This is a genomic window from Aneurinibacillus thermoaerophilus (assembly GCF_900099925.1).
Lineage (GTDB): Bacteria > Bacillota > Bacilli > Aneurinibacillales > Aneurinibacillaceae > Aneurinibacillus > Aneurinibacillus thermoaerophilus.
Genome location: NZ_FNDE01000007.1, coordinates 1 through 57,095, shown reverse-complemented (window position 1 = coordinate 57,095; position 57,095 = coordinate 1). Strand labels below are relative to the sequence as shown.

Genomic DNA, 57,095 nt, shown 5'->3' with positions numbered 1-57,095 from the left:
GTCGCACATTTTCTTTCCCCAGCACTGTACATCCCACCTGTTCTACGATATTATTCATTCGCGAGTCATTAACAACAGAAGGATCACCTTCCACATATTCAAACGTTGCCGTCGCGCCAAATGACGCACACACGCCGTTCGCCAAGCGCTCTAAGATCGCTGGAATTTCTTTCTGTACATCCGGGTGGAAATAGCGTACCGTTCCTTGCAGTTGCGCAGTGTCCGGAATTATGTTGTACGTGTCGCCGGCATGAATCTGCCCTACACTCACGACCGCTGGATATAATGGATCAAGAGAACGGCTCACTACCGTCTGTATCTGTGTGACAAGATGAGCCGCAATGACAATCGGATCAACCGTCAGATGCGGCATCGAACCATGTCCGCCTTTCCCCTGAATTTTTATCGTAAAGGAATCGGAACCAGCCATGATCGGGCCAGAGCAGGTACCTAAAAGACCAACCTCTAAATTTTGCCACAAATGCAAACCAAAAATAGCATCTACATCTTCCAAAACGCCGGCTTCCACCAATTCGGATGCTCCGCCAGGTACCACTTCTTCAGCATGCTGAAAAATAAGTTTAATCCGGCCAGCAAACAATAGCTTCGCTTCCGTTAATGCGCGCGCCGCTCCCAATAAAATCGCGGTATGACCGTCATGCCCGCACGCATGCATAATGCCCGGATTTTTCGATGCATATGGAAGTCCCGTCTCTTCCTGAATCGGGAGCGCATCAATATCAGCACGCAATGCTACCGTTTTGCCAGGCGCTGTTCCCTCTATGTAGGTGACGACATCTTTGCCTGTATAAGACCGCACGGCTAACCCCATGCTTTCAAGCTGTTCGCGAATGTACCGCGCCGTTTTTGATTCTTGATGCGACAATTCCGGATATTGATGGAGGTAGCGCCGCACTTCTACTGTCCATGCCGCATGCTTATCCACAAATTTGTTAATCATTTCTTGCTTCGCGCCGTACCCTTTTGCCAATTTGCTGTTCATATAAATTCCCCTCCATCTAACTTTGTAATAATATATACATAGTAGAAGATGGAGGAGATTTTGAAAAGAGAAAATTATAGAACAACTCCTCCGTCCACAGAAAGCACAGCTCCGTTAATATAGGAAGAGTGAGGCGACGCTAGAAACATATAGGCACGCGCGATATCTTCCGGTTCGCCCAGGCGCTGCACCGGTACTTTCGCCCGCATCATTTCTAAGATTTTCCCAGGCACAGCTTCTGTCATTGGCGTTCTAATAAATCCAGGCGCTACTGCATTTACCGTAATGCCTTTTCCGCCTAACTCCTTCGCCCATGTCTTGGTTAACCCGATGATACCCGCTTTTGTTGCCGCGTAATTCGTCTGCCCAATATTACCATATAGGCCAACCACGGATGAAGTATTAATAATGCGCCCGTAGCCGTTCTCAAGCATAAGCGGCACCGCTGCTTTTGTGCATAAATATACTCCAGTCAAGTTAATGGCAATGACTTGCTCCCATTTTTCTTTTGTCAATGTATGCAACATGCTGTCCTGTGTAATTCCCGCGTTATTGATAAGAATATCGAGCCTGCCCGCTTTTTGTTTAACCGCTTCCATCAATGCTTGCACTGATGTCTCATCGGCGACGTTCACCTGAACAAAGTCAATATTCACGCCCGTTTTCCCCAACTCCGCGGCGACTTGTTCACCTTGTTCGCTATTAATATCTGCGATAATAACGTACGCTCCCTGCTCACCGAACAGCTGTGCCGCTTTCTTGCCCAGACCGCCAGCTCCCCCGGTGATAACCACCGATTGCTTCGCAAATTCCATGAAAAGCCCTCCCCGCAAAGGTAGTCTTCTATAGTCTATTCGTCCATAAACGAAATGTGACACATATTGTCAAATTTCCAGTACTGACTTTTTTCACTTAGCTGACAAGCAGGAATTAGCACTTTACCGTCAAAACTATGAACAGGAGGTAATGTGAAAAATGACGACAAAAAACAAAAAAGTAATCGTCATTACCGGAGCTTCCAGCGGCATCGGAAAAGCAACCGCCATCCTGGCCGCTGAATCCGGAATGACGCCCGTGCTGCTGGCCCGCTCCGTAGATACGTTGCGCGCCCTGGCAGACAACCTTCAGCATAGCGCGCCCGATGTCGGCTATTATAGGCTTGATGTAACTAAGGATAGGCAGATTGTCGATATTGTTCAGAAAATCATATGCAGATACGGAAAGATTGACATCTGGGTCAACAACGCAGGCTTCGGCATTTTTGCTCCATTTTCGGAGGCAAAGCTCGAAGACATAGCAAACATGATGGACGTGAATTATCTGGGAACAGTGCGCTGCACAAAAGCGGTGCTTCCCCATATGCTCGGACAAAAATCGGGACATATTATTAATGTAGCTTCCGTAGCCGGAAAATTAGCCACGCCGAAGTCAAGCGGCTACACTGCCAGTAAATTCGCCGTCGTTGGCTTTACGGAAAGCCTACGCCAAGAGCTGAAGGGGAGCGGTGTTTCGATTTCGCTAGTCAACCCCGGTCCGGTGCAAACCCCGTTTTTTGAACGCGCCGACCAAAGCGGAGAATACCGGCGCAGTGTAGAAGCGTTTATGCTACCCCCGGAAACTGTGGCAAAAAGCGTTCTACGCACCATACATAACCGCAAAGCAGAAGCGATAATCCCGCGTTATATGCGCATCGGCGTTATTCTTTTTCACCTGTTTCCGCGCTTTTTCGATCGCGTCATCGCTCCGCGCTTAAACAAAAAATAAGAATGTCTTATGGATATGTTCTCCTTTCTGATTATCGACGAAAAAAATGGACATACTGAAAGTACAGGCTTAGAAAGGAGATGAATGCATCATGGATCGTTTGGCCCTTATTCTTGTTATCATCGGAGCTCTCAACTGGCTGCTTGTAGGTCTATTCCAATGGGACTTGGTAGCAGGTTTGTTTAACGGTGAAGGTTCTGTTGTAAGCCGTATTGTGTATTCTCTCATTGGTTTGGCAGGGCTGTACTGCATTAGCCTGCTGTTCCGCGAACGCCGCCCGGCGTCATAACGCGCTTGCGTTGCCTGCTTTGGAACGCACAATAAAAGCACCGGATGTTCCGGTGCTTTTTCACTTGCCACTTTTCTTAATAATATCTTTCCAAATCGGCTTCTCCAATTCCTTGCGCAATTCGCTGAGCGTCCGGTTAAGCCTTGTCTGCCGTTTCTTATCATACAATTTTTTACATTTTTCCGGGTATTTGCTCATATGGACAATTCACTCCCTATCTTATTTTATACCCGGATAAGAAACGGCCAAAACATGGAATTTATCTCTAACAACTGACACTCCACACGCTTGAAAGCGTGGAATTCTTGGGTCGTTAGCGTCCGCAGTCCGTTTCATCATCAATATTTGTCATTTCAATACCTAAAACAAATGTATATAAAATTAACTTTATAATAAAGCTTCAATTTCCTTTTCTATATCTATCGATTCCACAGTTGGTTCAAATCTTTTCACGACATAGCCATTTTTATCTATCAGGAATTTTGTAAAGTTCCACTTGATAGAGTCACCAATTAAAAATTCAGGAAATTTTTCCTGCAAGAACGTATGAAGCAATTTTGCGCTTATCTGAGTAAAGTCAAATCCCATAAACGGTGCTTGCTCTGTTAAATATGTAAACAGCGGGTGTGCTTGAGGCCCTCGTACCTTTATTTTCTCAAACAGCGGAAATTTCACACCATAGTTAAGTTGACAAAATGCTTGAATTTCCTCATTAGTGCCCGGTTCTTGCTCTGCGAACTGATTGCAAGGAAAACCTAAAATTTCAAATCCACGATAATGATAACGATCATACAATTTCTGCAAATCATTATATTGGGTGGTAAAGCGACACTTGCTTGCTGTATTCACAATCATTACTACCTTATTTTTATATTGTTCCAGTTTAATCTCTTTTCCGGTAATGTCTTTTACAGTAAAATTATAAATCGTCATATATAACACCTCCACAATCATTATCTTTTTATAATAATTACAAATAAACAACGACTTGTCAACTAAATATCCGATAATGCCACGCATGTAAACGTGAAAAAAGTTAAATTCAAAGAAGTCGTTTAATTATTGGAAATCTCCCGAATCGAAATTCCCGATTCAATAAATGAATAAGCCAGCCTTAATTAACCTGGCTTGTCTACATTTTGCGTACTACCGGACATTCTTTCTGGAATTAAAAATTCTATACGTCTTACATGTTTCTCTCATATGTAGGAAAAAATAAAAAAGACTGGGATAAACGTTTTAGAAAAAGACCTGTAGATATTAACGTAAAAGCGTAAATTCAGAACAAGAGGAACGAAGACGCAATACAAGGAGCCCTGCCATGATTCTTCACCCGAAAGATCGAATCACACCAACACAGACAGCTTTAACCGTGGCTCATTTTACTATTGGGGTAAGTATTCTTGTTTTACCACGCATCGTTGTCGATAAGAGCGGAACATCTGATGCCTGGATTTCGGTACTTCTGGGTGGCTTTCTTTCCCTGTTCTTCGGATATGTTGCCGCCAAATTGAGCCAGCAGTTTCCTGGACAGACTTTCTATCAGTACAATCAAATCATTGCTGGGAGATTTATCGGCACCATTCTCAGTATCGCGCTGATTATCTATTTCATTCTCATAACAGGATATCAGGTACGGATTCTCGGGGAAACGATCCGTCTTCATGTGTTAGAAAAGACACCAATTGAAGTGGTAAGCATTGCATTTATAAGCGCTGCCACCTCCTGAATCAAGAAGACTTCTCGCTGCTTCTATTAAATGGTTGCTTTGTTTAAAAACTTTTTAGGCTGTTTCATTCGTCTATACAATGTAAGACAATAAATAATGGATACGTATGAAAAAGGAGTTTTTAGTTTAATGAAACAAATAGAAAACTCACTCATTCGGTATATAACAGAAAATAAGGAAAATATTTATCGATTAGCTTATAGCTACGTAAAAAATTCTGAGGATGCTCTGGATATCGTTCAAGACTCTATTCATAGGGCTATATCATCCATACAAACAATTAAAAACCCTAAAGCGATTAAGAGTTGGTTTTATAGAATTGTTGTGAATACTTCTTTAGATTTCTTGAGGAAACAAAAGAAGGTTTATATTGTAGACCAAGAAACACTGGAGTCCTATAGCCCAGGAATAAATGATGTTTATAACAATATTGATTTAGAAAGAGCATTGGATGATTTACCCATCAAATATCGAAGTGTCGTCGTGCTTAGATATTTTGAAGATTTGAAAATAGAAGAAGTTGCAGATGTGTTGGATGAAAATGTAAACACCATAAAAACCAGGTTATATCAGGCTCTTCGACTACTGCGTGTCAAAATGAATGCTGAATCCGTTGAGGAGGTAAAGTAGGGTGGATAAAAAGTTGGAGCAATTAAAAAAGCAATATATGGATATACCTATCCCTAATGAACTAGATTTTGTCGTGAAAAAAGCATTAAATCAAAGAAAAAGAAGAAAGAGGCTTTTGAAATGTCTTGCTGGAACAGGAGCGGCGGCTATTGTATTTGTAATAGGGATTAATAGTAGTCCAACGATAGCAAATGCTTTTTCAAAAGTGCCCGTTGTCGCAAATATTGTGAAGGTGTTTACTTTTAGAGAATTTAAAATAGAGGATAAAAATTATCATGCAGATTTAAAAGTACCTGCTGTTGCTAATTTGGAAAATAAATCATTAGAAAATGGTTTGAATCAAAAATATCTTGAAGAAAATAAAAAGCTATATGCCGATTTCAAGGCTCAAATGGACAGTTTAGAAAAGAATGGTGGCGGTCATTTAGGTATAGATAGCGGATACCAAGTGAAAACAAATAATGAGAAAATACTATCCATCAGCAGATACGTTGTAAATACGGTAGGATCGTCCTCAACAACATTAAAATTCGATACGATCGACAAGCAAAAGCAGATTTTAATTACGCTGCCCAGCTTGTTCAAAGATGACTCTTATATTGCGGTGATCAGTAACTATATCAAGGAACAGATGATACGACAAATGAAAGCGGATCCCGGGAAAGTCTATTGGGTTTCTTACCCTGGAGGACCGGAAGTCATACCCGGTATGGAATTTAAAAGTATTGCGAAGAACCAGAATTTTTATATAAACAAAGATGGGAAATTAGTAATTTCTTTTAATAAATACGATGTCGCGCCCGGCTATATGGGTACTGTCGAATTTACGATTCCGACAGATGTGATTTCCAATATTTTGGTTAGCAATGAATACATTAAATAAACAAATTGCGTTAACCTGAACATTCATTATCTTACAAGCAGAAGCGGTATAATAATAAACAACACCCAATATATCAAAGACCATTTTCTTCCCGTATCAATGGGATTTCCACCCGTTTTTCCGCAGAAGGTTAAACAGGCGGCTCATGATCTTTGATAGTTCTTGGGTGTTGTTTTATTAGGACGGAAACGGGCGGATGCGGCCTTGATAACCGCTTCCTTTACATCCATTCCTTCCTGCCTCGAATCTTCAATAAACTCAATCAGTACAATACCGTTGCGTACAACAATGCCTGCCAAGGCGATTAATCCCATGATGCTCATAAAACCTAGCGGCGTGCGTGTAATGAATAGACCCAGTAACCCTCTTTTGTCTTTTACTTATTCCTCCTATGCCAACCTGAACACTATGCCGTGACCACCCTTCGGATACTCCCACTTAATGTTCTGATATGGGCAGCCGATTCTACAGCTGCCGCACTCGTGGCAACCTTCGTAACCGACCGCCATTCGCATGCCTTCCCACTTATATACTTCCGCTGGACAGAACACTGTACACAGCTTATCAGGACACTTCGTCGCGCAAATGTCGTGATCCAGCACATGCAAATGTGACTGCGTATCCGCCCTGAATCTCACCAGATATTGTTTCTCTTCAATCGTATTTGTACGCGGTATGATATCCATTATTTCATCACCTTCCATGCACGATAAATATCTTGCACCATGCTCAGTTTGCTCTTCCTTTCCATCAAACTCTTCAGTATTTTCTTCTGTTTTTCTTTCTTGGGCACGCCGTCCACTGTAAAGAACTGACTGGCCGCCTTGTTAATCATCGGGATATATTCTTTGAAATACTGCGGATAGTTTTCAAACGTATGTGTCGCATCTTTGTATTTCTTGAGATCCTGACCGACGAAGCTATCAAGCAAACGCACGCGGTACGTGTCCAGCATATTCTCTGAAAAATCATTTGCCTCTTTCGCAAGAATGATCGTTTCCGCCGCGAGTCTCCCTGATGTCATCGCCATGTTACTTCCTTCACGATGAACGCTGTTAACCATCTGTCCGGCATCACCGACAACCATCACACCATTGCCTACGATTTTTGGCATCGCATGGAAACCTCCTTCCGGAATCAGATGCGCCGCGTATTCCATCGGTTCTCCACCGCGAATCAACGGACGAACAATCGGATGTTTTTTTAAATACTCCAACAAATCGTACGGACGCAGTCTATGCTTAATAATTCCGGATAATGTCGCGCCGACACCAATATTAATGCTTTCTTTATTCGTATAAATAAAGCCTGTTCCCAGCACACCTTTGGTCGCATCGCCAAAAATTTCAATTGTCGCACCCTGATTCGGCTCTAAGTTAAAACGATCCTCAATTTTTTCCGCAGGCAGATTGAGCACTTCCATCACCGCCAGCGCCACCTGATCCGGCTTAAACTCTTTGTGAAACCCAAGCGATTTAGCGAGAAGCGAATTTACCCCATCAGCGAGCACCACAACGTCTGCATATACATCGCCGTCCGGACGATCCGTGCGCACACCAACTACCCGTCCGTCTTCCACAATACATTCTGTCACTACCGTTTCATTAATAAGCAAAGCGCCTTGCTCAACAGCTTTGCTTGCGTACCATTGGTCAAACTTAGCACGCAGAACGGTGAAATTATTGTACGGTTCTTTCGCCCATTCCAGACCTTTGTATCCACCTGTAAATACAGACTCTTCGCCCAAAAACCAAAAACGCTGCTCCACAACCGGACGCTCGACCGGCGCTTCCTTATAAAAACCGGGAATCATTTCTTCCATCTGATGGCGGTACAACACTCCACCCATTACGTTTTTGGCACCTGGATACTCACCTCTTTCAATTACTAGCACATTCAATCCGGCTTTCGCCATCGTATACGCGGCAGACGTTCCAGCCGGGCCGGCGCCAACAACAATCGCGTCAAACTTCTCAGACATTGACCGCTTCACCACCTTTGACCACTTTTTTGAACTCTGTAATCAGTTTCGGCACAATTTCAAACGCATCGCCGACAATGCTGTACGTAGCAACATTATGAATAGGTGCATTCGGATCTTTGTTGATCGCAATAATAATTTCGGAATTTTGCATACCCACCACATGCTGCACGGCTCCGGAAATTCCGATCGCAAAATAAATTTTTGGCGTAACAGTCACCCCGGTCTGCCCGACCTGATGCTGATGGCTAATCCATCCGGCTTCCACCGCGTCCCGGCTGGCACCAACGCTCGCACCAAGCACTTCCGCCAATTCATAGCAAATCCGGAAACCTCGTGCGTCGCCCAATCCTTTTCCGCCAGCGACAATAATGTGCGCTTCATCCAGTTTTACCCTATTTCCAGCCTCACGTACAATTTCTAGTACTTTCGTTTTTACATCGTCCTCACGCAAGCCAAACGGCTCATGAATCAAAACACCGGTACGCCCCGGCTGCGGTTCGAGCGCTTTCATCACTTTGGAACGGACTGTCGCCATCTGCGGGCGGTGATTCTTGCAAAGAATGGTCGCCATGATATTACCGCCAAAAGCGGGACGGCTCGCTTCCAGAAGCCGTTTCTCTACGTTTACATCAAGGATGGTACAGTCGGCGGTCAGGCCGGTCGCAAGATCTGTCGCCACGGCGCTGGCCAAATCCTTGCCGTTCGTGGTGGCTCCGTACAAAATAATTTCCGGCTTGTATTTATTGCACAGGTCTACCGTCCCTTTCATGTACGTTTCGGAACGGTATGTTTTCAAAAGTGGGTCATCAATCATGTACATAACGTCCGCGCCATATTCAAAACACGTCTGTGCCAAATGCTCAATCTGATAGCCAAGTATAAATCCGGAAAGCGGCACATTTAACTTATCAGCAAGCCGGCGCCCTGCACCTAGCAGTTCCAGCGAAACGCCTGCAATTTTACCGTCCGTCTGGTCAATAAACACCCACACCCCTTCATAATCGGCAAACTTATCTGTCGGCTTCTTCGCTTTCGTGGGTGCCTTTGTTTCAATCATGGCGATGGGTTCCTGCGCCGCATGCTTCACTTCATCCTGCTTTGGCAGCGCGACCGTCTCCGTTGAGGCAGCCGCTTCTGCCGGAGAAGATTTCGATACGGCTTTCTTGGTCGGATTCGGCAAGCTAATCGCTTCCGTTGGACATACGGGAATACATTCCTGGCATTCTTCGCATTTTGCCGGGTCTACTTCACATTTGTCCGGGCCTAAATACAGGGCGCTAACCGGGCATGTATCAACACATGTGCCACACGAAATACAGGCGCTGGAAATCGTAACAGCCATCTTACCTGCCCCCTTGCACAAACAATTCGCGTTTTTCCTTCAACAATGCGTTCACAAGCTGCTCTACTTGCTGATCTGCCGTGCCTTCAAGGCGTTTTCCACCCTGCGGTTTCGGCGGGGTAAACATCTTGCCCACAATCGTGGGCGAGCCTTTCAATCCAAGCTGGGAACGATCTACGTCTTCCAAGTCATCGACTGTCCAAACCACCGGCTTGTAGCGTGCAGCGCGAATCATGTTCGGCAACGGAGAATAAGACACTTCGTTAATTTCTTTCTCCACTGTCAGCAAACAGGGGATGGATGACTCCAGCACTTCATAGCCGTCTTCCAATTTGCGGTGCACAATAATTCGCCGTTTCTCTTTATTTATCTCAACCACTTTTTTGATGCCGGTTAAAGGCGGAATATCGAGCCGACGCGCGATACCGGGTCCGACTTGTCCTGTGTCACCGTCAATCGCCATTTTTCCGCATATGATTAGATCGATCGGCTCTACTTTCATAATGCGGTAAATCGCCCGCGACAGCGCGTAGCTAGTCGCCAGCGTATCCGCACCGGCGAATGCACGATCCGAAATTAAATACCCTTCATCCGCACCGATTTCCACACATTTTTTAATCGCGACTACAGCCTGGGGAGGGCCCATCGACAGTACAGATACTTTGCCTCCGTATCGGGCGCGCAGTCGCACCGCTTCTTCAACAGCATGCGTATCATACGGATTTAAAATCGCTGGCACGCCACGCCGATCCAGCGTGTTCGTCTTGGGATCTACCTTGATAATTTTCGTATCCGGCACCTGCTTGACACAAACGAGAATGTGCATAAAAAAGCCTCCTTGTGCAAAATGAATATATCGTGAAAAAAATTACATACACAAGTTGAGCTATGATGCTAACAAGAAATAAAGAACTGGATTGTGCAACCGAGAAGAGATATAGTAGAGGAAAACTGAATATTCTGAGTTTTATTATCATAATAATAGTATTTATGGTGGGATGTGTGAAAATATGTATCTGCAGCATTTGTTTCTTAATCCATTTACTATAATTATTTTATTCGCTGTCCACACGAGGATTCCTGCTAATATTTTTGTGAAAAATTACACTTTCTTTTATATATTGGAGCATTTGACACTCCAATATATAAAGGCGATGGGGTTTCCTGCTCGGAAAATCTGCAATTTGGGCAGAAGAAGGAAACGCTTGATAAGCGCCTCAGATTGAAGGCAAACTCCCCTGTTTCTTGCGTAACAAGGGAGTTTGCCTTCAATCTAAGACCGTTCAAAAGAACGGTCTAATTCTGCACAGCAACATATTCTTCCAAAGCCCAGTATATTTTTTTTATTTCATCCATGCGCTCTTTGGATGATAAACTTGCATCAAACGTAACCTGACGAATCAACTCAAGCACAAATTGATAGATATTGCCGTTCTTTTGCGCATTTTCTGATAAAAGCTTCAAGTATCTTTCCATGGCAGACCCCTCCCATGCCACTAATGTTTGAAGCGCTTCTTTAAATATTATACCACTTACTGGATATAAAGTGTGCGGAAAAACCAGAACTTTTTTATTCAGGATAGTTGCAATTTAAAAGAACCATGTCAAAAATATAAAAGTGCGAATCAAGATACGATATCACAAGACAAACATATACAAAAGAAAGACGGTGGTTTTATGTCACAGTGGGATGTTATCGTAATCGGCGGAGGGCCGGCCGGCCTCATGGCCTGCGTAGCTGCCGCCTCCCAAAAAGCGAAAGTATTGCTTCTCGATAAAGGAAATAAACTTGGAAGAAAGCTTATGATTTCCGGGGGAGGCCGATGCAATGTCACCAATGCCAAACCGCTGGAAGAACTCATAAAAAACGTGCCTGGCAACGGCAAATTTTTGTACAGCGCGCTAAACAGCTTCGGAAACCAAGATATTATCGCCTTTTTTACCGGATTGGGCATCCGGCTGAAAGAAGAAGATCGCGGTCGGATGTTTCCGGTCAGCGACAAAGCAAAAACCGTAGTGGATGCGCTCATTGGCGAAGTGCGCAGGCTCAACGTAACGATACGCACAAATGAGCCGGTCAAACAGCTGTTATATACTGATGCCGGAGTGGCAGGTGTAGAGCTTGCATCCGGTGAAATCATTCATTGTCACCATGTGATCGTCGCGACAGGCGGATGCTCCGTTCCGAGCACCGGCTCTACTGGAGATGCTTATCCGTGGGCCCGGGCTGTCGGCCATACCATCACCGATCTGTTTCCTACAGCTGTACCATTGACGGCTTGTGATAACTATATTAAAGAAACGAGATTGCAGGGTCTCTCGCTGCGCAGCGTCTATCTAACGCTATGGAACCCAAAAGGCAAAAAAATCTGCACCGAAGAAGGCGACATGCTGTTTACCCATTTTGGTATCTCCGGTCCGGCTACGCTACGCGTAAGTCATTACGTTTCCGTTGCACAACGGAAATTCGGACCTGTTCCGCTCCTTTTAACCATTGACATTTTACCGGAAAAAACACAGGATGATATCGTCCAAGAAATGATGAACCTAATGGAACGTGAACCAAAAAAAGCGATCAAAAACGTGCTGCGCGCCTATCTCCCGGAACGACTGCTTCAGCTTATTCTTGAATTGTCCGGTATTGATGAAGGGATAACGTATCCACATATTTCCCGGACGAAATGGTACGAAATGGCGCGGCTTATCAAACAGTTTCCCGTTACGATTACAGGCACGTTGCCGCTTGAACAAGCTACGGTGACAGGCGGCGGAGTCAGCGTAAAAGAAATCGATCCAAAAAGCTTACAATCTAAATTAAAGCGCGGTCTCTTTTTTGCCGGGGAAGTGCTTGATGTGCATGCACATACAGGCGGCTACAATATTACTGTCGCTTTTACAACCGGCCACGCAGCAGGCTTGGCTGCTGCCAGACAGGCTCTCGGAATAGAAGAAAGCTTTGTTCCGTTAAAGCAAAAAAACAAAGAACGATAAACGCTTTGCTATCCGCCAAGCAAGCAGAAAAACGCTAAACTTTCTCTGCTTGCTTTCTTTTTCTATCATTTGTATCATTTGTCTAAATATGTCGAATATATTTAGTTTTAATTTTTTTAAAAATATTTTAATATTATGGTGAGTTCTGAACATATCTTTCGGACGAACAATTTTGTAAACGCTTTATTACTGGGGGGGTGATGAATGTTTCTACACAAAGAAAGATAGAAAAAACTAATAAAGATTGGGGTGAAACTGTATGGAAAACCTCGCACAAAACAAATCTTCCGGCACGGGAAGAATCCAAGAGCAAAACATTGACTATACAGCTATAGCTCAAAGTAAAAAATTCAAAAGTTTGATACAAGCGAAAAGAAATTTTATCGTTCCTATGTGCGTCTTTTTCATAATTTTTTATTACACACTTCCAATTCTGACGTCATATAGCAACATATTAAACATTCCCGCGATTGGCTCTATCACTTGGGCGTGGCTGTATGCTTTCGGCCAATTTATTATGACATGGGCATTATGTATGATTTATACCCGCAAAGCCTCCTCTTTTGACAAACTCGCCGATGAAATTATCGAAGAGCTCCAAAAAAGGGGGCAACAGTAATGGCATTTACATTCTTTCTTCTCATCGTGGCTGCAACGCTTGTTATCACATACTACGCTTCGAAAAAAACCAATACGACGAGCGAATTCTACACAGCAGGCGGCGGCCTGACCGGATGGCAGAACGGTCTAGCGATTGCCGGCGATTACATGTCGGCCGCTTCGTTCCTCGGCATCGCTGGTGCCATCGCGTTGACCGGCTTTGACGGCTTCTTCTTCAGCATAGGTTATCTCGTCGCATATTTGGTCGTTCTGTACATCGTTGCCGAACCGCTCCGCAACCTTGGCAAATACACGATGGCAGACATGATTGCCGCCCGCTTCAACAATGCAAAAGTTCGCGGGGTGGCGGCGCTAAGCACCATTGCCATTTCCATTTTTTATATGATTGCTCAACTTGTAGGCGCAGGCGCATTAATTAAGCTTTTGCTCGGCCTGGATTACACCACCTCTGTATTGATTGTCGGCACGCTCATGACAATTTACGTCATCTTCGGAGGCATGACAGCCACCAGTTGGGTACAAATCGTAAAAGCAATACTGCTTATGGTTGGTACGTTCATCATCTCCCTAATGGTATTCGCGAAATTTCACTTTAACTTTGTGGAAATGTTTAATCACATGAAAAAAGCAACACCGCTTGGCGACGCGTTCCTGAATCCAGGCGTCAAGTATAAAAACGGACTTGATACGATTTCCATTAACATTGCACTCGTCCTTGGAACAGCGGGACTGCCGCATATCTTGATTCGTTTCTTTACAGTGAAGGACGCGCAAACCGCACGAAAATCAGTTGTATACGCAACCTGGCTCATCGGCCTATTCTATATTATGACGATTTTCCTCGGCTTCGGTGCTGCCGCGTTTGTCGGCAACGAAACGATTATCGAGGCAAACAAAGCTGGAAACATGGCGGCTCCGCTGCTTGCGCGTGAATTGGGCGGCGACTTTTTGATGGCATTCGTCGCAGCGGTTGCTTTTGCCACCATTCTAGCGGTAGTAGCGGGCCTTGTTTTGGCGGCGGCCTCCGCGTTCGCGCACGACTTCTACAGCCATATTATCCGTAAAGGCAAAGCCACGGAAAGGGAACAAATGCTGGCTGCCCGCTATGCTTCCGTAGGCGTTGCAGTTGCATCTGTTATCTTGGCTCTGTTCGCGCAAAAAATGAACGTAGCGTTCCTCGTATCGTTGGCGTTCTGCGTAGCCGCCAGCGCAAATCTGCCGGTTATTATGTACACGATTTTCTGGCGAAGATTTAACACGGCAGGCGCCATTACCGGCATGCTTGTCGGTCTCTTCACAGCGCTTATTCTTGTTGTAGTAAGTCCAAATGTGCTTGATCCAACACCAGGCAAAGCAATCCTCGTCGGCACGCCACTAATCAGCCTGACTAACCCGGCGCTCATTTCCGTGCCGGCCGGTTTCATTGCTGCTTATCTCGGCGCTATTATCTTTGGCCGCCGCGAAAGCGATGCGAAATTTGACGAAGTCCTAGTCAAGGCCAACACAGGAATCCGCGATTCGGCATAAAAAATTTTTTCATTTTGTTGTTTAAATAAAAAACAGACGGGGAAACATAATAGTAAACCTACTCCCCTTTAAAATTGCAACTGACTCTCACACCTCTACTCCCTTATATTGGACACATCGCATTGATGTGTCTTTTTTTTGTATAAGAAAGGATATGCTACTTTATAGTAATAAAGCAACATATCTTTTCACTCCATGAGTAAACGAGGAAAAACAAGGCAACAAAAAAGAGAGGGAACTGTCTCCTCTCTTTGCAACATTTTTATTCTACATCCAGTCCATACCGTTCTTGTGCAAGGCGAAACGCTTGATCGGCCAGTTCGTGCGCTTCTCCGTACTCCGCTTCACGGAACACGTCCTCTGCTGTCTGCAAAAGTCTGGCAATTTCCTTATCATAGCGCCGGAAACGGTTCGTTCGTTGAATTTTGTCTTCTGCTAACCGGATATCACGAATCATCTCTGCCGCTTGTTCCAACAGTTCGGAAACGTGTTCTTTTGCTTCTTTCAGCACATGATCAACTTTTTGCATTTTCAGCGGAACTTCTCCAAGTGCTTCTTCTACCGTATCAATAGCCTGACGGCAAATCTGAATATTGCTGGTAACGCTATACGGCACTTTCGACAGATGCAATCGTTTCAACTGCTGCTCCACCCGTGTAACGCTGGCACGCATATCCTGCAATTCTTCGTGCGCCTCTACTTCCCCCTGACGAAACACTTTTAATTCTTTCATCACAAGCTCACGCCGCTCCATCATCTGATTTACGCGTTCGGCCACCTGAGTTAGCGTCTCACCATGTCGTTCATAATTGTCTTTTTCTGTGCTTGCGCTAATCTGCTCCAGCGCATTTTCGATATCTGCAATAACAGCAGGAATTTGCTGATAATAATGAAATGCTTCACCATCTTCTACCAAATACCGTTGTGAAAGATCGTGCAATTCACCTGCTAAATATTCTTCATCCTGCTTTAGCACTTTAAGATAGTACGGAAGCTCGACTACATACTGCCGATACTGGTGGCGGTTTGTCACGATCTCTTCCATCGTCTGATAGACCGATTCAATATCTTCACGTATTTTTATAATTAATTCCTCGGCTTCCGTTATTTTCCCTTCTTCGAATAAAATCGGCAGCTTTTCATACTTTCCACGAATTTTTACAATGCGCGCATTAAAGAATTCTTCCCCGCTTGTATAACCACCTGCCACCATTTCTTTTGCATCCTCATCCAGCTGTCGAATTTCCTGATCCAGATCTTTGACGATTGTCTGACGAATAAGCGGAACTTTTTGCATCACATCCATCAACGCTCGCTGACTCTCTGCCGCTTGTTGCAAACAAGCTCTTGCATCTTCGAAATCCCCTTTTTCTTCCGCCTGCTTCACCGCCTGCATTTCACGATCAAACTGATTCATTTCCTCTTTTAAAACATGAAAAGAGACGCTATATTGAATGCGCAGCTCGTCCAGCCGGCGTTCGTTTTTCTGCTGAAGCTGCTTTGTTTCCTCCTTTAAAGCAACGATATCTTGTAATGTTTCCTGAAGTTTACCCAGCCGGATATGTAAATTGCGATATTCTTCTTCAATGCGGAACAGTTTATCTTTTGCTTCCTGAATAATTTCCTGGCCTCTTTTAAAACGGAATTTCATAAGATTTTCTTCAGCATCCACCAGGATGAGTTCTACATCGGCAATGGCATCTTTTTTTAAGTCATCAAGCGAGGTCAAAATCGCCAGATACTTCTCTTTAATTCTTCCCGGTTCTTTTTTCCATGAACTATCAATTTCAAATGAATTAAGCTGATCAGCGACTTTCCCTCGCCATTCGTCCACTTCATCGACTTCTTTCAAAATTCGTCCACGTTTCGTGTAAGCCATGGCAGCTCCTACGGAAGCGACTGCCAATAAAATCAATCCGCCAAGCAACCAGACAGGCCAAGACGTAACGTCCTTAGTAGCCGCAGACGCTGAAATTCCCGCCATTTTAACCTGTTCTCCGCTTCCCTGTTTCTGCGCGAACGCTTTTAATTCTTCATCAACCGCTTCTACGAACGATATAACGCCGGTCATTAGCGTGCCTTGCTTCGCATACGGTTCAAAATAATGCTCCATCTTATGCTGTAACACTTCCTGGTTAATCCCATTTTCCTTGAAATATTTCCCACTTAAAATAACCATGTTTCTCTCACTGGCTGACAAAACCATGACCATAGTTTTATCTTCGATCGTAAAAGTTTCAAGCAGTTTCTGTGCGTACTGCTGAAGCGTCAGTGGTTTGGCATCGGCGATGACGACCAGCTTGTACGTCTGCTTCATGCCAGACGTCAGATTAATGAATTTTTTTTCTTCTTCGCTTTTCATTACATTGTTTATATCTATTACCGGCTTATCAAGCGAGGCTGGCATTGGGGCGGCCTGTGCATAACAAGGGCCTGCCAGAATCGCAACTGACGCGACAAGCGCTATAAAAAAACGAAACATTCGTTGTATTGCATATGACATTGTGCCGTACTCCTTTTGGAAAAGTCAACCTATCTTATTATAATAATAATTAGGTATAAAACGAGAAAGTTCCTGCTTGAAAGCAAGCTTTTTATGAAAAAACCTAGCGAAATGTGTTGAGCGGTGTCATCATATGGTGTAAAAAGTCATATGTATAATGCACCATCTGTTCCACGAATTGTTCATCCAATGGCTCCAAATAAAATACTTCACGAATAATTTGCGGGTATGTATAAGGAAAACTTGTAATCGCCATCAGTTGAATGACCACGCCTTCTACCTGTAACGGCGGAAATTCCCCTTCCTCAACTCCCTCTTCAATCACCGCAGCAAAATAATGTTTAAGCTTGGCCAGGTAAGTGCTCATAATCTCCCGCCCGAGCATTGATTCTACGGATAATTCCCGATGAATCAATCGTGTTACCTGATAAAATTCACTTTGGAAACGGACGAGGCTTTCTAACATGTGGCGCAGCAAATCATAAAGAGATTCCCATTCCGTGTCATGGCGGCAACCGTCCAGCTTTCGAAATAAAGCCTCATAATACTCTACCATAACATATTCGAGCAATCCTTTTTTATTTTTAAAATAATAGGCAATAAGCGCAACGTTCACCCCTGCCTTACAAGCGATCTGCCGTACTGTCGTACCGTCGAATCCCTGTGAATCAAACAGTTCGACAGCAGCTTCAACAATCTTTTGTTTGGTAAGCTTCGGTGAACGTTTCACAGCCTGTCCCTCCCAAAAACCTTGCCTTTCTCTTATGAAAGCAAGGTTAATTTTTTCTTCCTCTTCACATAGCTGATCCCTAGCATAAATAAGCAAAGACCAAACGCAATAAAAAGAAGCTTGCCTTTGTGCTGTTCCCAATGAACCAAATAATGTCCAACAACCGATTCAAACAGAACAGCCGGGCCTTTGCCTAGCGTTGTCGCCAGTAAAAATGTGCGAAAACACACTTTTGAAATGCCAGCTGCCGTATTTACCGCACTGGAAGGCAATACGGGGACCCACCGCGCAAACAAAATAACAATAAACCCTTTTGTTTCTGCATACTTGTTTAAATTTTTTGCAAACGAATGATGGCCCCATTTTCTGTCCGCCCACTCCCTCCCAACATAGCGGGCCAAAAGAAAATTGGCCAGCGCGGCCAACACCGCACCAACCCAACTGATTGCAAATCCGGGCCAGAGACCAAAGGCAACCACATTCGCACCCGCCAGCAATACGAAAGGAACAATCGGAAAAAACGTTTGCAAGACAATGGCGATAATTGATATAAAAAACGCAACCCAACCATACGATTGAATATACGCGGCAATTTGCTCCAAGTTTCCGGTACGAATCAAATGACCGAATTCAGTCTGCATAACCAAATAGATCGTGACAATCAGGAAAAAGGCAGAAAGTAGTAAACGCTTCAATTCACCGTCTCCCTTATCATTTCGTATTTTTTATTATATCACCAAAAAAGCAAAAAACTCTCCTTCCTCAAGAGAGTTTACAAATCATTTGTATGATGGTAAGTCGGTATATCAAATTATATTTATCTAGCCCATTCTTTCGTTCGATAAAGATACACATTTTTCTCTTCTGACCATACTCGCTCTACTTTTCCCTGTTCAATTAACAAATCGAGGTGTCCAAGCGTTTCCGAAAACGTAAGTGGTAACTCTTTAATATAAATGCTAGGAAATAATAATGCTGACAACTCAAAAACATGTTTGGCACCATCCGCAAGTAAACCATAAATTTTTTCCGCTCTCTCTTCCTGTCTACGCAAGCGATAAACGATAAGTTCAGACGGCTTTTCAATTTCTTCGCCGTGTGCCGGGAGCATGCGCCGCACTGGCATCATCTTTACTTCCTGCATTGCTCGCCTGTATACAACCAGCGGCTTTTCCCTTTCTTCACCAGCTCGCGCCGGAGGCTCTACGAAAGCATTGGATGAGATCTCTTTAATTAAAAAATCGCCTGACAGCATCAAACCGTCTGCCTCTCGGTATAAAGCCAAATGGGTTTGTGTATGTCCCGGCGTAAAAATAATACGCCACTCCCCGCAACTTCCCAACAGCTCGCCGCCTCGCACAATTCGATGAACCGGTGCGGGATCGCTATACATGTTCAACATTTTCTGAAACCGCTCTACATGCCCCAGCAATTGTTCCGGAACGCCATTTTCTTCATATAGTTCGCGAAAAAATGCATCGTGATGCCGCATAAATGTTTCTTCCCCTTCAATATACGGCACTGCATTCGGATGGGCGATCACCTGCGCATCCGTACGTTCTGCTACTTCCGCTACCAAACCAGAATGGTCTACATGTTGATGTGTAAGAAAGATCTGGTCAATATTCCGCCATGTAAGCCCATTCTCTTTTAAGAAGACTCGTAGCGCCTCACGCGCTTCCCTCGTTTTTGGCCCGACATCAACAAGCGTGCAACTTTCCCCTTTTATTAAAAATATATTGACCGCTCCAACGCTAAACGGAGTCGGGATCTCAAGCCGAAAAACCTGCGTATTCACTGCTTTTTGCATGTCTCTTCCTCCTACTGATTGAATGTTCATTCATAAAATGAGGGAAGAAAGAAACTTCCCTGCCAGAAGCTCTTTCCGTGCATGTTTCATACTTTTCCTGCCAAACAAACCTGGTTACGCCCGCTATGCTTCGCGCGATATAAAGCCTCATCCGCTTGCTGGAACAATCGTTCGACGCTCGGAATGCCGTTTTCTTTCAACCAGGTAGCCACCCCGCAGGAAATCGTAACAGCCGGTCTCGTGCTGCTCATTGTATTCATGCGTAACCGCTCCGCTACTTGGTGGGCAATATCTTCCTGTACCGCTGGCAAGTATACAGCCATCTCTTCTCCGCCCCAACGAGCGGCAACATCAGATGTGCGAATTGAAGCAACAAGCACTTCTGCCACTTGGATCAAAATTTCATCGCCAATCTGATGACCATACGTATCATTAATATTCTTAAAGTAATCCACATCAATTAAAATAAGTGAGCCACAGATGTCACGCTGCTGGGAATGACGGATACAGTCATATAAATACTTTCGATTATACAGGCCCGTCAAATTATCCGTTATCACCATTCGCTCGACTTCGGCATGCAGGGAAGCATTCGTCACCGCGACTTTCACATGACGGGCCAACATCTCCAGGCGCTTAAAATCATCGAATGTGTAACGATTTGGCTGAGAATCTATCAGAAAAATGGCTCCTTCTACTTGACCTTTACCCATAAGCGGCACAGCCATTAACGACCGACAAGAAAAAGACGGGAGAAGTGAATCTATTTCTTTCGTATCCGCAATTAAAATCGACTCCTTTTTGACAAACAAATCATGAAGTTTGCCTGCTTCCGGAATCCGCAAAACAAGCGGAACGTTTTCCTGTCCAGTGGACGCACACGCGACATATGCTTTTTCTTCTTCTGACCAAGAAAAAATGCAGCAATGTTCCGTACGAAACGTCTCCGTCAGCTTACGCGTGATAAATGTAAGTAAATCGTTAAGCTTAATATTCTTATTGAGTTGCCGCGTCATTTCATCAATGAGCAACAATTCTTTGATTAAATGGCAGGATTGTTGATAAAGCTGAGCATTTTCGAATGCATTACCTGCCGTATCTGCCAGCATCGTAATATACTCTATCTCTCGCGCTGGAAGAGATATCGGCTTGTCGCTGTAAAGTTCCAACACACCATAAACCCCTTGTTTGCCCCTGAGCGGAGCGGCTAACGTCACACTGCGCTTCCCCCAGGATTTCACGATGATCGTTCGTGCTTCCATAAACGCTCGGGCACTTACATTGCTTTTGCTTTCTCCGGTCGAAAAAGAAAATGGCTTGACGGGCAGCTTCGTGGAAAATGAATCATGGGACAGCCATAAATCAACCTGCATTTCCGGATACAGTTTTTTTGTATTTTCTATCACGGCATGCAACACATCATTCACATTGATAGATGAATGGAGTTTTTTTGTAATTTCAAACATCATGCTCCGTTTTTGTTCGTCGCGTTGAACACGCATATAAAGGGCAGAGTTGTGAACGGAAGGGCCAAGGGCTTTCGTGAAACGAAAGATAAATTTTTGCTCCTCGTCTGTAAATGGAAAGTTCTTATCACGCAATACGACTAAAAATCCGATAATTTTGTCATTATAGTCAAAAGGAGAAATTAACCAATCCGCCTCAGACAGCTCTTCTAACTCCAATAGTCCTTGTATATCAATATCTTCCCTACGCAAAACATTACGCTCCACGGAGAACTGCGAAACGATCTGCTCATATATTTTTCTAAGATTGCGCATCTTCATGGTCTCCCGACACAGCCAATTCTGCTCACTCGAAGACCAATGCGGCACCATTCCATCCTGTTCTTCATCAAATACGACTGCAATGCATTCGACTTGGTACAAGCTTTCGGCAAACCGCCGGACAATCGTCTGCATAGCACTATTCAGGCCCATATTCTGGCTTACGGCTTTAATACATGAAGAAATGGTCTTGCTGATGTATTGCTCCTGTATGAGGCGGAAAACAGCCGTCATTCCCTGCAAAAACGAAAACGCACACCTTTCTTCTATACACGCAGGCAGCACAACTCCTATATAGCCAGGAAACCAAACATCCTGGAGCACCGGAACACACACCGTCCGGCTATCTTCCTCCACATTGTTCTGAATATACATTTTTTCTGGATGCAACGGATAAAACGGCTTCACATCAAACTCCGGCTGACCTGCTTTTTCACAAGCAACTACATAGCCATGACGGTCTGCTACAAACACCCATCCCCTATCTGCCAAAAAGAAAGGGGAGAATATAAACTGGAAACTATCTCGAAAAATATGCGCAAGTCGTTCCCTGTAAAAATAAGAAGACTCAATCTCTCCACAATTTTGATCCACCGTGTGCTTCTTCACAGTCCCGCCTTCTCCCTTCTCTCCCACTCTCTTACTGGTCGGCTAGATGCGTTCCGTCATTCACTGTATGCACTGTCCAGTTGCCTTTTTCGTATCGAACGTAACTAATTCCTGTATTTACCAACTTTGTTTTTCCGGTTCCATGCACTCCCCCGCTTATATGATGCAACAGCGCATTAATCAAGCCCCCGTGGCTAACCACCAAAATATGCTCTGCTTCGCTCTCCCGCAAAATTTCCTGCAAACAACACATTCCCCGCTGCTGCATCGCGGAAAACGTCTCAACATTATACTTGCTTTCTGTATCCATCCACGGGTTAAAGTCGGGAAACTGCGATTGGATCATGCGGTAATCTTTTCCTTCCCAGTCCCCGTAATTCCGCTCGCGAAGTTCCACATGGCGGCAAACAAATAAACCAAGCATATCGGCCACCGCCTGCGCCGTATCATAAGCCCGCTGCAAGTCGCTGGAGCAAATCTGGGAAATAGGCGATTGTTTTAAGCGCGCCGCTAATCGTCGCACCTGCTCTTTGCCTCGCCTGTTCAGTGGAATATCGCTATGTCCCTGAATTAAACGTTTGGCATTCCATTCGGTTTCCCCGTGACGAACAAGATAAATGTGCTTTACAGTGGTAATAGAAAATTCAGTCCCTTCTTAATATTACTTATCATATAATAATTATACGAAATATCAAATAAGGTTTCACTCATTATTTCTATACATTTCCAGATGATAGCATATGTTTTACGTAAAATACCAAGAAAGTTTAAGCGGCTCACCGCTTCAAAACTTTTGAACCTTTTGATCTATTATATAATGAAAGAAGGCCCGGGGGTTCGGGCCTCTTTTCATCATTATTGTCCTTTATTATGCATCATGTTGAAAACTTGTTGCACATCCTTGTCTCCACGGCCGGAAAGGTTAACGATAATCGTTTGGTTCGGCGATAATGTTGGGGCAAGTTTCATTGCATATGCCACCGCGTGAGAACTTTCAATCGCGGGAATAATGCCTTCTGTTCGCGACAAAGCGTGAAACGCCTCAAGCGCCTCAGCATCGTCGATCGTTACATACTTCGCACGACCAATCGCTTTATAATAGCTATGTTCAGGTCCGACGCCTGGATAGTCGAGACCAGCAGCAATCGAATGTGTAGCGGCAGGCTCACCATTTTCATCTTTTATCATGTAACACTTGAAACCGTGAATGATCCCTGGCTCCCCAGCTACAAGCGGCGCGGCATGCTGCCCCGGTGCAAGCCCTTTTCCGCCTGGTTCAACGCCGACAATGCGTACTTCTTTGTCATCAAAGAACGGAGCGAACAAACCAATGGCGTTGCTTCCGCCACCCACACACGCGATAATATAGTCCGGCAGCTTTCCTTCTTTTTCAAGATGTTGCGCACGTGCTTCTCTGCCAATAACGGATTGGAAATGGCGTACAATAGTGGGGTATGGGTGCGGTCCGACAGCCGACCCGAGCAAATAAAACGTACTTTCGTAATTCTCCGCATAGTCCTTGAGCGCAGCGTCTACCGCTTCCTTCAGCGTGCGGGCGCCGTCTTTTACCGCTACTACTTTCGCCCCCAAAAGTTCCATACGAAATACGTTCAATGCCTGACGGCGAGTATCTTCTTCCCCCATATAAATGACGCATTCCATTCCAAACATCGCGCATGCAGTCGCTGTCGCCACTCCATGCTGACCTGCCCCTGTTTCCGCGATCACACGCTTTGCGCCCATGCGCTTGGCAAGCAGAACTTGGCCCATCACATTATTGATTTTATGCGCTCCCGTATGGTTTAAGTCTTCACGTTTTAAATAAATTTTCGCGCCTCCAAGCTTCTCAGTTAAGCGCTGCGCATAATAAAGCGGGTTCGGGCGCCCAACATATTCCTTCAAATAATGTTCCAGTTCTGCATTAAAGTCAGGCTCATCCTTATACCGTTCAAACTCCTGCTCCAAATGATCGAGCGCAGCCTGCAACGGCTCTGGTACAAAGCTCCCCCCAAACTCCCCGAAGTATCCCTTTTTTGTTTCCACTTTACTCATCTTTTCTAACTCCTCTCAACGATTCTCTTCTATTACTTTCTACAGCAAACTTATCTTGGTTGATATTGTACTATATTTATGTTCCCTTTTCATCTTTTTCTTTGTGATTTACATAATTTTTCTGTATTTTCTCAATCTATTTTTTCTTAGTAAAAAAGATTACATACGATTGAATACGGAGAAATTTGTTGCAAACCGGATAGACATCACTTTTACAGCGATGTTCGGCGCATCGTTTTCTGCCATTTTCCTCAATGAAACGCTTCATTTCGTAGTATTTTTGACTCTGCTGTTCGTTGCGACCGGAATTATTATTGTCAACCGGGAAAAATATTGACTTTCTATTATAAGGGAATATAATATTATTTATGTGCTTCATCCTAGGGTAGCAATGATTTTAGGTAAAAACGTCTGGTCAATTCATTAGCTTCCTCCCTTAAGGGCAGCGGCTGTTTTATCCCTTAATGGAGCATGCGGCGGAAACGCTACCGTCCGAAGAGCATGCAGTAAAGTTAGGAACTAGCCAGGCGGAAGTAAACACCTATTAAATCTAAATGTAAAGGAGAACGGAATTTTATGGCACGTTATACTGGACCACGCCACAAATTGGCTCGTCGTCTGGGCATTTCCCTAGACGGAACTGGCAAAGACATCAAACGTAATTTTCCACCGGGACAACATGGACATTCCCGTCGTAAAATGAGCGAATACGCGATTCAGCTTACTGAAAAGCAAAAGCTTCGTCATATGTACGGCTTGATGGAAAAGCAATTCCGCAAAACATTTAACGAAGCAACAAAAATGCCTGGGGTTGTCGGTGAAAACTTCATGAAGCTGCTTGAGTCTCGTCTCGACAACTTGGTATATCGTCTTGGTTTCGCACCAACTCGTCCGGCTGCACGTCAGTTGACAACTCACGGCCACATTACAGTAAACGGCAAGAAAGTAAACATTCCTTCTTACCGTGTGAAACCTGGCGATGTAATTGGCCTGCGCGAAAAGAGCCGCAACTTAAGCATAGTAAAAGAATCGCTGGAAGCTCGTGCATACCTGCCAAACTATCTGAGCTATGATGAAACAAAAATGGAAGGTACGTACACTCGCCTGCCAGACCGTGAAGAACTGCCGGCTGAAATCAACGAAAAGTTGATCGTCGAGTTCTACTCTCGTTAATCTTAAATTCAAGCAAAACTCCCGTCGTCTCCGACGGGAGTTTTATTATTATTTAATCACTACTTTCACGAATTTGCGTTTCCCGACCTGAACGATCATACCGTCTTCCACGGCGATATGCTCATCCACGGAAGTCACTTTTTCTTCGTTGATTTTTACGGCACCTTGTTGCACCATGCGGCGCGCTTCGCCATTTGACGGCACGAGTTCCAGCACAGACAAAAGCTTGATAACCCACATCTTGCCGTCTTCCAATTCGCTTACGGCTACTTCTTTTTCCGGAATATCCGCAGGTAGCGCGCGCTGCTGGAACACGGTTTTGAAATGTTCTTCCGCTTGTTTTGCCGCTTCTTCACCCCAATACATTCTTACAAACGTATACGCAAGGCGCATTTTAGCGTCGCGCGGATGCACGGAACCGTCAGCTAACCCTCTCTTGAGCCTCTCCAATTCTTCCATAGAAATATCGGTCGCTAGTTCGTAATATTTTACCATCAGTTCGTCTGGAATTGACATGGCTTTGCCGTAAATTTCTTTCGGTGGCTCGCTAATACCGATATAGTTGCCCAAGCTTTTGCTCATCTTCTGTACGCCATCCAATCCTTCGATGATCGGCATCATCAGCGCGCATTGCTGTTCCTGTCCGAATTCCTTCTGCAACTGACGGCCCATCAACAAGTTAAACTTCTGATCCGTCCCTCCCAGTTCCACATCGCTTTCCAATACTACCGAATCATATCCTTGCATCAACGGATAGAAAAACTCATGGACGCTAATCGGTTGATTATTTGAATAACGTTTTTCAAAATCATCCCGTTCAAGCATTCGAGCTACTGTTATTTTCGCAGCTAAGTTTACTACATCTGCAAAATTCATAGGCGCTAGCCACTTGCTATTATAATTGACCTCAATCTTGCCTGTATCGAGGATTTTCGCAAACTGTTCTACATATGTCGCTGCATTCTTTTTGACTTCCTCTTCTGTAAGTTGCTTTCTCGCCTCGGATTTCCCGGTCGGGTCACCGATTCGTCCTGTGAAATCGCCAATAACCAATTGCACTCTATGTCCTAACTCCTGGAATTGACGCAACTTGTGAAGCACCACAGTATGGCCAATATGAATATCCGGTGCGGATGGATCTAGCCCAAGCTTTATTTTTAGCGGCTTTCCAGTTACGACAGAACGCTCCACCTTTTTTCTCATTTCTTCTTCCGGTATAATTTCTGCCACACCACGGCGGATAATGCTCATCTGACGCTCTACTTCACGCGCCTGCTCTTCGGTCAAAGCAATGCTTTCTTCAATCATGTCTGCTTCCTCCAATTCCTAATTTCTTAAAACAAAATAAAAAACTCGTCCCAAAAAGGGACGAGTTTGCTCGCGGTACCACCCTTACTTAAGGGCAAAAAAGCCCTTCACTCATACGGATAACGGCCTATTCCAAACGAATATACCGTCCGCCCACACATCTATACGGAGCGGAATTCACTCCAACGCTGTATTTCGTTGCCTGGCCGGGCCGGTTCTCACCTTCCACCGACTCTCTGCTGCTTCCGGTTCCAAAGCCACTACTGATACGCCTTCATCGTGAATAAAATGATATTATGCCTTTGTTATTACCATAATAACTAAAAGTAATAAGAGAATGCAACATTTAACCTCAGGAATCGTCTTTATGATATAATGTCTCTGTTACAGGTAAGGGGGAATTGTATGGAAAAACAAAACGGTTCCGCAAGTACGCCGGATAGGCCAAGGCGCAAAAAAAGCATTTGGCATACTCTTCTCATTATTTTTCAAGTTTCTGCCATTCTATTCTTTATGGGCGTGCTTTTCGCATGCGGTACCGCCGCTGGTTATGTCGCTTCGCTTGTCAAAGACGACCCGGTTCGCAGTTATAATGAAATTTACCAAAAAATCTCTACCAATAACTTAACCGGATTCGCATATTTCAAAGACAAAACAATGATCGGCCAATTGATCACAGCAGAAGACCGTCGGCTTGTATCGCATAAAGAGGTCTCACCTCATTTAATTGATGCTATCATCTCAACGGAAGACAAATATTTCTTTGAGCACAACGGGATCGTTCCTTCCGCCATCGCCCGGGCCGGAATCCAGCAGATTACCGGAGCATCGGTGCAGACAGGAGGAAGCACCCTAACCCAGCAACTTGTAAAACAAACGATCCTTTCGCCCGAACAAACAATGGAGCGAAAATTTAAAGAAATCTTCCTTGCATTGCGAATAGAGCGCATGTTCAGTAAGGAACAAATTCTCGACGCGTACATTAATAAAATGTACTTCGGAAAAAACGCCAATGGTTCGAATGTATATGGCGTTCAAGCGGCAGCTAAAGGGATTTTTGGCGTGAATGCCAAAGATTTGAATATCGCCCAATCGGCTTATCTGGCTGGAATGTTGCAGGCACCTTCTTCTTATATTCCATTTAAAAAGAGGGGTCTTCAACTGGGAAAAGAGCGCCAAAAAATCGTGCTGAACCGCATGCTGGAAAACGGCAAGATCACGAAACAGCAATACGATGAAGCATTGGCTTATGATATTGAAGCGCACTTGGCTAAACCAACACCTAAAGCGTTTGAGAAATATCCATTCCTTATGATGGAAATCGAAAAACGCGCAGCGGAAATCCTGTTACAACAAGATTTTGAGAAAAAGCCGGAACTAAAAAATCAACCGTATGAAAAACTTCTGGAAGAAAAACGAATGGCGGTTCGTCAGGGTGGCTACCACATTTATACCACCATTGATAAACGCATTTATGAAAAAATGCAGGAAATCGCCACTGATTCTGATAACTTTGGCCCGGAACGTCCACCAATCGGTGGCAAGCGAATGCCGGAACAGGTAGGAGCTATCCTAATCCATAATAAAACAGGGGCTATTCTCGGCATGATCGAAGGACGTGACTTCGAAATTGAGAAAACAAACCATGCAACCGTGCCCCGTCAGCCGGGTTCGGCAATCAAACCTGTCGGCGTGTATGCCCCTGCTATTGAGGAAGGCATTATTTCACCTGATTCAATCGTTGTCGATGAGGAGACTGTGTTCCCTGGTGGATATACCCCGAAAAATGACTCCAATAACTTTAAAGGGCCGATGACCATACGCCATGCTCTGAAATTTTCACGTAACGTACCGGCCGTTAAAGTGTATTTCGAAACCGGGGTTAAAAAATCGCTTTCTTACGTAAAGAAAATGGGCATAAACTCAATTGTGGACAGCGACTACTACCTGCCTACTGCACTCGGTGGATTTACGCATGGGATTTCTGTGGAAGAGCTAACAAATGCGTATGCTACCTTCCCAAATGAAGGGAACTTCATCGATGCTTATTTAATTGAGCGCATCGAAAACAGCGAGCATGAAGTGATATACCAACACAAACCAAAACCGGTACGCGTGTTCTCACCACAGACCGCCTGGATGATTACGGATATGTTGCGCGATGTTATCGACAGTGGTACCGGAACAAGGGTACGTCCCTACAAAATGGGACGCGATGTCGCAGGAAAAACAGGAACATCGCAGGATTATCGAGATAAATGGTTTGTGGGCTACACCCCCGACATTTCTCTTGGGGTATGGATTGGCTATGATAAAAAATACAAACTATATAAGAGCTCATTTTATAACGCTCAATACGTCTGGGGAAAAATTTTCAGCTCCGCTCTGAAAATCGACCCGAATCTTTCGCCTGCCGGCAATTATATGAAGCGTCCGCCAGGAACGTCCATGGCAGCCATTTATAACGCCGATTTGGCAACTTCAAAAAATCCTGCTTCCTATGGAAAGACGGAAGAAGAGAAAAAGAACGACAGCGAACAGAAGCCAAACACTGAAGGCGAAACAGTGGATAAAAACAAAGCGAAAGAAGAGAAGCCAGAAGACGAAACAAAATCCGAGCAGCCCGGTGATAATGCCGATAAGCCAAAAGAAGACAACAAGCAGTCGGATGAACAAAAAACTCCTTCCGACAAAAAGACGAGTAATGATGACGGCGAAAAAACATCTTCGAAGAAGCAATCCAAGCCGTCTGAAGACAAACCGAAGGAAGAGAAAAAAACAGATAGTAAAAAAGAAGGAAAAAAAGGAGAGGATTAATTCCCCTCCTTTTTTATGTTTAATCTTCCATTGTAGACAGGTCTCCGGTCGGCAACCCAAGTTCCCACGCTTTAAGGACGCGGCGCATGATTTTACCGGAACGCGTTTTTGGCAATTTATCTTTTACTTCAATTTCGCGCGGCGCTGCGTGCGCAGCCAGCCCCACTTTGACAAACTGGCGGATTTCCTCCAGCAGTTCATCGGTCGCTTCATATCCGTCACGCAGTGAGATGAACGCTTTGATAATCTCCCCGCGTACCGGGTCTGGCTTACCGATAACCCCCGCTTCTGCTACCGCCGGGTGCTCAACCAGCTTGCTTTCGACTTCAAATGGGCCCACACGCTCACCCGCCGTCATAATCACATCATCCACACGGCCTTGGAACCAGAAATATCCGTCTTCATCCATGTATGCTGAATCACCGGATACGTACCAACCCTTCAAGCGGAAATATTCCTCATACTTGGCCGGGTTGTTCCAAATTTTGCGCATCATTGACGGCCAACCGACTTTAATCGCCAGGTTGCCCATGCGGTTCGGCGGCAATTCATTGCCTTCATCGTCCACAATTGCCGCGACAATACCTGGAAATGGTTTACCCATGGAACCTGGTTTAATTGGCATGCTCGGATAATTACAGATTAGCTGGGCGCCCGTCTCTGTCATCCACCATGTGTCATGGATACGCTTATTGAATACTCTCGTGCCCCAATATACGACTTCCGGGTTCAGCGGCTCCCCTACGCTCAAAATATGACGTAAGCTGGACAGATTATACTGCTTCACCACTTCGTCACCCGCTCCCATCAGCATGCGAAATGCGGTCGGAGCGCTATACCAAACGGTAACTTTGTATTTCTCAATGGTGGAATACCAATCATGCGGACTGAAGCGGCCGCCACGAATAACGTTAGTTGCCCCATTGAGCCATGGGCCAAAAATACCATACGATGTCCCGGTTACCCAACCCGGGTCAGCCGTACACCAGTAAATGTCGTCATCCTTCAGATCCAGCACCCATTTGGCTGTCTGATAGTGCTGAATCATGGCATTATGAACATGAAGCACACCTTTCGGTTTTCCGGTAGAACCGGACGTATAGTGCAAGATAAGACCGTCTTCACGATCTACCCATTCGATTTGGAAATCTTCCGAAGCCTGCTCCATTTCCTTCTCATAGCTTACCTGTCCCTCTTCTAGTTCTCCTTCTGCACCAACCAGAATCACATGCTTCAACGCCGGAAGCTCTTTTACCGGAACGCGTGGCAACAGTGCGGGCGTCGTGACGATCGCAACCGCTTCACTGTCTTCCAGACGGTCGCGCACCGCGCCTTCCATGAAAGCTTCGAATAACGGACCAACGATGGCGCCGACTTTAATCGTACCTAGGACGCTTACATATAGTTCCGGTGTACGGGGCATAAAAATAAACACGCGCTCCCCTTTCCGAACTCCCAATTTGCGAAGTACATTTCCAAATTTATCAGATAAAGTTTTCAGTTCTGCAAATGTATATTTCTCATCGCGTGTTGCATCGCTATAATAAAGCGCTACCTTGTTTTCGCGGAGGGTGCCTATATGACGATCAATTGCTTCGTGTGCCATGTTTACTTTGCCCGTTTCATACCATGTAAATTGCTTTTCTACATCTTCCCAGCTGAAATTGTTATAAGCCTCTTCATACGCAGGCATATTATAACCGCTCCCAACCACGGGAAGTATCTTGCTGTGCATCGTTTCTTTCATATTGCAGCTCCTCTCCCACTAATTTTTACTTGATCCCAACCTAAATTCATATACTCTATTTTTTCCTTTGAAAACCCTTTCGTTATTTCGATTATACCAAATAATCTGTTATTTTATCAATTATTATCATTCACAGGTTTTTCAAATTTATGCATTGTCAGGATGATAGGTAATATTAGATAATTTCTAATTATAAAGAAAAAATGATAGATTGAATCAAACGGTGAAACATAACAAAACGATTTTATATCTGAATAGTAAGGTGTGAACGAATATGGAGCACAAAAAAACGTATTATCGAGAAGAAATAGAAAAATCAGCAGGCAGGCTTCTAATCGAAGGACCCGTTTCGCCTGAACGTGTCGCAATGCTTAAAATGGATGAAGGGTTGACAGCATTTCGCAAGCCGCGCGATCAGCAAAAAGCGCTGGAAGAAATCGCGGGTCTTCCCGAAGGACGCATTATTCTAGCAGTTCATAATGATACTATCGTCGGCTATGTCACTTTCCTCTACCCCGATCCAATGGAACGATGGGCACAGGCTGGAATGGAAGACCTGCTAGAACTAGGAGCCATTGAAGTGACCAAGTGTTTTCGTCATCAACATGTGGGGGAAGACATGCTGATGCTCGCCTTCCGTGATGATGCGATGGAAAATTACATTGTTTTTACGACCGAGTATTACTGGCACTGGGATTTAAAAGGCACAGGACTCGATGTATGGGAATACAGAAAAATTATGGAAAAAGTAATGGCTTCCGTCGGTCTTGAGTGGTTCGCCACCGACGATCCGGAGATTTGTGCCCATCCCGCGAACTGCTTAATGGCAAGAATCGGAAAGAACATTCCCATGGAATCGGTGCAAGCCTTTGATCGCATCCGCTTTCAAAATCGTTTTATGTATTAAACCGATACTAAGAAACAAGGTTCTTCGGCATCCGGCTGCATATATATCACGAATATTTCTATAGTCAGGGAGGAATATCCGATGCTCGTAGAAGATATTATGAGAAGAAGTTTAATAACCATCGAGCCGGAAGATTCAATTCGACTCGCACTTCTAAAAATTCATCAGCACCGGATTCGCCACTTGCCGGTTGTTTCAGAAGGCAAGCTGGTTGGAATTATCTCCGACCGCGATGTGCGGGATGCATGTCCTTCCATTATCAGCACACCGCATAATGAGGACGAAAAAATTTTAGACACGCCTGTCTCTTCCATGCAAGAAAAATCTTGTGTTCCGCGTACAAACAATCGATCCACGCAACATCGTTTCCAAAATCGAGAAGGCCGGCTATCGTATGATTTGGCCCAGAGAATCAGAGGGATTACTATGAAAATAAAGTCAGCTTTTATTTACAGCGACGAATATTTACATTATTTTTTTAATGAAGAGCATCCGTTTAACCAAAAGCGTCTCGTATTGACGCTGGATTTGCTGCAAATGATGAATTTGCTTTCCGAAAACGATATTGTGCCGCCGCGGATGGCGACTGATGACGAACTGGCGCTTATACACGATCGGCAATATATCGAAGCAGTGAAAGAATGCGGCCATTCGAAGCAGGAAATCCCCATTGCCGCAAGCTTCGGATTAGGAACAGAGGACTGTCCTATCTTTCCTAATATGCATGAAGCATCGGCATTGGCGGTCGGCGGAACCCTTCGCGCCGTTGAATTGGTCATGTCCGGCGAATACCGCCACGCTGTCAACCTGGCTGGGGGGCTTCACCACGGCTTTCGTGGACGAGCTTCCGGATTCTGCATTTATAACGATTGCTCGGTTGCGATTGCGTATTTGCGCCAAAAATATGACGCCCGCGTGCTTTATATTGATACGGACGCACATCACGGCGACGGCGTACAATGGGCATTTTACGATGATCCGAACGTGCTGACCCTTTCCTTTCATGAAACAGGGAAATATCTTTTCCCTGGTACCGGAAATATTACTGAACGCGGGGATGGGCAAGGGTACGGCTTTTCGGTCAACGTCCCGCTGGATGCGTTTACAGAAGATGACTCATGGCTGGAAGCATACGATACCGTGCTTCCGACCGTAGCTCGCGGATTTAAACCGGATGTTATCGTGACGCAAAATGGATGTGATTCCCATATGTTCGATCCGCTGACACATCTGTCAACATCAATGCGGATTTATCAGGAGATTCCCAAGCTGGCAAGGGAACTTGCAGAAGAATTATGCGATGGCAGATTAATCGCAACCGGAGGGGGAGGATATGACATCTGGCGCGTGGTGCCGCGCGCCTGGACTTTATTGTGGGCTGAATTATCTGGTCAGCGAATCGTTAATAATGTGCCCATCCCACAGGCGTGGATTGCTAAATATCAAGAAGAAAGCCCGGTACAACTCGCGCCTACAATTCTTGATCCTGAAGGGCTGTTTCCGCCAATTCCGCGCCGGGCCGAGATTACCGCCAAGAACAAAAATACAATCGAAAAAGCACTTTTATATTGCCCGCGTGGATAAAAAAGCGGAAGGGTTGTCCTTCCGCTTTCGCTTTATAAATGCTCCAGCATATTTTTTACAATTTCATAAGAGCGCTTGGACGCTAACTTTGTAAATTCCGGGAAATTCACATGCGCCGAACCATCTGCCTTATCAGACATGGAACGAATCACAACAAATGGCACTCCGTTCATTGCACACACTTGGGCCACAGCTGCCCCTTCCATTTCCGTGCAGACACCGTTCATTGTCTCGTACAATTCCCGTACCGTCTCACGACTTGCAATAAACTGGTCCCCCGATAAAATGCGTCCAATAATCGTTCTACCTTCCGTTACCTTTTTGCTCGCTTTTACCGCAGCTTCCACCAGTTTCCCGTCCGCCTCGAATACCGATACATCAGCGAAAGGAATCTGACCGCGCGCAAAACCAAGCGCCGTTACATCCATATCATGGTGCTGGCAATCCGATGACACGACGATGTCTCCGATTTCTAACTCTGGGTGCAATGCGCCCGCCACACCGGTAAAAATAACCGCCTCTGCTTCGTACGTATCAATTAAAATCTGTGTGCATACGCTTGCGTTTACTTTGCCGACCCCACATTTACAGAGAACGACTTCTTTGCCTTCCCATTTCCCTTCATAATATGCAATGCCGGCTTTATGCGTCTCACGCGTAAGTTCCATGCCTTCTTTATATAGCTCAATTTCTTCGTCCATTGCTCCAATGATTCCGATTTTCATCTCCGCTTCTCCTTACTCCAATTCATCTTGCTGTTCTTCTGTCATACGTCCTTTGGTAGACTGACGCTCTTCAATCCGATGCGGCAAAATCACGATATGATGGTCAACTTTTTCATTATTCATATACTTAGTCAATAAACGCATCGCTACCGCGCCAATATCATACATCGGCTGTACTACTGTCGTCAGACGCGGCCGCACCATTTCTGCCAGGCGAATGTTATCAAAACCGATAACATCTATATCATCCGGAACGCGCAGGCCGCGGTCCTGCAAGCCATGGATAACCCCGACCGCCATTTCGTCGCTAACTGCAAAAATCGCCGTCGGCTGTTCCACCAAAGACAAAAATTGTTCAACAGCGGCCAGACCGGATTCGTAACGGAAATTGCCATTGTATACATAGCTATCCTTCAAGGGCAAACCGGCTTCTGTCAGCGCTTGCTTATATCCTTCAAATCGGCGCATACCCGCGAGCGGATCAATCAGCGGTCCAGTCACCATCGCAATCCGCCTGTGCCCTTTGTCAATCAAATACTTGGTTGCATCGTAACCGGCGTCGTAATGGCTAATATCAACCGATGGAAGCTTTCCGGTTGGATCTTTTGTTCCGGCGAGAACAATCGGCACAGAAGCGGTTGTAAAGACCTGCATATGGCTTTCCGTAATTTCACGGCCCATGAAAACAATGCCATCCACCTGTTTTTCCAGCAGCGTATTCGTTAAATGCACTTCTCGCTCAACACGCTCATCCGAATTACACAAAATAATGTTATACTTGTACATGCTGGCAATATCGTCAATACCGCGCGCAAGCTCCGCAAAAAACGGACTGGAAATATCAGGAATGATAACACCAACCGTTGTCGTCCGCTTGCTGGCAAGACCGCGTGCCACCGCGTTTGGACGATAGCCCAATTGCTCAATCGCCGCAAGTACTTTCTTTCTCGTCGATGGTTTTACATTCGGGTTTCCGTTCACAACACGAGAAACCGTCGCCATCGATACACCTGCTTCTCTTGCTACATCATAAATTGTAACCGGCAATCGTAACTCCTCCTATATTCTTTATGCATAATTATTGTATATCAGTTTTCACCCATTTTCATAATTTTTCATTTATCATATTATAAATCACTCTTGCATGCAATCGTATTCATGTAAACCTCATGAAAAGGAAAAAGACAAATCCATACTCTCACATGAGATTTGTCCATAAGCGCTTATGTTCCTCTCTTGTTTCCAATATAAGGCCCGATTCCGCCGTCGCTAATAGCCTTGTGAGCGACAATCCAGCGACTATTATCGTTGCTTTTCATTAATGTGTACTGGATGCGGTGCCGCTCACCTGTCATAAGCGTTCCTATACATTCCACAACCGCTGTGTTTTTATAATAAGAAGTTACGCGGATTTCCGGCATTTTCATGGAAAGCAGGCTAACATGGCGAAATGCAGGATGCACGGCCAACGCTTTGTTAGGAATCGAATAATTCAAATCAATTGTTTCATGCGTGAGCTGCGTTGCCAGTTGCTCGCTCCAGCTTTGTCTATAATAATTATATAATTGTTTTTTGCTTGTGAAATCGCTATACACACGAACTGGCTGCCCCTTTACATACGCAACTTTTGTATGCTCCGTAGCACGCCACACTTTTTCTTCCGCCTCGCGAATGGCATTGATCAGCTCCTGCCGCTCTGCTTTTCTTAGCTTTGGAAGCTGATGATCAAATGACATCGGTCCTTCAATCGGTGTCTTCCCATGCTCGCTCTGGATTTTTTGCCCGCCGCATCCTGTAGCAAGCGATGCAGTTACAAGAATCGTCATAAGGACAAGTGCTCGTGTATACTGTCGCGGCATATGCGTCACCCTGTTTCTCCTTAGAAATATGATACTTGTAGGGTGCACCTCTCTTATTCTTTTTATGTATATAAGAAAAACCGCTGAAATCATCTCAGCGGTTTTTGCCCGTTCACACTTATAAAACAGATGCGCTCTCTTTGTACAAGCCGGATTCGCGCAATTTAGTGACGAATTCGTTGAATTGCGGGATATTGATTTGCTGTTTTGCGTCGGAAAGCGCCACATCCGGATCCGGGTGCACTTCGATCATGACACCATCCGCTCCCACAGCCAGCGCAGCTTTCGCTGTCGGCAGCAGAATGTCACGGCGTCCTGTTGCATGCGTCACATCGACGAGCACTGGCAAGTGCGTCTCTTGTTTCAAAATCGGAACGGCGGAGATATCGAGCGTATTGCGTGTCGCTTTTTCGTATGTGCGGATACCGCGTTCACAAAGCATGACTTGATCGTTTCCACCGGACACGATATATTCAGCAGCGTGAATAAACTCTTCAATGGTAGCAGATAAACCGCGCTTTAAAAGCACCGGCGTTTTCACACGGCCCGCCGCCTTCAGCAACTCAAAGTTTTGCATGTTACGCGCCCCGATTTGAATGACATCCACGTATTCGGTCGCCATTTCAATATCAGCTGGATTCACGATTTCGCTCACTACTTTTAAGCCAAGTTCGTCTGCCACACGCCGCAAAATCTTCAAACCTTCCACGCCAAGTCCTTGGAAGTCATACGGCGACGTCCTCGGCTTGAATGCACCCCCACGTAAAAGGGTAATGCCGTTCGCTTTTAGCGCTTCCCCAACCTGACGAACTTGATTATACGATTCGACCGAACACGGGCCAGCCACAAGCACCGGATCTCCATCGCCTACCCGCACAGACCCAATTTCCACCACAGTATCCTCCTGCTTCTTCTTGCGGCTTACAAGCAATGCTTTGCGATGATCGTCTTTTTGCAATTCAAGAGAGGCGCTAAAGATTTGTTTAAAAAGATGCTGAATGGTGCTGTCTTCAAACGGCCCTTTATTATGCTCCAGAATCAAGTTCAGCATTTGACGTTCGCGCTCAGGGTCAAAACGATTAATCCCCTGCTTGAGCTTGACCCTCCCGATTTCCTGCACCAGCTCCGCTCGCCTGTTAATCAGCTCCAGAATCTGAAGATTTACCGCATCCAGATCACTGCGAAGCTGCTCCAACTTTTCGTTGCTCATCTTCTCTCCACCTCTTGTATTTTTTTCAGACAATTTTCAAAAAAATATTTGAAGTGTATTATATCTTATTCTTTGTTCTTTGTCAGCCTTTATATAAAAGAAAAAAGGAATTTTCTATCCCGCAGCGAATATCTTACATATTCCTTCAAATAAACCATGAAGGACACGCTTTATAATTGGAGGAGTTGTAAAGTATGGGCGAAGGACATTCACAACATATTTTCGCTCTTGATATCGGAACGCGCAGTGTAGTTGGACTGCTGGTGGTCCCTAGCCCGGAAGGCAAATTTGAGGTTATCGGGTATGAATGCGAAGAGCATACGGAGCGCTCAATGCTGGACGGACAAATCCACGACGTAGTGGCAGTAGCTGAAGTCATCTCTCGTGTCAAGCAGCGTCTGGAAACGAAAGTAAATGTAAAGCTCACGGACGTGGCCGTAGCGGCTGCGGGACGTTCACTCCATACACAACGCATCGAAGTAAGCAAAGATATTTCCGGGGCAGGCCCAATATCACACAACGATAGTATCGCACTTGAACTTGCCGCCATCCAGAAAGCCCAGCGCATTCTGGCCAAACAACATAAAGCGAATGACTTTACCCAGTATTATTGTGTTGGCTATAGCGTGGTCAACTATTTTCTTGATGGGGAGATCATCGGTAGCCTGATCGACCAACGCGGCAACGAGGCAAAAGTGGAAATTATCGCTACGTTTCTCCCTCGTGTAGTTGTCGACTCCCTAATTGCTGCACTAAAACGAGCGGATCTCAGGATGTGCGCGCTTACACTTGAACCGATTGCAGCCATTAATGTGCTTGTTCCGCCCACCATGCGCCGCCTTAATGTGGCGCTGGTTGATATCGGAGCAGGTACATCGGATATTGCCATTACCGGAGCGGGAACAGTGACAGCATACGGCATGGTGCCGATCGCTGGAGACGAAATTACGGAAGCGCTCAGTCAGGCGTATCTGCTTGACTTTCCAATAGCTGAAGAAATCAAGCGGAAACTGTCGACACAGGACACGGTCACATTTTCCGACATCCTCGGCATAGAATACACCTATAGCCGCGAGGAAGTCATTCGTAATATTGAAACCGATATTCATAACCTTGCCAATTTAATCAGCGAACGCATTCTGGAGTTAAACGGAAATCCCCCGCAAGCAGTGATACTAATCGGCGGCGGTAGCCTGACACCAACCTTGCCCTCCAAAATTGCCGAACGCTTGAATCTTCCTCCCGCGCGCGTTGCTGTACGAGGCGCGGATGCTATCCAAGCCTTTATCGGCAAAGCGAACCTAACGGGGCCGGAATTCGTAACGCCGCTGGGAATTGCGGTAGCGGCAGTGAAACACCCGATTAAATATTTATCCATTCATCTTAACGGGGAAACGCTGCGTATCTTTGATTTAAAACAAATGACTGTCGGCGATGTGCTGCTGTACGCGGGGATAGACATCAAGCGTCTGCACGGACGTCCCGGTCTGGCGATGACCGTACACGTAAACGGCAAAATGAAAATCATTCCTGGCGGGCATGGCACAGCACCCGTTCTGCTCCTTAACAACGAGCCAGCACAACTGGATACGCCTGTTCAAGCGGAGGATCGGATCATATTTAAGCCGGGAAAAGATGGCGTTCCCGCTTCAGCTAAACCAATTGAACTGGCAGGAGACACCGACACGCTGGACATCATGCTAAATGATACTCCGTTATCCCTTTCTCCGTTCATTTTTATTAACGGTCAGGAAGCGTCATGGGATACGCCTCTCAAGGACAGGGATGAGATAGAAATCTCACTGCCGTCTACACTGCGCGAAGTACTCATCGCCGCAGGAGCATACAGACCGGAAATGGAAACCCAGCAACTGCCGTTTACCGTCAACGGAAAAGCAATGCATTATACGTATTCCACATACGTTTTTACTATCAACGGAAAAGAAGCCAGTCTGGATAACAAAATTAAGAAAAACGATCAGATTTTATATCGCAGACATACAACTGCACTTCCTACGATCGAGGATGTGCTTCCACCTGAAGAACGAACAGAAGTGAACACAATCATAACATTCAATGGAAAAACAGTTCAAATCCCTGCAAGTGAAATGGAAATTTACTTGGACGGGGAACGCGTTGCATTAACGGAACCGATCCGGGCGCACGCGTCCATCGCGGTGCGAGTTCGCTTCACGGGCGATCCGATCTTCAGCGATGTATTTCGCTATGTAGATGAAAGCTTGCAAACGATGGATTCAGGAAAAAATCTTGTAATTACAATTAACGGAAATCCAGCTTCATTCCAGGATGTCATCAAAACAGGAGACGTATTGGAGTGCAGGTGGGAATAATTGCAAATTTTTATCTCTATGTTTAATGAAAGTTTTTTTTAATTACTCCCTTGTTTCTTGCGAGACAAGGGAGTTTGTCTTCAATCTGACTTATAGCTAAAATGTTACAAAAATTTCCTATACTATATTTTCTTGCAGATTCTTCTCCGTAATATTCCAATGGGAAGTATGCCATGCCACGCTGCCGTCTTTTATATACAATACTTGCGGCGATTCGTGCTTAACGCCAAAACGATCTGCAATTTCGTTGGATACCGGGCGGGCGGTTTGCACAATTATGAGCGCCCACGGCTTTGTCTCCACACTTTTGACATACTTCATAAACTCGTCGTAAGCTTGGCTGCTAATCGGACAAGTTGTACTGTGCTTCAACAAAATGGCCTCAGGATTCTTCTCTAAAAATTGGTTTAATTCTTCGATGGAAGTCAATTCTTGCATCGTTGTTCCTCTCCTTTCATTCTGTTCATCTTCCTATTTTATATTACCTGTTTTTTTCTCTGGTATAAATACAAAAAGCCGCCTGTATGTTCTACATACAAGCGGGTACCCGCTTTATGTTCCATTCTGCTGCTTCCGTGCCCCTTGCTGCTGTCCGGCTGATGCTTCCGCTGCCTGCCAAGCAGATACGGCTTGTTGCAAATTCTGATTTGTCTGTCTGGCACGAATTGCTGCTTCTGCAATTTCATCCGGCAATGCATAACGCGGAGCCACCCATCCGCTTGCTGCCATAATCTGTCCAATTTCTACGATGTTTTGCAGTGAATGATTCAACAATTGTTGAATCCCCTGTCGAAGCTCCGGGCAGTTCGTCTCCGTCATTGTCTGCGCATACGCGGTAACCATCATTTTCTCGTATGCCAACAATTCACTGGCAATTTGTTTATCTGATACTGGCATCATTCCAGCCCCCTTTCTACTGTACCCCGTGCGGCGGATGCTGATGCTGATTCAGCATTTGACACAGCAGCTGATAATTTTTTTGATGACGTGCGGCCATTTGGCCGCATAATTCTTTCAAGTCCGTGCTTACCACATTGGAAGCCGCATTCATATATGTTTGACAAATCATTTCTTCCTGGCTCATCCGCGCTTCGAGTTGTACAAGTTCGTTGGCGGTCAACGGTTCCATGCGTATCTTCTGTACCATTTTCTTAACCTCCGGCAAAAAGTCAGACTTTATGCATTCGTTAGTTTCTCCAAAATTTCTTTGTATTCCTCATACAAATCCTGTCAATAATAATTGAGATATTTTATGAAATCATGCATAATAAGTAAGGTTGTTTGTTAAATAAAAGAGGAAGAGAAAGATTTCAGAAGAGGTGGTACAGACATGAAAAAAACAGTTGTTGTTATGCAAGGCGACCAGACTGGCCAAGAACTGCTTGAAGAAGCGTTGCGCGTACTTCAGCCTGATGTTATCGGCTTTGAAATTGATTTTGAGACATACGATTTAAGCCTCGAAAATCGCATAAAAACAAATAACGAAGTCGTACACGAAGCAGCGCGCGCAATGAAAAGAACAGGATTTGGCTTAAAGGCGGCCACAATCACGCCGGAAGAAAAGGGCTCTGTAGGCAGCCCGAACGCAATTCTCCGCCGCGAAATCGATGGGAAAGTCATCCTGCGGACAGGCCGCAGAATTCCTGGCATCCGTCCGGTAGCGGGCGCTTACGCTCCAATTTCCGTTGTTCGCATGGCTGTCGGTGATGCTTACGGTGCAAAGGAATGGCGCGAAGGTGAAGGCTTAGATGAAATCGCATACCGCACCGAAAAAATTGATCGCAAAACGTGCCGTGCCGTTGCTGAATTCGCGTTCCGCCATGCACAAAAAACAAACGCTAAAGTATTCGGCGGTCCAAAATACACGGTAAGCCCGATCTATGAAGGCATGCTGAAAGAAGAAATGGATGCCGTAAGCAAACGCTACCCAAATGTAAAATACGAACCACAACTCATTGACGCTACATATGCGTTGCTGCTTTCTTCCGCTGGTGACGCGATGGTCATTCCGGCTTTGAACCGCGACGGCGACTGCCTAAGCGATATGGTGTTGCAAATGTTTGGTTCTATCGCGGGCGCTGAATCCGTCCTGCTCGGTTTCGACGAAAATTTCAACACACAAGCCGTAATGGTAGAGGCACCGCACGGTACCGCTCCGGCTCTCCAAGGCAAAAACATCGCGAACCCGATGGCGATGATTCTTGCTTCCGCATCCCTGCTCACATATTTCCATGAACAAAACGCATATGCAGCTTCCCGCGCAATTTACGAAGCGACCATTGAAGCCGTAAGCCAAGGCGTGCGTACGGCCGATCTAGGCGGAAGTGCAACAACAACCGAATTTACGGATGAAGTAATCAAACGTGTAAAAACAAAACTAGACGTATGGGCTACCATGCAAAATTTCTAATCTGTATCCTTTTATAGGTATAATAAAAATAAGAGGTCCATTCCTCTGTGAGGATATGGGCCTCTTATACTTCATCGCTGCCATGCGCTCTGTGGTCTGGAAAGGAGGGATACAGCTTGAGATATGCAAAGCGTATATTGGTGATCAGCACTATAACGGTACTCCTATGCTCCTTTGTTCTTGTCGCAAATAATATATCGGCTGATTTTTCCTACCGGATTAAAAGTTTCGTGCTCAGCGATTATAAAATCAATTTAGGTGGCTGGATGGAGGACGTTAAACCAGTAACAACCGAGAAACGTTACGAACATGCTATCTATACGCGTTACGATTACAAAAAAGACGGACGCTTCTTCCGGTTGACCATAGCCAAGATAAAAAACGGAGATATTTTATACTTCGCCGAAAACCATGCTACTCCTAAGGCGAACAAAGCGTTCCTTCAAATTACTGTCAAAGAAAACGAACCAAGATACGTGCATATGTTCGCACCCGGTAAACCCCCGGCCTGGCAAAGATGGGATGAACTTCCCAACTCATTATCTAAAGCCGCGTACGTGGACGGCCAAAAATTGTTCTACCGGATTGGTAAAGCGGAAGTATACCGTCCTCTCGGCTATACTGTCTACGAAGAGCTCCCATATTATGCATCCGATGTGCAGGTGGTGCAAAACGGATACACGCAATACAAAGTCACCTTACCCGCAGACAGCACTTCCATGAGCACTGCCTGGGGCATACTCGCCGGCCATCCTCTAATTAACTGGAATGAGCCAAAAGCGTACAAAAAAGCGTTAGAAATCGAATTCGAACATGACAAAAAACTGCGGGCAGACGGTGCATACTCCATTATTCCGGAAAACTACGAACCAAGTTCGAAAATGGCCTTCTACCGGAACCCTGCTAATGGCGAAGGGTTGCGCGCTAATGATTTCGTATCTTATCCAGCGATGGGCAGCCTGTTTATGGATATCGCCACTCATCTAGCCTATACGGCAGTGCAATCACAGAACGAAGAGGGCTACTGGCCCACGTATCCGCGTTCACAATGGCTCCGCCGCGAATATAACATTGATTACGCCTATATGGATAACCGTCGAAACGCCGACAATGCGCTGTTTTTATTGCGCTACGTGCAGCAAAAACCCGATCCGGATATTAGGGAAACTTTGCGCAAGTGGGACCATTATATGCTGCGCTATATCGACAAATATAGTCAGAAAGCTGGCGATAAAACGATCAGCTTTATTCCTGATTATGTAGGTGCTCAAAACAGCAGGCGGACGCACACGTCGCTCAACCATCTGGCTGCCAACATGAATTATCTGCTGGAAGCATATTTATATGATCAAAACCCGGCCAAAAAACAGGCGGCCTCCAAGCTGTTCGCCGCTATTAAGGCAACCAAGGAAAAATGGGTACGTCCCGACTCCAACTTTTACTATGCCTTAACCCCGGGTCTCATGCCTTACCCGGCGGAAGATTATTATAAATTAACGCACGATGATTTGTTGCATTCGCAAAAACTGCTTGTATTGCTCTATGGAAAACCGAGCGATGCGTTGCAGTATCTTATCACGAAAAAAGAAAAATGGATGCAAAAACACCCCGTTCCTACGCTTACGTTCCCGGATATCAAAACCCCCTGACAGCCGAACGTCAGGGGGCTCCTCTATGTTCACGCCTTTAAGAGCTTTTCTTTCTCTTTGCGGCAATAAACATCATGGATAACAAAATGAGCGGAATGGCCATCGATGCAATCAAACCGAACATGGCAATTTGTTGCCCACCCATCTTAAGCGTACCTCCCACATTTATTTACTTCTATTGTAATAAAAAGATTAGGGAAATGTCTACCAAAAAAACGGATAAATATCCTTCTATCTACCCGTTTTTTTAATAAATTGTAAAACTTTATTCACATTTCGAGCGCGCTACTTCCCGTAAAGAAACAAGCACCTGCCTGAGCCATTGCTTATCCCCCAGCGATTTGGCCAGAAGATATAGGTCGAGCCATTCATCAACGGTAAAGCAAGGTTTTTGCGCGCAGGTCTTTAGCATCATGCGCGTAAATATGGAATGTTCAGCAAACGAAATCGCCTTTGTTCCTTTTTCGGTGTGCAGCCGCTGTAAGCATTGCTTCAACTCTTCTTTAATTTGTTCAACTAATTCGTGGTGCCCGCAATAGCAGCACCAGTACATAGGCACATGTTCGATTTGCGTATGGTTCATATAGACAAGCTTTCGCAAATACAAATGCATTACATGGCCGCAACGGTTACACTGCTTTTCCATTGTCGTTCCCCTTTCCCGACACACACTATCAGTTTGCCTTATATGTATTCAGGAAAGGCGACTTTTAACCCACTTTAATATCTGGCATTTATTTTCTGACACACCGGGCAAATCGCTACCCGTACTGAACCACCTGTTTCATCTTCTACCACATACCCTTTAAGATTCTTATTGGAATCACAGTACATACATTCTGAAGAAAATTCCATGTCAAAATTCGCTTTCCAGGCGAAAGGTTTAAAAATTTGTCCCGTATAAATAGATAAAGGCATTTCATTCATCATTACAGACCTCCTTGGTATTCCACTGTATGTATTTTCTAGCATGTACCAGAAACGTCTGCTTTATACGAATTATAAGAAAATAAATACTTTCACACTGTCCAACAAGCAACATAAACTATATGGAGAAAAAAGATTCGCTCTTATCCCAAATGGTCAAAGGCAAATCATATACTTGGCAGAAGAAGCTATCCTTGCCTAGAGGCCGATTCTTCGCCCCAGTGCAGGAAGGAGGAAAGAGATTGAAAAGAAAAGTAACGCATATAACGCGTACATTCCGCAAACCTTCCTACATGCATCCCGCCAATTTTTTCGTTCCAATCGTTGAAAAAGTAAAACCTGCCATTATTTCCATTACAACGGAAGACTACGCGGTCAACAAAAAAATGACACAAATTCTTCATAATTTTTTATTTCCGAATTCACAGCCTCACGAAAAAGAAGTGCGCCGCAGCTTCGGCACCGGCTTTATCATTCATCCGCGCGGTTATATTTTAACGAGCGAGCACGTGATTCATAACGCCCGCGTAATTTACGTTAAGCTCTATTCAGGAGAAGTGAAAAAGGCGAACGTCGTTTGGAGTAATCCGAAACGCGATCTCGCGCTACTTCACATACAAACCCGCAATCCGCTACCTGTACTTCCTCTTGGTTCCTCCACAGAAGCACAGGTCGGGGAACTTGTCATCTCCATCGGCAATCCACTCGGTCTGGAAAATACAGTTACAACCGGCATTATCAGCGCAAAAAACCGGCCGGTTCAAATCGCCGACCGGAAGTATGAAGACATCATTCAAACAGACGCCGCGATCAATCCTGGAAACAGCGGAGGCCCGCTCATTAATATGAACGGTGAAGCAATCGGCATGAACGCCTTTATTATCCGGGACAACCATGGGCTTGGGTTCGCCATCGGCATCGATAGCATCAAGCCGTTTATCCGAAAATTCCTTTAGATTCCTTACCTTATCATTCGTACGATGTGCTGACGAACTCCACATCCGGATTTTTCTCCTTCGCCCAGCGTTCAGCGAATTCGTTTTCCAACAGCACGACCAGCCTTCCTTCCCGGTCGCGTACAACAAGACTGCCTCCATACTGGATGAGATTTAATTCATGTTCTTTTTTGTTCCCTTTCACCCAGCGGGCAAGTGTAAAACCTAGCGGCTGAAGCTCTACATCTACCCCATATTCGTTGCGCATACGGTATTCAAAAACTTCAAGCTGCAATTGGCCCACCACGCCGAGAATCAACGTTTCGGCGCCGGGAGCGGCCGTCGTGAAATATTGGACAGCCCCTTCTTCCGTAAGCTGCTGCATTCCTTTATGAAATTGCTTATATTTCATCGTGTCTTTGGCGCGTACCTTCGCAAAAATCTCAGGCGAAAAATGTGGAATATCCGCAAAGCTAAACGTCTGATTTCCTTCTACCAGCGTATCGCCGATGCCAAACGTTCCTGGATCAAATAAGCCAATAATGTCTCCTGGATACGCTTCTTCCACAATGTTGCGTTCCTGTGCCAGAAATTGCTGAGGCTGAGAAAGCTTGATACGTTTTCCAGTGCGCACGTGTTGTACGGTCATCCCTCGAATAAATTTGCCCGAAACAATGCGCAAAAAAGCGATTCGATCACGGTGCGCAGGATTCATATTTGCCTGAATTTTAAACACGAATCCGGAAAACTTGTTGTGCTCTGGAGAAATGAGGCCCTTATCGCTCATACGGGGAGCCGGTCCCGGAGCCAGCCTGAGGAAATACTCAAGGAACGACTCTACACCGAAGTTTGTCAGCGCGCTCCCAAAAAAGACAGGCGTCAATAATCCATTGTCAATTTTTTCACGATCAAACGGATCACCCGCGATATCAAGTAGCTCAATATCTTCTTTCAGCTTCATATATCTTTCTTCGCCCAACAGTTCCTTCACTTTCTCATTACTTTTTCCCTCCTGGAATACGGGGAAAATATGGCGTCCTTTTTCTCCATGTTTAAAAAGTTCCACCTGCTGCCTCTCCCGATCATATACTCCTTTAAAATCAATGCCAGAACCAATTGGCCAGTTCATCGGACAGGAGCGGATGCCAAGCACTTCTTCCAGTTCCTCTAATAAAGCTAGCGGATCTTTCGATTCACGATCCATTTTGTTGATAAAAGTAAAAATCGGAATTTTTCGCATCCGACATACTTCAAACAACTTAATGGTCTGTGGTTCTACTCCTTTGGCGGCATCAATTAACATTACCGCACTATCAGCTGCCGTCAACGTACGGTATGTATCTTCGCTAAAGTCCTGATGCCCTGGAGTGTCCAGAATGTTAACCGCATATCCATTATAGGAGAACTGCATTACGCTGGAGGTTACCGAAATTCCGCGCTGCTTTTCGATTTCCATCCAGTCGGATGTCGCTTGTAGTTTGGATTTACGACTTTTTACCATGCCTGCCGTATGAATGGCTCCACCAAAATAAAGCAGTTTTTCAGTCAATGTCGTCTTCCCGGCGTCCGGGTGAGAAATAATTGCAAACGTTTTTCTTGGTCTTGCTGTTGCCATGTATGTGAAAACGCCTCCGTTTTGTAATGTTTATGCAAAAGGAAAAACAGGCGGCAGTTCTGGCGCCTGTTTTTCTTCTCATTGTCCACATTTAACTATGATACCATGTTTCCTCCCATCGCAAAAGAAAAAGAGAATACCCATCCGGACATTCCCTTTCTCTTCCATTTAACTTAACGAAACGGCGCGGTAACAGAACGGCCGATATCACGGATTAACTGAGTAATGTCCCGTCCAAACGTACGCATCGCATTCGTCCCCTTGTTTCCCATATTAGCGCTTAGCGTGCGGATGCGCTGGGTGAGCGTTTTATCCGCGGTAACATGGATCGTATATCCCGGTTCAGCTCGCCTTAGCGCTTCATGAACGCTGCGCTCCAACATTTTCATATTGGATGCAGTCGCTCCTTCAACGCCGATCACTGCATCGCGATCGTACACAATCGCTGTAGCGCGAGTCACACCGTGGACATTGGCCGCAAGCTGTGCCATTCTTTCGGCGGCTTTTTGATCTTGTTCGACGGTACTATGGGGACGGGCCCCATAAATGTTATATTGCCCTGCTCTGGCATTCGGGTACATATACGCCATATCTGGACGCAGACTGTACTGTTGTGTACCGTACGGGCGAATGCCGAAATTATCATCCATGACCGTGCCGTTGGTACGATACTGATTGAGGCGGTACGTTTCGGATTGCGTTTTGGTCGTGCCATCTTTTCTCGGACCGCACGCCGCAAGCGATCCAGCCATCATAAGTGCTAAAGACATGATAATCACTTGCTTGAATGCTTTGTGCATGCGTTTCACCTCCACGCTTAGTTTGCGTAGAAGAAAGTTTCATGATTACTAAAATAAATGGCAAAAGAGCCGAGAAAATTTTCCCCGGCCCTTCCTTCCCATGTTATCCTCTGTTAGGATAGTTTTGGGAAATATCAGAGAGAGCCATGCCCGCTTCGTTCTGATAAATGTCTTGCACGGCAAGGTCGCCAAGGGAAACGATGCCGACCAGTTGATTGTGATCCACAACCGGGAGACGGCGAATTTGATTTTTCGCCATCAAATCAGCCGCTTCATGAACGTCCATATCAGCGGGTGCGGTGATGATGTTGTGCGTCATAACGTCGCGCACTTTCGTCTGACTATCACGATTGTGTGCGGATGCGCGAGTGGCGATATCGCGGTCGGTGATCATACCGACACACTGACCGTTTTCAACGACAGGAACAGCGCCAACGTTATATTCATTCATGATTCGTGCCGCCTCTTCCAATGTCTGGTTCGGCTGAACGGTAGCAACTTGCCTTGTCATAATATCCTGCAAACGTTGCGACATGTGCTTTTCCCTCCCGTATGCTTGTGTCGGATTCATGTGAATCCTTTTATAGCGTGATGAATATAACTAAAACGTATGCATGGTCAATTCTGTAAACCAAGGAGAGATGAAGTGAAGTTTTTTGGGGTTTGGATAATGATGTTCTTTTTTTTGCTCGCATGCTCCGCATCATCCGTATCGGCAAGTGGATCGTTCGCCGGAAAAAAGATTGTGCTTATCCCGCTTGACAGCCGTCCGGTCAATACTGAATACATAAAAATGCTCAGCGAAATCGGCGGCGCGTCTGTCGTTTACCCTGAAGATGGCCTCGATCATTATGAACGCCCGTCCGATTACGCAAAAATAAAGTCGTTTTTAATACAGCAGTTGCCCACAGCTGATGCCGTTTTTATCTGCGTTCCGCAGTGGCTAAACGGGAGTCTAATTGAAGGACGGCATGCGGAAAGCTATGTGCGAAATGCATACCGTCTGGCTGAGTTACAAAGCATTCTAAGTGCATATAAATATAAAACCATATACCTTATTGGGCTTATTCCCAGGGAGAAGCCTTCGTACATCACTCCCGCTTTCAAATATTCGACGGAGCTTACGCAATACGGCCGTAAGTATGCACAGTACATGATGGCTAACACGGTCAAAGGCAGGAATTATATGCTCTACTTTCTGCGTCAAATGCAGAATACCATCCCGTTTTCATATGTTAGAGATTATTTGAAACTGTTTAACGAAAACACCCGTGTTCTTTATACTATGGCGGATTGGGCGAAAGCAGGGTTGGTCGACGGCGTCGTGATCGGTCTGGATGACACAAGCGATATGGGTCTTCCAAAATTTAATGAAATGCGTCTTCTCCAGTACTGCAAAGAGCAAAACATACGAAACGTGTACATCATGCCTGGAGCAGATGATATTACAGCACTGCTGCTGGCCCGTTACAAAAACGAATTGTCCGGCTCTGCTTCACGTTATGACGTAACATTTTCACACGAACAATTACAAAATACGATCAAAGCGTATGATGGACAACCGCTTGCAGAAGTAATCCGGAAAAAAATCGCGTTTGTCCAGCCGAAGTCCCCTGCTTCCGGACAGCCCGCCCTTCTTTCTCTCTATGTTCATTCGCACGAAGAGCCAATAGAAAATCTGCAGAACTGGATTCGTGCACATCCTAACAACTTGCGCGGTGTGGCTGATGTCTCTTACGCAAGCTTTCTTGAAACAGGTTGGATGGAAAATTATTTACGACAGAAGCTCTCCAGCAAAATTCACAGTTATGCGGCGTGGAATACAAGTGGAAATACCATCGGGCTGCTGGTGGCGCACCTGGAGATGATCCGCGATGAACCAACATGGAATGAAGCTCATGAACGTTGGCTTGCACTCCGCTACGCCGAAGATTACTATTACAATACAATTAAACGTTACGAATACGCATTGCGCTACTCCTCTAGCAAAAAAGTGCCACCTCTCGAAGAGAAGATGTTAATGGAGAACGTGACCAAGCGCACCAATCAATTTCTCGCCACCCTCTCTCTCGCCACGCGAAAAAACGGGCGATATGTCGCTATTTCTCCCGCTCCGCGCATCGCAAAGGCTGAGCTTCCGTGGCATCGCATCTTTGAAATCGGCTACACCTTTCGCTAGACAAAATGCACAAAGCTTTTTCTCTCGTTCTTTTTCGGCCGCGAAGCAAAACAGCCGCGACACTGCAAAATAATAAGCGAAATATTTAGGAAATTTTTCTGTTCGATAAAAAAGGCGCGAATCGCACAACATCATGTGCAATCCGCGCCCTTTTTTTATTCCGCTTTCGGTGTCGTAATGATTTTTGCGATTTCCGGAATTTTCATGTTGCTATTAAGGTCATATGTTCCATAACGTACCAAACCCATCAGACCAGTATCGTTTAAATATTTATTCAGCAATTTCCTATCAGGAATAATATGTGCCTTCTCAAGAATCTCCGCTACCTTCTCTGGACTCATGCCCTTCTCAATAACCAGCCGGTATGTATATACTTTTGGCTCAGGCTGTGTCTGTTTAGGAATAGAAGTTGCGGCTTTCGGCATTTCAATCGCCTTGATCGGCTGCGTAGCCGGATCTTTTCGTTCCACGTTTTCCGCCTGCACCGAAGCTGCTTTCTCTGGCGATTCGCTATAATATACAAACGACAGTACCGCCGTCGAAAATAAAACGCCCGCAGCGAAGCCGCGCAAACTATTTTTGTTTACCTGAAGCTTAAGCACCTTCTTTTTTCTCCTTTAAACTTTCTTTTGACCGGCGGTTTTCCCCCAATTTGTTGTTTCCTTGCGGCACAAGCGTACTTTGTATCTGATGGATTTCTTTAAGAATCTGAATAGAGAGATTCTCCATTTTTTCTTCCAATTGCACAGCCTGATCTTTCTCTTTATAGAAGGAATAAACCAAAATCCCAATGCCCAACAAAAGCAAACCAATAATCGCGTATTCCATACTCTCCTCCAACTCAATTATTTTTTGCGTATGGGGTATTCTTTTTTTTACTCTGTTTCTTTATATACCATACTTTTTTGAAAAGGCAAGGGAAAATCAATATAAGAACCAATTTCTGTACATAAATAAAGACGAATTTTGTCGAACAATGAAAATCGCCCCATTTTTATCCAATTTGTACTAATTGAAAAACAACCTCCATATTTATAAAAAAGATTGAATATGAAAGAAAGGAGCGCGCACGCATGCATACGTTTCGCAAAAGATATCGTACGTATGTAAGTCCCTTTGATCCCTGCCCTCCAATAATAAAAAGGACATATGAAACTCCGCCTCAGCTTTATATGGGTTTTCAGCCTTATGGTCTTCCTCAAGTCCCCCCTGCCGAAGCCCTACGTCTTGGTACCCTGTGGCCCGCACTGTACGCGCCTTATCAAAGTCCATACAAAGATAAATACGGCCGGGGAGGGACAGATGAATGAAGCAAGTGGATGAGAAATACTATGACCTTCTTCTTGAAATTCAACAGACTGATTTTGTTATTTTAGAACTAAATCTTTATCTTAATACCCATCCAAATGACCAGGCAGCTATCGTCCAGTATAACGAATACGTACAAAGAAGTATGCAACTGAAAAAAAATTTTGAATCAATATATGGGCCGCTTACAAGTTTTGGTTACAGCTATTCTCCAACACCCTGGAAATGGGGGAAATCTCCTTGGCCCTGGCAAATCTAAAAATATACGCGAAGGAGGCTTTCTACTTTGTGGTTTTATGAAAAGAAGCTGCAATATCCGGTACGTGTCAGCAAATGTGATGTTCGCATGGCCAAATTTTTAATCGAGCAATACGGCGGCTCCGACGGGGAACTGGCGGCGGCACTCCGGTATTTGAACCAACGCTACACCGTACCGGATAAAGTGATCGGCGTGCTCAATGATATCGGAACCGAGGAGCTGGCTCATCTAGAAATGATTGCGACAATGGTGTATAAACTGACAAAGGACGCAACACCGGAAGAGTTGGAGAAACACGGTTTAGGTGAACACTATGCTAACCATGACAAAGCGCTATTTTATAACAACGCCGCTGGAGTACCGTTTTCCGTGACATATATCGCGGCCAAAGGCGATCCGATTGCCGATTTGTATGAAGATATTGCTGCCGAAGAAAAAGCGCGCGCCACATACCAATGGCTTATTAACATGACAGATGATCCGGATTTGAAAGACTCGCTCAGTTTCCTGCGTGAGCGAGAAATCGTTCATTCCCAACGCTTCCGCGAGGCTGTCGAAATCCTCAAAGAAGAACGTGACCACAAAAAAATCTTTTAGCCTGCCATAAAAAGCAAAAAAAGAGGGATGGTCTTATCCCTCTTTCTTAGCTCCACCACTCAGTCTTTTGTTCGACAGGAATGCGGCGGGATTCGCGCACCATATCCGGTCTGCCAATATAAACGAGCCCCATTAGCCGATCTTTTGCCCCAAGTCCAAATAATTCTTTCATAACAGGATGGTAACTCGGCGCCCCTGTTCGCCAAATCGCACCGTATCCAAGCGCGTGAGCAGCCAAAAGCATGTTTTGGATGCTGGCCGCAACCGCCGCGAACTCTTCCGCTTCCACCACGTACTCCTCTTCATGCGGCAAGCAGGCTACTGCGATGACAAGTGGCGCACGGAACGCCTTATTCATGCTTTTTTCATACAATGCCTTCGTTTCTGCATCCGTGAGCCCCTCCCCTTTTTCTAATAAAGCGATTTTTGCGTACGCCTCGCCTAGCCTTTTTCTTCCGTTTCCAGTTATTACAAAATATTTCCATGGCTGTGTATTGAAATGACTGGGTGCCCAATTGCCGGCTTCGAGAATTTTCTCAATATCTTCGCGCGGCACCGGATCATCTTTTACTTTTCCGATCGTCCGTCTTGTCATGATCAATTCTAACAGGTCGTTCATCATATCCTCCTTCGTTTATATGTCTGTTCCTCTCAAAAACGCTGCAAGCGGTTCGGCAAACAAATGCGTATCCCTTCTCCTTTTCTTTAGCTCTTGACTTGCCCACAGGTATAACTTTTTTCTTCTTTCTGTTATTATACAATAGATGAAAAAGGAGGGAGCACATTGCGGAACATTCGCTATCCAAACGGAAAATTCCCCGCTCTGCAACATTCCGATGCCGAACTTCCTAACCGCATGAGAGCGGAAGATTTTCTCACGCTTATCCAAGATAAGCAAACATCAGCAGCGGGCCGCGGCATGTCGCTTGAGGAGGATGTTAATGAGAGCAATGCATACTATGTAGCACATGAAATTGCTTCCGTCCACAAAAAGCCGACACCCGTTCAAATCGTAAAAGTCGATTATCCTTCTCGTTCTTCAGCCGTTATCCGGGAAGCATATTTCCGTCAACCTTCGACAACGGACTATAACGGAGTATTTGAAGGACGCTACCTCGACTTCGAAGCGAAAGAGACCCGCAACAAAACGTCGCTTCCGCTCAACAACTTCCATGCCCACCAAATTAATCACATGCGACTTGTACTGAAGCAAAAGGGCATTTCCTTTGCGATTATCCGTTTCATCTTACATGATGAGACATATGTGCTGGATGCCGCTCATATTATCCGTTTCTGGGAGGAAGCTGCCTGCGGTGGCCGCAAATCCATTCCGTATAGTTATATTCAAAAGCATGGTTATTTGATTCCAGAGGGCTTCCGACCGCGTCTCGATTATTTATCGGTCATTAAGCGGCATTACTTTTAGTTTGCTTACCGATGAACCCTCTGATTCTAAGGAAAAGGAGCGGGCGTTGTGTATCATCGTTTATATATTGAATATCTATATTATTTTAATGTCGAACAAGATTATTATGAATGCCATGAAGTGATGGAAGAATTATGGCTGAATGAAGGGCGGAACCGCCTGCTTCAAGCACTGTTGCAAGTAGCGGTGGGACTTCATCATTTCCGCAATGGAAACGTCGAGGGAGCTATCCGCCTGTTTGAAGCAGCGCTGGCCAAATCAAAAGAAACATGGAGCGGCAAGCTTGGCATCGATACAGATAAACTGTTTAACGAGACGAGAGAATATGTAAAGAAACTATACGCGTACGAAAAAGTTCCCTTTTCGTTTTATCCTTTGCATATCTTCATTTTAGATCCTGAGCTTGAAAAAGCGGTTATTAATTGCGTTCCAAAAGGGGTATCCGAAGAAGACAAATTTTAACTCTGAGAAAATGAGGCTGATTCATTAGCCTCATTTTTTATTTCGCATCAAATGGTTGACATCACCAAAAACCATTCGTATAATAAAGATAAATAATTATTTAAAACCATTATAAATTAATAATCAAAAGAAATAAATAACTGCCATTGATTAATGACTGCGTAATTTGTGTAAAGTAAGACAGAGAGAATTCAGGAGGCGATTAAAATGGAAAATCACGTAATTGTATATACGAGTCAAGGGTGCCCGTATTGCAAAAAAGTCAAGGAACAATTGACCGCATGGGGCGTGCCCTTTGAAGAAAGAAATGTATCGGAGAACTACAAATACTTCGAAGAATTGCAGCAAAAAAAGATTTTTGGAACACCAGCTACTTACATCAATGGTAAACTGGTGCTCGGTTTCCAGGAAGCAAAAATGAAAAAATTGCTAAACCTGCCGGAAGAGACGGAAGTACCAAAAGCCGAACCAGCTGCACAAAACAATGCAGAAGCAAAACCGCAAGAAAAAACAGGCGACATTTTTCAAGCTGTTGATCAAAAAATTCTTGATGAAGTATATGATTTTGTTACAATCGGCGGTGGTCCTGCCGGGGCTTCCGCAGCGGTATACGCGGCGCGCGGCCGCCTGAAGACTCTTGTCATTGACAAGGCACCAGCCGCCGGCACGCTGGCAATTACCCACAAAATCGCTAACTATCCGGGCGTACGCGAAGAGCTAACAGGCCTTGAACTGCTTCAGCGCATGCAGGCACAGGCACACGATTTCGGAGCTACGTTCGTACGCACAAACGTATTGTCTGTAGACTTTTCCGACGCAGAAATCAAGAAATTGGAAGTTCCTGAAGGAACCATTAAAGCCAAAAGTGTATTTATTGCCGTTGGAGCCAAAGCGCCTTCCAGCAAAATTAAAGGAGAAGAAGAATTTACGGGCCGCGGGGTGAGCTACTGCTCTACATGTGACGCCGCATTCTTCCAGGATCGTACGGTTGTCGTCACGGGAGACAATGAAGAAGCCGTACACGAAGCGGAAGCACTCTCCAAATTCTGCAAAGAAGTCCGTTTCCTGCTTCCGACAGGTACCGTGAAAGGACAGGCTGACCTTTCCATACTTGAGGCGAAAGACAACGTAAAAATTTATAAAAAGTACCGTGTAAAAGAAATTCTTGGCGAAAACAGCGTGGAAAAAGTCGTTGTCCAAAACGATCAAAAAGAGCTAGAAACATGGGATATTGATGGCGTTTTCCTCTACCTTGCTGGAATGAAACCGGGCACTGACTTCCTTAAGGACGCGGTGGAACGCGACGAAGAAGGCTATGTAAAAGTTGATGAAATGCTGCAAACAAATGTACCAGGCGTATTCGCTGGCGGAGATGCGCGCCGTACACCGATTAAGCAGGCGGTTATTTCCGCAGCTGACGGTGCCATCGCAGCTCTTGGCGCGGACAAACATGTAAACAAGCGTTCCCAATTGCGCCCACAATACAGTTAATATTATTGTTTCCTCTCGTCCGTTTCTAACGGTTATAAATAATACAAAAGAACAGGCCAATTGGCCTGTTCTTTTGTATTATTTTCCATTCCATTTCCACAAACGCTATTACCTTTAATAAAGCCAAAACAAAACAAAGAAACCATTTTTTATTAGAGAATGGGATTCTAATAAAAAATGGTTTCTCGTTCAGCTTCGTAGTGGGCCCTGCAGGACTCGAACCTACGACCAATCGGTTATGAGCCGACCGCTCTACCAACTGAGCTAAGGGCCCATATGGGGCGACCGATGGGAATCGAACCCACGAATGTCGGAGCCACAATCCGATGCGTTAACCACTTCGCCACGGTCGCCACAGGAAAAAGATACTGGCGGAGGGAGAGGGATTCGAACCCCCGTGGGCTTGCGCCCTAACGGTTTTCAAGACCGCCCCGTTATGACCACTTCGGTATCCCTCCATAGGATATAAAAATGGCAGGGGCAGTAGGAATCGAACCCACACTGGAGGTTTTGGAGACCTCTGTTCTACCATTAAACTATGCCCCTGTATTTCTTATATAAAAATTTTATTATGTAATTTCTTACTCAAGATTTTACAATATTTCTTAAAAATATCAATAGATAAAACTAGAAAAATAGCGGCGGAGGGGATCGAACCCCCGACCTCACGGGTATGAACCGTACGCTCTAGCCAGCTGAGCTACGCCGCCACAATACGTATACATTTTGAACCTCCATGGTCGGGAAGACAGGATTTGAACCTGCGACCTCCTCGTCCCGAACGAGGCGCTCTACCAAGCTGAGCCACTTCCCGTATGTGGCGTGCCCGGAGAGACTCGAACTCCCAACCTTCTGATTCGTAGTCAGACACTCTATCCGGTTGAGCTACGGGCACAATAAATTTTACTCTTGCTCAAAAGCAAATATATGGAGCGGGTGATGGGAATCGAACCCACGTATTCAGCTTGGAAGGCTGATGTTCTACCATTGAACTACACCCGCAATATATGGCGGAGCCGACGGGACTCGAACCCGCGACCTCCGGAGTGACAGTCCAGCGTGAACTCCAACTTCACCACGGCTCCGCATCAAAAATGGTGCC

56 protein-coding genes, 9 tRNA genes, 4 pseudogenes and 1 other annotated feature (1 of these 70 running past the window's edge) are annotated in these 57,095 nt (G+C 45.2%); of the genes and pseudogenes, 25 read left to right on the top strand and 44 right to left on the bottom strand.

Translation table 11 applies throughout. The features are described 5' to 3' along the window. Positions 1-1,003, bottom strand: partial view of a M20 metallopeptidase family protein gene (locus BLR88_RS05790; protein ID WP_236781891.1) — the 5' portion only. It extends 206 nt beyond the left edge of the window; 1,003 of the gene's 1,209 nt are visible here — the first part of the coding sequence; the start codon lies at positions 1,001-1,003; its stop codon lies beyond the left edge, outside the window. Between the two features lie 74 nt (positions 1,004-1,077). Continuing rightward, complete coding sequence (gene fabG / locus BLR88_RS05785; protein ID WP_091260160.1) at positions 1,078-1,818, bottom strand: 3-oxoacyl-ACP reductase FabG; 741 nt, start codon at positions 1,816-1,818, stop codon at positions 1,078-1,080. 160 nt (positions 1,819-1,978) lie between these two features. Here fabG and BLR88_RS05780 point away from each other — a divergent pair, with 160 nt between their 5' ends. Both BLR88_RS05780 and BLR88_RS05775 read left to right on the top strand, forming a co-directional pair. Further along, positions 1,979-2,767, top strand: a complete 789-nt coding sequence (locus BLR88_RS05780) for an SDR family oxidoreductase (RefSeq protein ID WP_057899530.1) — start codon at positions 1,979-1,981, stop codon at positions 2,765-2,767. A gap of 91 nt (positions 2,768-2,858) precedes the next feature. Next, complete coding sequence (locus BLR88_RS05775) at positions 2,859-3,056, top strand: DUF378 domain-containing protein (protein ID WP_057899531.1); 198 nt, start codon at positions 2,859-2,861, stop codon at positions 3,054-3,056. Between the two features lie 60 nt (positions 3,057-3,116). Here BLR88_RS05775 and BLR88_RS19415 read toward each other — a convergent pair whose 3' ends face one another. Continuing rightward, positions 3,117-3,254 (bottom strand): hypothetical protein, encoded by a 138-nt coding sequence (locus BLR88_RS19415; protein WP_156424080.1) that lies wholly within the window; start codon positions 3,252-3,254, stop codon positions 3,117-3,119. A 189-nt stretch (positions 3,255-3,443) separates the two neighbouring features. Next, positions 3,444-3,989: a glutathione peroxidase gene (locus tag BLR88_RS05770; protein ID WP_057899532.1), complete on the bottom strand. Its 546-nt coding sequence runs from the start codon at positions 3,987-3,989 to the stop codon at positions 3,444-3,446. 388 nt (positions 3,990-4,377) lie between these two features. Here BLR88_RS05770 and BLR88_RS05765 point away from each other — a divergent pair, with 388 nt between their 5' ends. The 3 genes from BLR88_RS05765 to BLR88_RS05755 all read left to right on the top strand — a co-directional run bounded on the left by BLR88_RS05765 (position 4,378) and on the right by BLR88_RS05755 (position 6,298). Next, positions 4,378-4,785 carry a GerAB/ArcD/ProY family transporter gene (locus BLR88_RS05765; RefSeq protein WP_091260158.1) on the top strand — a complete coding sequence of 136 codons (408 nt, stop codon included), beginning with the start codon at positions 4,378-4,380 and terminating at the stop codon, positions 4,783-4,785. 129 nt (positions 4,786-4,914) lie between these two features. After that, complete coding sequence (locus BLR88_RS05760) at positions 4,915-5,415, top strand: RNA polymerase sigma factor (RefSeq protein ID WP_091260156.1); 501 nt, start codon at positions 4,915-4,917, stop codon at positions 5,413-5,415. Position 5,416: 1 nt separating this feature from the next. Continuing rightward, the gene (locus BLR88_RS05755) at positions 5,417-6,298 is read left to right on the top strand and encodes a DUF3298 and DUF4163 domain-containing protein (RefSeq protein WP_204244839.1); all 882 of its coding nucleotides are present in this window, start codon (positions 5,417-5,419) and stop codon (positions 6,296-6,298) included. 179 nt (positions 6,299-6,477) lie between these two features. On the opposite strand, the pseudogene BLR88_RS05750 reads toward BLR88_RS05755, so the two are convergent. The 7 genes and pseudogenes from BLR88_RS05750 to BLR88_RS05725 all read right to left on the bottom strand — a co-directional run. Further along, positions 6,478-6,663 (bottom strand): annotated as a pseudogene (locus BLR88_RS05750) (efflux RND transporter permease subunit); the annotation flags it as partial. A 24-nt stretch (positions 6,664-6,687) separates the two neighbouring features. Continuing rightward, a complete protein-coding gene (locus BLR88_RS05745) occupies positions 6,688-7,002 on the bottom strand; it encodes a ferredoxin family protein (RefSeq protein WP_082706066.1) in 315 nt (104 codons plus the stop codon). After that, positions 6,984-8,279 carry an FAD-dependent oxidoreductase gene (locus BLR88_RS05740; protein WP_057899536.1) on the bottom strand — a complete coding sequence of 432 codons (1,296 nt, stop codon included), beginning with the start codon at positions 8,277-8,279 and terminating at the stop codon, positions 6,984-6,986. The genes BLR88_RS05745 and BLR88_RS05740 overlap by 19 nt, the downstream gene beginning before the upstream one ends. Next, positions 8,272-9,339, bottom strand: a complete 1,068-nt coding sequence (locus BLR88_RS05735) for an electron transfer flavoprotein subunit alpha/FixB family protein (RefSeq protein WP_236782033.1) — start codon at positions 9,337-9,339, stop codon at positions 8,272-8,274. The genes BLR88_RS05740 and BLR88_RS05735 overlap by 8 nt, the downstream gene beginning before the upstream one ends. A gap of 141 nt (positions 9,340-9,480) precedes the next feature. Beyond that, positions 9,481-9,624: pseudogene (locus BLR88_RS20065) on the bottom strand (DUF362 domain-containing protein); the annotation flags it as partial. A 1-nt stretch (position 9,625) separates the two neighbouring features. After that, on the bottom strand, positions 9,626-10,450 hold the full coding sequence (locus tag BLR88_RS05730) for an electron transfer flavoprotein subunit beta/FixA family protein (RefSeq protein WP_057899538.1): 825 nt from the start codon (positions 10,448-10,450) through the stop codon (positions 9,626-9,628). Positions 10,451-10,920: 470 nt separating this feature from the next. Continuing rightward, positions 10,921-11,100 (bottom strand): hypothetical protein, encoded by a 180-nt coding sequence (locus BLR88_RS05725; protein ID WP_057899540.1) that lies wholly within the window; start codon positions 11,098-11,100, stop codon positions 10,921-10,923. 201 nt (positions 11,101-11,301) lie between these two features. On the opposite strand from BLR88_RS05725, the gene BLR88_RS05720 reads away from it, so the two are divergent. The 3 genes from BLR88_RS05720 to BLR88_RS05710 all read left to right on the top strand — a co-directional run bounded on the left by BLR88_RS05720 (position 11,302) and on the right by BLR88_RS05710 (position 14,763). Beyond that, entirely contained in the window at positions 11,302-12,615 is a 1,314-nt protein-coding gene (locus BLR88_RS05720; protein ID WP_091260185.1) for a BaiN/RdsA family NAD(P)/FAD-dependent oxidoreductase, read from the top strand. 259 nt (positions 12,616-12,874) lie between these two features. Further along, a complete protein-coding gene (locus BLR88_RS05715) occupies positions 12,875-13,234 on the top strand; it encodes a DUF485 domain-containing protein (protein ID WP_091260155.1) in 360 nt (119 codons plus the stop codon). Next, positions 13,234-14,763, top strand: coding sequence for a solute symporter family protein (locus tag BLR88_RS05710; RefSeq protein WP_057899542.1), 1,530 nt, complete (start codon positions 13,234-13,236; stop codon positions 14,761-14,763). The genes BLR88_RS05715 and BLR88_RS05710 overlap by 1 nt, the downstream gene beginning before the upstream one ends. 262 nt (positions 14,764-15,025) lie before the next feature. On the opposite strand, the gene BLR88_RS05705 is transcribed toward BLR88_RS05710, so the two are convergent. From BLR88_RS05705 to trpB, 7 genes are all read right to left on the bottom strand, one after another. After that, complete coding sequence (locus tag BLR88_RS05705; protein ID WP_057899543.1) at positions 15,026-17,266, bottom strand: septation ring formation regulator EzrA; 2,241 nt, start codon at positions 17,264-17,266, stop codon at positions 15,026-15,028. A 103-nt stretch (positions 17,267-17,369) separates the two neighbouring features. Next, positions 17,370-17,996, bottom strand: a complete 627-nt coding sequence (gene refZ, locus BLR88_RS05700; RefSeq protein ID WP_057899544.1) for a forespore capture DNA-binding protein RefZ — start codon at positions 17,994-17,996, stop codon at positions 17,370-17,372. A gap of 32 nt (positions 17,997-18,028) precedes the next feature. After that, positions 18,029-18,691 carry a TVP38/TMEM64 family protein gene (locus BLR88_RS05695; RefSeq protein ID WP_057899545.1) on the bottom strand — a complete coding sequence of 221 codons (663 nt, stop codon included), beginning with the start codon at positions 18,689-18,691 and terminating at the stop codon, positions 18,029-18,031. Between the two features lie 122 nt (positions 18,692-18,813). Then, entirely contained in the window at positions 18,814-19,806 is a 993-nt protein-coding gene (locus BLR88_RS05690; protein WP_057899546.1) for an MBL fold metallo-hydrolase, read from the bottom strand. An 86-nt stretch (positions 19,807-19,892) separates the two neighbouring features. Next, positions 19,893-22,202 (bottom strand): sensor domain-containing diguanylate cyclase, encoded by a 2,310-nt coding sequence (locus BLR88_RS05685; RefSeq protein ID WP_057899547.1) that lies wholly within the window; start codon positions 22,200-22,202, stop codon positions 19,893-19,895. Positions 22,203-22,233: 31 nt separating this feature from the next. Continuing rightward, positions 22,234-22,821 carry a histidine phosphatase family protein gene (locus BLR88_RS05680; RefSeq protein WP_257721610.1) on the bottom strand — a complete coding sequence of 196 codons (588 nt, stop codon included), beginning with the start codon at positions 22,819-22,821 and terminating at the stop codon, positions 22,234-22,236. Positions 22,822-23,057: 236 nt separating this feature from the next. Then, on the bottom strand, positions 23,058-24,254 hold the full coding sequence (gene trpB, locus BLR88_RS05675; RefSeq protein WP_057899549.1) for a tryptophan synthase subunit beta: 1,197 nt from the start codon (positions 24,252-24,254) through the stop codon (positions 23,058-23,060). Positions 24,255-24,423: 169 nt separating this feature from the next. On the opposite strand from trpB, the gene BLR88_RS19410 reads away from it, so the two are divergent. Both BLR88_RS19410 and rpsD read left to right on the top strand, forming a co-directional pair. Further along, positions 24,424-24,591 (top strand): hypothetical protein, encoded by a 168-nt coding sequence (locus BLR88_RS19410; RefSeq protein ID WP_156424081.1) that lies wholly within the window; start codon positions 24,424-24,426, stop codon positions 24,589-24,591. Between the two features lie 239 nt (positions 24,592-24,830). Continuing rightward, positions 24,831-25,427 (top strand): 30S ribosomal protein S4, encoded by a 597-nt coding sequence (gene rpsD, locus BLR88_RS05665; RefSeq protein WP_057899551.1) that lies wholly within the window; start codon positions 24,831-24,833, stop codon positions 25,425-25,427. A gap of 48 nt (positions 25,428-25,475) precedes the next feature. On the opposite strand, the gene tyrS is transcribed toward rpsD, so the two are convergent. Continuing rightward, entirely contained in the window at positions 25,476-26,735 is a 1,260-nt protein-coding gene (gene tyrS / locus BLR88_RS05660) for a tyrosine--tRNA ligase (protein ID WP_091260151.1), read from the bottom strand. A 53-nt stretch (positions 26,736-26,788) separates the two neighbouring features. Then, positions 26,789-27,022: a binding site (T-box leader), on the bottom strand. Between the two features lie 118 nt (positions 27,023-27,140). On the opposite strand from tyrS, the gene BLR88_RS05655 reads away from it, so the two are divergent. Next, complete coding sequence (locus BLR88_RS05655; protein ID WP_057899553.1) at positions 27,141-29,552, top strand: transglycosylase domain-containing protein; 2,412 nt, start codon at positions 27,141-27,143, stop codon at positions 29,550-29,552. A 19-nt stretch (positions 29,553-29,571) separates the two neighbouring features. Here the strand turns inward: BLR88_RS05655 and acsA are convergent, their stop codons facing one another. Continuing rightward, the gene (acsA, locus tag BLR88_RS05650; RefSeq protein WP_057900392.1) at positions 29,572-31,287 is read right to left on the bottom strand and encodes an acetate--CoA ligase; all 1,716 of its coding nucleotides are present in this window, start codon (positions 31,285-31,287) and stop codon (positions 29,572-29,574) included. A gap of 286 nt (positions 31,288-31,573) precedes the next feature. Between acsA and BLR88_RS05645 the strand changes: the two genes are divergently transcribed. The 3 genes and pseudogenes from BLR88_RS05645 (at position 31,574) to BLR88_RS05640 (ending at position 33,790) form a co-directional block, all read left to right on the top strand. Then, positions 31,574-32,206 carry a hypothetical protein gene (locus BLR88_RS05645; RefSeq protein ID WP_057899554.1) on the top strand — a complete coding sequence of 211 codons (633 nt, stop codon included), beginning with the start codon at positions 31,574-31,576 and terminating at the stop codon, positions 32,204-32,206. 81 nt (positions 32,207-32,287) lie between these two features. Beyond that, positions 32,288-32,440: pseudogene (locus BLR88_RS20060) on the top strand (CBS domain-containing protein); the annotation flags it as partial. Positions 32,441-32,632: 192 nt separating this feature from the next. Continuing rightward, positions 32,633-33,790 (top strand): acetoin utilization protein AcuC, encoded by a 1,158-nt coding sequence (locus BLR88_RS05640; protein WP_057899556.1) that lies wholly within the window; start codon positions 32,633-32,635, stop codon positions 33,788-33,790. Positions 33,791-33,834: 44 nt separating this feature from the next. Here BLR88_RS05640 and BLR88_RS05635 read toward each other — a convergent pair. The 4 genes and pseudogenes from BLR88_RS05635 to BLR88_RS05620 form a co-directional block, all read right to left on the bottom strand. Continuing rightward, positions 33,835-34,515: pseudogene (locus tag BLR88_RS05635) on the bottom strand (5'-methylthioadenosine/adenosylhomocysteine nucleosidase); the annotation flags it as partial. A gap of 12 nt (positions 34,516-34,527) precedes the next feature. Next, positions 34,528-35,562, bottom strand: coding sequence for a catabolite control protein A (gene ccpA / locus BLR88_RS05630; RefSeq protein WP_091260148.1), 1,035 nt, complete (start codon positions 35,560-35,562; stop codon positions 34,528-34,530). A gap of 176 nt (positions 35,563-35,738) precedes the next feature. Next, positions 35,739-36,374 carry a hypothetical protein gene (locus tag BLR88_RS05625; protein ID WP_139184920.1) on the bottom strand — a complete coding sequence of 212 codons (636 nt, stop codon included), beginning with the start codon at positions 36,372-36,374 and terminating at the stop codon, positions 35,739-35,741. Between the two features lie 118 nt (positions 36,375-36,492). Then, entirely contained in the window at positions 36,493-37,584 is a 1,092-nt protein-coding gene (locus BLR88_RS05620; protein WP_057899560.1) for a bifunctional 3-deoxy-7-phosphoheptulonate synthase/chorismate mutase, read from the bottom strand. A gap of 194 nt (positions 37,585-37,778) precedes the next feature. On the opposite strand from BLR88_RS05620, the gene BLR88_RS05615 reads away from it, so the two are divergent. Then, on the top strand, positions 37,779-39,935 hold the full coding sequence (locus tag BLR88_RS05615; protein ID WP_057899561.1) for a cell division protein FtsA: 2,157 nt from the start codon (positions 37,779-37,781) through the stop codon (positions 39,933-39,935). 117 nt (positions 39,936-40,052) lie between these two features. Here BLR88_RS05615 and ytxJ read toward each other — a convergent pair whose 3' ends face one another. The 3 genes from ytxJ to BLR88_RS05600 all read right to left on the bottom strand — a co-directional run bounded on the left by ytxJ (position 40,053) and on the right by BLR88_RS05600 (position 41,082). Further along, on the bottom strand, positions 40,053-40,373 hold the full coding sequence (gene ytxJ, locus BLR88_RS05610) for a bacillithiol system redox-active protein YtxJ (protein WP_091260147.1): 321 nt from the start codon (positions 40,371-40,373) through the stop codon (positions 40,053-40,055). Between the two features lie 114 nt (positions 40,374-40,487). Beyond that, the gene (locus BLR88_RS05605) at positions 40,488-40,832 is read right to left on the bottom strand and encodes a spore coat protein (protein WP_057899563.1); all 345 of its coding nucleotides are present in this window, start codon (positions 40,830-40,832) and stop codon (positions 40,488-40,490) included. Positions 40,833-40,848: 16 nt separating this feature from the next. Beyond that, a complete protein-coding gene (locus BLR88_RS05600) occupies positions 40,849-41,082 on the bottom strand; it encodes a hypothetical protein (protein WP_057899564.1) in 234 nt (77 codons plus the stop codon). Between the two features lie 183 nt (positions 41,083-41,265). On the opposite strand from BLR88_RS05600, the gene BLR88_RS05595 reads away from it, so the two are divergent. Next, on the top strand, positions 41,266-42,345 hold the full coding sequence (locus BLR88_RS05595) for an isocitrate/isopropylmalate family dehydrogenase (RefSeq protein WP_057899565.1): 1,080 nt from the start codon (positions 41,266-41,268) through the stop codon (positions 42,343-42,345). A gap of 116 nt (positions 42,346-42,461) precedes the next feature. Beyond that, complete coding sequence (locus BLR88_RS05590) at positions 42,462-43,994, top strand: hypothetical protein (protein WP_091260145.1); 1,533 nt, start codon at positions 42,462-42,464, stop codon at positions 43,992-43,994. Between the two features lie 265 nt (positions 43,995-44,259). Here the strand turns inward: BLR88_RS05590 and BLR88_RS05585 are convergent, their stop codons facing one another. Beyond that, positions 44,260-44,640, bottom strand: a complete 381-nt coding sequence (locus BLR88_RS05585; protein WP_057899567.1) for a hypothetical protein — start codon at positions 44,638-44,640, stop codon at positions 44,260-44,262. Positions 44,641-44,714: 74 nt separating this feature from the next. Continuing rightward, complete coding sequence (locus BLR88_RS05580) at positions 44,715-44,924, bottom strand: hypothetical protein (protein WP_057899568.1); 210 nt, start codon at positions 44,922-44,924, stop codon at positions 44,715-44,717. Positions 44,925-45,163: 239 nt separating this feature from the next. Here BLR88_RS05580 and BLR88_RS05575 point away from each other — a divergent pair, with 239 nt between their 5' ends. Next, complete coding sequence (locus BLR88_RS05575; RefSeq protein WP_236781892.1) at positions 45,164-45,877, top strand: S1C family serine protease; 714 nt, start codon at positions 45,164-45,166, stop codon at positions 45,875-45,877. Positions 45,878-45,890: 13 nt separating this feature from the next. Here BLR88_RS05575 and BLR88_RS05570 read toward each other — a convergent pair whose 3' ends face one another. From BLR88_RS05570 to BLR88_RS05560, 3 genes are all read right to left on the bottom strand, one after another. Then, entirely contained in the window at positions 45,891-47,471 is a 1,581-nt protein-coding gene (locus BLR88_RS05570; protein ID WP_057899569.1) for a peptide chain release factor 3, read from the bottom strand. A 173-nt stretch (positions 47,472-47,644) separates the two neighbouring features. Continuing rightward, entirely contained in the window at positions 47,645-48,271 is a 627-nt protein-coding gene (locus tag BLR88_RS05565; RefSeq protein ID WP_057899570.1) for a YhcN/YlaJ family sporulation lipoprotein, read from the bottom strand. Positions 48,272-48,374: 103 nt separating this feature from the next. Then, entirely contained in the window at positions 48,375-48,806 is a 432-nt protein-coding gene (locus tag BLR88_RS05560) for a CBS domain-containing protein (protein WP_057899571.1), read from the bottom strand. 135 nt (positions 48,807-48,941) lie between these two features. On the opposite strand from BLR88_RS05560, the gene BLR88_RS05555 reads away from it, so the two are divergent. After that, complete coding sequence (locus BLR88_RS05555) at positions 48,942-50,450, top strand: DUF4127 family protein (protein ID WP_162265040.1); 1,509 nt, start codon at positions 48,942-48,944, stop codon at positions 50,448-50,450. A gap of 155 nt (positions 50,451-50,605) precedes the next feature. Here BLR88_RS05555 and BLR88_RS05550 read toward each other — a convergent pair whose 3' ends face one another. Together BLR88_RS05550 and BLR88_RS05545 are read right to left on the bottom strand one after the other, a co-directional pair. After that, complete coding sequence (locus BLR88_RS05550) at positions 50,606-51,052, bottom strand: hypothetical protein (RefSeq protein WP_057899573.1); 447 nt, start codon at positions 51,050-51,052, stop codon at positions 50,606-50,608. After that, entirely contained in the window at positions 51,045-51,278 is a 234-nt protein-coding gene (locus tag BLR88_RS05545; protein ID WP_057899574.1) for a hypothetical protein, read from the bottom strand. The genes BLR88_RS05550 and BLR88_RS05545 overlap by 8 nt, the downstream gene beginning before the upstream one ends. A gap of 245 nt (positions 51,279-51,523) precedes the next feature. On the opposite strand from BLR88_RS05545, the gene BLR88_RS05540 reads away from it, so the two are divergent. From BLR88_RS05540 to BLR88_RS05530, 3 genes are read left to right on the top strand one after another with little or no spacing between them, the layout of a single operon-like run. Next, positions 51,524-51,760 (top strand): spore coat associated protein CotJA, encoded by a 237-nt coding sequence (locus tag BLR88_RS05540; protein WP_057899575.1) that lies wholly within the window; start codon positions 51,524-51,526, stop codon positions 51,758-51,760. Beyond that, complete coding sequence (locus BLR88_RS05535; RefSeq protein ID WP_057899576.1) at positions 51,757-52,017, top strand: spore coat protein CotJB; 261 nt, start codon at positions 51,757-51,759, stop codon at positions 52,015-52,017. Before BLR88_RS05540 ends, BLR88_RS05535 begins: the two co-directional genes overlap by 4 nt. Positions 52,018-52,044: 27 nt before the next feature. Continuing rightward, the gene (locus BLR88_RS05530; protein ID WP_057899577.1) at positions 52,045-52,614 is read left to right on the top strand and encodes a manganese catalase family protein; all 570 of its coding nucleotides are present in this window, start codon (positions 52,045-52,047) and stop codon (positions 52,612-52,614) included. A gap of 46 nt (positions 52,615-52,660) precedes the next feature. On the opposite strand, the gene BLR88_RS05525 is transcribed toward BLR88_RS05530, so the two are convergent. Then, complete coding sequence (locus BLR88_RS05525) at positions 52,661-53,233, bottom strand: nitroreductase family protein (RefSeq protein ID WP_057899578.1); 573 nt, start codon at positions 53,231-53,233, stop codon at positions 52,661-52,663. Between the two features lie 165 nt (positions 53,234-53,398). Here BLR88_RS05525 and recU point away from each other — a divergent pair, with 165 nt between their 5' ends. The 3 genes from recU to BLR88_RS05510 all read left to right on the top strand — a co-directional run bounded on the left by recU (position 53,399) and on the right by BLR88_RS05510 (position 55,993). Beyond that, positions 53,399-54,040, top strand: a complete 642-nt coding sequence (recU, locus tag BLR88_RS05520; RefSeq protein ID WP_236781893.1) for a Holliday junction resolvase RecU — start codon at positions 53,399-53,401, stop codon at positions 54,038-54,040. A gap of 48 nt (positions 54,041-54,088) precedes the next feature. After that, a complete protein-coding gene (locus BLR88_RS05515; RefSeq protein WP_057899579.1) occupies positions 54,089-54,502 on the top strand; it encodes a DUF309 domain-containing protein in 414 nt (137 codons plus the stop codon). Positions 54,503-54,709: 207 nt separating this feature from the next. Further along, the gene (locus tag BLR88_RS05510; protein ID WP_082706073.1) at positions 54,710-55,993 is read left to right on the top strand and encodes an FAD-dependent oxidoreductase; all 1,284 of its coding nucleotides are present in this window, start codon (positions 54,710-54,712) and stop codon (positions 55,991-55,993) included. A gap of 201 nt (positions 55,994-56,194) precedes the next feature. Here the strand turns inward: BLR88_RS05510 and BLR88_RS05505 are convergent. From BLR88_RS05505 to BLR88_RS05465, 9 genes are all read right to left on the bottom strand, one after another. Continuing rightward, positions 56,195-56,267, bottom strand: a tRNA-Ile gene (locus BLR88_RS05505). Between the two features lie 3 nt (positions 56,268-56,270). Continuing rightward, positions 56,271-56,346 (bottom strand) — tRNA-His (locus BLR88_RS05500). A 16-nt stretch (positions 56,347-56,362) separates the two neighbouring features. Beyond that, a tRNA-Ser gene (locus tag BLR88_RS05495) sits at positions 56,363-56,451 on the bottom strand. Positions 56,452-56,465: 14 nt separating this feature from the next. Further along, positions 56,466-56,539, bottom strand: a tRNA-Trp gene (locus BLR88_RS05490). 90 nt (positions 56,540-56,629) lie between these two features. Continuing rightward, positions 56,630-56,703: transfer RNA gene (locus BLR88_RS05485), tRNA-Met, on the bottom strand. A 27-nt stretch (positions 56,704-56,730) separates the two neighbouring features. After that, positions 56,731-56,807: transfer RNA gene (locus BLR88_RS05480), tRNA-Pro, on the bottom strand. Positions 56,808-56,811: 4 nt separating this feature from the next. After that, a tRNA-Arg gene (locus tag BLR88_RS05475) sits at positions 56,812-56,888 on the bottom strand. A gap of 33 nt (positions 56,889-56,921) precedes the next feature. Continuing rightward, positions 56,922-56,995 (bottom strand) — tRNA-Gly (locus BLR88_RS05470). A 6-nt stretch (positions 56,996-57,001) separates the two neighbouring features. Next, a tRNA-Asp gene (locus BLR88_RS05465) sits at positions 57,002-57,078 on the bottom strand. Between the last annotated feature and the right edge of the window lie 17 nt (positions 57,079-57,095).

Bases quoted from the DNA above. Each gene is read 5' to 3' on its own strand.
- fabG (WP_091260160.1), bottom strand. From the start codon at position 1,818: ATGGAATTTGCGAAGCAATCGGTGGTTATCACCGGGGGAGCTGGCGGT.
- BLR88_RS05780 (WP_057899530.1), top strand. From the start codon at position 1,979: ATGACGACAAAAAACAAAAAAGTAATCGTCATTACCGGAGCTTCCAGC.
- BLR88_RS05775 (WP_057899531.1), top strand. From the start codon at position 2,859: ATGGATCGTTTGGCCCTTATTCTTGTTATCATCGGAGCTCTCAACTGG.
- BLR88_RS19415 (WP_156424080.1), bottom strand. From the start codon at position 3,254: ATGAGCAAATACCCGGAAAAATGTAAAAAATTGTATGATAAGAAACGG.
- BLR88_RS05770 (WP_057899532.1), bottom strand. From the start codon at position 3,989: ATGACGATTTATAATTTTACTGTAAAAGACATTACCGGAAAAGAGATT.
- BLR88_RS05765 (WP_091260158.1), top strand. From the start codon at position 4,378: ATGATTCTTCACCCGAAAGATCGAATCACACCAACACAGACAGCTTTA.
- BLR88_RS05760 (WP_091260156.1), top strand. From the start codon at position 4,915: ATGAAACAAATAGAAAACTCACTCATTCGGTATATAACAGAAAATAAG.
- BLR88_RS05745 (WP_082706066.1), bottom strand. From the start codon at position 7,002: ATGGAAGGTGATGAAATAATGGATATCATACCGCGTACAAATACGATT.
- BLR88_RS05740 (WP_057899536.1), bottom strand. From the start codon at position 8,279: ATGTCTGAGAAGTTTGACGCGATTGTTGTTGGCGCCGGCCCGGCTGGA.
- BLR88_RS05735 (WP_236782033.1), bottom strand. From the start codon at position 9,339: ATGATTGAAACAAAGGCACCCACGAAAGCGAAGAAGCCGACAGATAAG.
- BLR88_RS05730 (WP_057899538.1), bottom strand. From the start codon at position 10,450: ATGCACATTCTCGTTTGTGTCAAGCAGGTGCCGGATACGAAAATTATC.
- BLR88_RS05725 (WP_057899540.1), bottom strand. From the start codon at position 11,100: ATGGAAAGATACTTGAAGCTTTTATCAGAAAATGCGCAAAAGAACGGC.
- BLR88_RS05720 (WP_091260185.1), top strand. From the start codon at position 11,302: ATGTCACAGTGGGATGTTATCGTAATCGGCGGAGGGCCGGCCGGCCTC.
- BLR88_RS05715 (WP_091260155.1), top strand. From the start codon at position 12,875: ATGGAAAACCTCGCACAAAACAAATCTTCCGGCACGGGAAGAATCCAA.
- BLR88_RS05710 (WP_057899542.1), top strand. From the start codon at position 13,234: ATGGCATTTACATTCTTTCTTCTCATCGTGGCTGCAACGCTTGTTATC.
- BLR88_RS05705 (WP_057899543.1), bottom strand. From the start codon at position 17,266: ATGTCATATGCAATACAACGAATGTTTCGTTTTTTTATAGCGCTTGTC.
- BLR88_RS05690 (WP_057899546.1), bottom strand. From the start codon at position 19,806: ATGCAAAAAGCAGTGAATACGCAGGTTTTTCGGCTTGAGATCCCGACT.
- trpB (WP_057899549.1), bottom strand. From the start codon at position 24,254: ATGAGTAAAGTGGAAACAAAAAAGGGATACTTCGGGGAGTTTGGGGGG.
- rpsD (WP_057899551.1), top strand. From the start codon at position 24,831: ATGGCACGTTATACTGGACCACGCCACAAATTGGCTCGTCGTCTGGGC.
- tyrS (WP_091260151.1), bottom strand. From the start codon at position 26,735: ATGATTGAAGAAAGCATTGCTTTGACCGAAGAGCAGGCGCGTGAAGTA.
- BLR88_RS05655 (WP_057899553.1), top strand. From the start codon at position 27,141: ATGGAAAAACAAAACGGTTCCGCAAGTACGCCGGATAGGCCAAGGCGC.
- acsA (WP_057900392.1), bottom strand. From the start codon at position 31,287: ATGCACAGCAAGATACTTCCCGTGGTTGGGAGCGGTTATAATATGCCT.
- BLR88_RS05645 (WP_057899554.1), top strand. From the start codon at position 31,574: ATGGAGCACAAAAAAACGTATTATCGAGAAGAAATAGAAAAATCAGCA.
- BLR88_RS05640 (WP_057899556.1), top strand. From the start codon at position 32,633: ATGAAAATAAAGTCAGCTTTTATTTACAGCGACGAATATTTACATTAT.
- BLR88_RS05625 (WP_139184920.1), bottom strand. From the start codon at position 36,374: ATGCCGCGACAGTATACACGAGCACTTGTCCTTATGACGATTCTTGTA.
- BLR88_RS05620 (WP_057899560.1), bottom strand. From the start codon at position 37,584: ATGAGCAACGAAAAGTTGGAGCAGCTTCGCAGTGATCTGGATGCGGTA.
- BLR88_RS05615 (WP_057899561.1), top strand. From the start codon at position 37,779: ATGGGCGAAGGACATTCACAACATATTTTCGCTCTTGATATCGGAACG.
- ytxJ (WP_091260147.1), bottom strand. From the start codon at position 40,373: ATGCAAGAATTGACTTCCATCGAAGAATTAAACCAATTTTTAGAGAAG.
- BLR88_RS05605 (WP_057899563.1), bottom strand. From the start codon at position 40,832: ATGCCAGTATCAGATAAACAAATTGCCAGTGAATTGTTGGCATACGAG.
- BLR88_RS05600 (WP_057899564.1), bottom strand. From the start codon at position 41,082: ATGGTACAGAAGATACGCATGGAACCGTTGACCGCCAACGAACTTGTA.
- BLR88_RS05595 (WP_057899565.1), top strand. From the start codon at position 41,266: ATGAAAAAAACAGTTGTTGTTATGCAAGGCGACCAGACTGGCCAAGAA.
- BLR88_RS05585 (WP_057899567.1), bottom strand. From the start codon at position 44,640: ATGGAAAAGCAGTGTAACCGTTGCGGCCATGTAATGCATTTGTATTTG.
- BLR88_RS05580 (WP_057899568.1), bottom strand. From the start codon at position 44,924: ATGATGAATGAAATGCCTTTATCTATTTATACGGGACAAATTTTTAAA.
- BLR88_RS05570 (WP_057899569.1), bottom strand. From the start codon at position 47,471: ATGGCAACAGCAAGACCAAGAAAAACGTTTGCAATTATTTCTCACCCG.
- BLR88_RS05565 (WP_057899570.1), bottom strand. From the start codon at position 48,271: ATGCACAAAGCATTCAAGCAAGTGATTATCATGTCTTTAGCACTTATG.
- BLR88_RS05560 (WP_057899571.1), bottom strand. From the start codon at position 48,806: ATGTCGCAACGTTTGCAGGATATTATGACAAGGCAAGTTGCTACCGTT.
- BLR88_RS05555 (WP_162265040.1), top strand. From the start codon at position 48,942: ATGATGTTCTTTTTTTTGCTCGCATGCTCCGCATCATCCGTATCGGCA.
- BLR88_RS05545 (WP_057899574.1), bottom strand. From the start codon at position 51,278: ATGGAATACGCGATTATTGGTTTGCTTTTGTTGGGCATTGGGATTTTG.
- BLR88_RS05540 (WP_057899575.1), top strand. From the start codon at position 51,524: ATGCATACGTTTCGCAAAAGATATCGTACGTATGTAAGTCCCTTTGAT.
- BLR88_RS05535 (WP_057899576.1), top strand. From the start codon at position 51,757: ATGAAGCAAGTGGATGAGAAATACTATGACCTTCTTCTTGAAATTCAA.
- BLR88_RS05525 (WP_057899578.1), bottom strand. From the start codon at position 53,233: ATGAACGACCTGTTAGAATTGATCATGACAAGACGGACGATCGGAAAA.
- BLR88_RS05510 (WP_082706073.1), top strand. From the start codon at position 54,710: ATGGAAAATCACGTAATTGTATATACGAGTCAAGGGTGCCCGTATTGC.